The sequence below is a fragment of the Brachymonas moutaii (nom. illeg.) genome, from assembly GCF_049977365.1.
In the GTDB taxonomy this organism is placed as follows: domain Bacteria; phylum Pseudomonadota; class Gammaproteobacteria; order Burkholderiales; family Burkholderiaceae_C; genus Brachymonas.
On the sequence record NZ_JBNGEN010000002.1, the window covers coordinates 115344 to 172294 of the forward strand.

51 protein-coding genes and 6 tRNA genes (2 of these 57 cut by a window edge) are annotated in these 56951 nt (G+C 61.9%); 27 read left to right on the top strand and 30 right to left on the bottom strand.

Annotated elements, in window-relative coordinates; translation table 11 throughout:
• Positions 1–882: the 5' portion of an FAD-dependent monooxygenase gene (locus ACP2WS_RS04205; RefSeq protein ID WP_426459655.1), read on the bottom strand. Its footprint begins 366 nt before the window's first position; 882 of the gene's 1248 nt are visible here — the first part of the coding sequence; the start codon lies at positions 880–882; its stop codon lies off the left edge, out of view.
• A 155-nt stretch (positions 883–1037) separates the two neighbouring features.
• On the opposite strand from ACP2WS_RS04205, the gene trhP reads away from it, so the two are divergent.
• Positions 1038–2438, top strand: a complete 1401-nt coding sequence (trhP, locus tag ACP2WS_RS04210; protein WP_426459656.1) for a prephenate-dependent tRNA uridine(34) hydroxylase TrhP — start codon at positions 1038–1040, stop codon at positions 2436–2438.
• A gap of 174 nt (positions 2439–2612) precedes the next feature.
• Here the strand turns inward: trhP and acnB are convergent, their stop codons facing one another.
• The 4 genes from acnB to ACP2WS_RS04230 all read right to left on the bottom strand — a co-directional run bounded on the left by acnB (position 2613) and on the right by ACP2WS_RS04230 (position 8232).
• A complete protein-coding gene (gene acnB, locus ACP2WS_RS04215; RefSeq protein ID WP_426459657.1) occupies positions 2613–5216 on the bottom strand; it encodes a bifunctional aconitate hydratase 2/2-methylisocitrate dehydratase in 2604 nt (867 codons plus the stop codon).
• A gap of 103 nt (positions 5217–5319) precedes the next feature.
• Positions 5320–5922 carry a hypothetical protein gene (locus ACP2WS_RS04220; RefSeq protein ID WP_426459658.1) on the bottom strand — a complete coding sequence of 201 codons (603 nt, stop codon included), beginning with the start codon at positions 5920–5922 and terminating at the stop codon, positions 5320–5322.
• Positions 5923–5976: 54 nt separating this feature from the next.
• Positions 5977–6999, bottom strand: a complete 1023-nt coding sequence (locus tag ACP2WS_RS04225; RefSeq protein ID WP_426459659.1) for an HpcH/HpaI aldolase/citrate lyase family protein — start codon at positions 6997–6999, stop codon at positions 5977–5979.
• A 246-nt stretch (positions 7000–7245) separates the two neighbouring features.
• Positions 7246–8232: a malate dehydrogenase gene (locus ACP2WS_RS04230; protein WP_374493155.1), complete on the bottom strand. Its 987-nt coding sequence runs from the start codon at positions 8230–8232 to the stop codon at positions 7246–7248.
• Positions 8233–8555: 323 nt separating this feature from the next.
• On the opposite strand from ACP2WS_RS04230, the gene ACP2WS_RS04235 reads away from it, so the two are divergent.
• From ACP2WS_RS04235 to ACP2WS_RS04295, 13 genes are all read left to right on the top strand, one after another.
• The gene (locus ACP2WS_RS04235) at positions 8556–9350 is read left to right on the top strand and encodes a GntR family transcriptional regulator (protein ID WP_374493158.1); all 795 of its coding nucleotides are present in this window, start codon (positions 8556–8558) and stop codon (positions 9348–9350) included.
• A 207-nt stretch (positions 9351–9557) separates the two neighbouring features.
• Positions 9558–9998, top strand: coding sequence for a succinate dehydrogenase, cytochrome b556 subunit (gene sdhC / locus ACP2WS_RS04240; RefSeq protein ID WP_374493161.1), 441 nt, complete (start codon positions 9558–9560; stop codon positions 9996–9998).
• Positions 9999–10020: 22 nt separating this feature from the next.
• Positions 10021–10386, top strand: a complete 366-nt coding sequence (gene sdhD / locus ACP2WS_RS04245) for a succinate dehydrogenase, hydrophobic membrane anchor protein (RefSeq protein ID WP_374493163.1) — start codon at positions 10021–10023, stop codon at positions 10384–10386.
• A 3-nt stretch (positions 10387–10389) separates the two neighbouring features.
• Complete coding sequence (gene sdhA, locus ACP2WS_RS04250) at positions 10390–12195, top strand: succinate dehydrogenase flavoprotein subunit (RefSeq protein ID WP_426459661.1); 1806 nt, start codon at positions 10390–10392, stop codon at positions 12193–12195.
• A gap of 49 nt (positions 12196–12244) precedes the next feature.
• Positions 12245–12946, top strand: coding sequence for a succinate dehydrogenase iron-sulfur subunit (locus ACP2WS_RS04255; protein ID WP_374493167.1), 702 nt, complete (start codon positions 12245–12247; stop codon positions 12944–12946).
• A 24-nt stretch (positions 12947–12970) separates the two neighbouring features.
• Positions 12971–13261, top strand: a complete 291-nt coding sequence (locus ACP2WS_RS04260) for an FAD assembly factor SdhE (protein WP_374493168.1) — start codon at positions 12971–12973, stop codon at positions 13259–13261.
• Positions 13262–13325: 64 nt separating this feature from the next.
• Complete coding sequence (locus tag ACP2WS_RS04265; RefSeq protein WP_374493170.1) at positions 13326–14636, top strand: citrate synthase; 1311 nt, start codon at positions 13326–13328, stop codon at positions 14634–14636.
• A 269-nt stretch (positions 14637–14905) separates the two neighbouring features.
• The gene (locus ACP2WS_RS04270) at positions 14906–15835 is read left to right on the top strand and encodes a LysR family transcriptional regulator (RefSeq protein WP_426459663.1); all 930 of its coding nucleotides are present in this window, start codon (positions 14906–14908) and stop codon (positions 15833–15835) included.
• Between the two features lie 54 nt (positions 15836–15889).
• Entirely contained in the window at positions 15890–17341 is a 1452-nt protein-coding gene (gene leuC, locus ACP2WS_RS04275; protein WP_374493175.1) for a 3-isopropylmalate dehydratase large subunit, read from the top strand.
• 58 nt (positions 17342–17399) lie between these two features.
• Entirely contained in the window at positions 17400–17528 is a 129-nt protein-coding gene (locus ACP2WS_RS04280; RefSeq protein WP_374493176.1) for an entericidin A/B family lipoprotein, read from the top strand.
• A gap of 62 nt (positions 17529–17590) precedes the next feature.
• Positions 17591–18241 (top strand): 3-isopropylmalate dehydratase small subunit, encoded by a 651-nt coding sequence (gene leuD / locus ACP2WS_RS04285; RefSeq protein ID WP_374493178.1) that lies wholly within the window; start codon positions 17591–17593, stop codon positions 18239–18241.
• Positions 18242–18331: 90 nt separating this feature from the next.
• Positions 18332–19399: a 3-isopropylmalate dehydrogenase gene (gene leuB, locus ACP2WS_RS04290; protein WP_426459664.1), complete on the top strand. Its 1068-nt coding sequence runs from the start codon at positions 18332–18334 to the stop codon at positions 19397–19399.
• 930 nt (positions 19400–20329) lie between these two features.
• Entirely contained in the window at positions 20330–21475 is a 1146-nt protein-coding gene (locus ACP2WS_RS04295) for a plasmid recombination protein (protein ID WP_426459665.1), read from the top strand.
• Between the two features lie 708 nt (positions 21476–22183).
• Here the strand turns inward: ACP2WS_RS04295 and ACP2WS_RS04300 are convergent.
• The 13 genes from ACP2WS_RS04300 to folC all read right to left on the bottom strand — a co-directional run bounded on the left by ACP2WS_RS04300 (position 22184) and on the right by folC (position 33004).
• On the bottom strand, positions 22184–23071 hold the full coding sequence (locus tag ACP2WS_RS04300; protein WP_426459666.1) for a homing endonuclease associated repeat-containing protein: 888 nt from the start codon (positions 23069–23071) through the stop codon (positions 22184–22186).
• Entirely contained in the window at positions 23068–24714 is a 1647-nt protein-coding gene (locus ACP2WS_RS04305; protein ID WP_426459667.1) for a tyrosine-type recombinase/integrase, read from the bottom strand. Before ACP2WS_RS04305 ends, ACP2WS_RS04300 begins: the two co-directional genes overlap by 4 nt.
• A 96-nt stretch (positions 24715–24810) precedes the next feature.
• A tRNA-Asp gene (locus tag ACP2WS_RS04310) sits at positions 24811–24887 on the bottom strand.
• A gap of 58 nt (positions 24888–24945) precedes the next feature.
• A tRNA-Glu gene (locus tag ACP2WS_RS04315) sits at positions 24946–25021 on the bottom strand.
• A gap of 71 nt (positions 25022–25092) precedes the next feature.
• A tRNA-Asp gene (locus tag ACP2WS_RS04320) sits at positions 25093–25169 on the bottom strand.
• Positions 25170–25227: 58 nt separating this feature from the next.
• Positions 25228–25303: transfer RNA gene (locus tag ACP2WS_RS04325), tRNA-Glu, on the bottom strand.
• A 12-nt stretch (positions 25304–25315) separates the two neighbouring features.
• Positions 25316–25391 (bottom strand) — tRNA-Ala (locus tag ACP2WS_RS04330).
• A gap of 82 nt (positions 25392–25473) precedes the next feature.
• Positions 25474–26874, bottom strand: a complete 1401-nt coding sequence (gltX, locus tag ACP2WS_RS04335) for a glutamate--tRNA ligase (RefSeq protein WP_426459668.1) — start codon at positions 26872–26874, stop codon at positions 25474–25476.
• Between the two features lie 15 nt (positions 26875–26889).
• Positions 26890–28167, bottom strand: a complete 1278-nt coding sequence (locus ACP2WS_RS04340; RefSeq protein WP_426459670.1) for an O-succinylhomoserine sulfhydrylase — start codon at positions 28165–28167, stop codon at positions 26890–26892.
• Positions 28168–28183: 16 nt separating this feature from the next.
• Positions 28184–29692, bottom strand: coding sequence for an amidophosphoribosyltransferase (gene purF / locus ACP2WS_RS04345; protein ID WP_426459672.1), 1509 nt, complete (start codon positions 29690–29692; stop codon positions 28184–28186).
• Between the two features lie 184 nt (positions 29693–29876).
• Positions 29877–30446, bottom strand: a complete 570-nt coding sequence (locus ACP2WS_RS04350; RefSeq protein WP_426459673.1) for a CvpA family protein — start codon at positions 30444–30446, stop codon at positions 29877–29879.
• 93 nt (positions 30447–30539) lie between these two features.
• Positions 30540–31568, bottom strand: coding sequence for an SPOR domain-containing protein (locus ACP2WS_RS04355; protein WP_426459675.1), 1029 nt, complete (start codon positions 31566–31568; stop codon positions 30540–30542).
• Positions 31569–31663: 95 nt separating this feature from the next.
• Positions 31664–33004 carry a bifunctional tetrahydrofolate synthase/dihydrofolate synthase gene (gene folC / locus ACP2WS_RS04360; RefSeq protein WP_426459676.1) on the bottom strand — a complete coding sequence of 447 codons (1341 nt, stop codon included), beginning with the start codon at positions 33002–33004 and terminating at the stop codon, positions 31664–31666.
• 116 nt (positions 33005–33120) lie between these two features.
• Here folC and ACP2WS_RS04365 point away from each other — a divergent pair, with 116 nt between their 5' ends.
• The 5 genes from ACP2WS_RS04365 to ACP2WS_RS04385 all read left to right on the top strand — a co-directional run bounded on the left by ACP2WS_RS04365 (position 33121) and on the right by ACP2WS_RS04385 (position 38025).
• Positions 33121–33504 (top strand): ArsC family reductase, encoded by a 384-nt coding sequence (locus ACP2WS_RS04365; protein ID WP_426459677.1) that lies wholly within the window; start codon positions 33121–33123, stop codon positions 33502–33504.
• A 99-nt stretch (positions 33505–33603) separates the two neighbouring features.
• On the top strand, positions 33604–35058 hold the full coding sequence (gene cls, locus ACP2WS_RS04370; RefSeq protein ID WP_426459679.1) for a cardiolipin synthase: 1455 nt from the start codon (positions 33604–33606) through the stop codon (positions 35056–35058).
• Between the two features lie 133 nt (positions 35059–35191).
• The gene (gene ppnP, locus ACP2WS_RS04375; protein ID WP_374492344.1) at positions 35192–35503 is read left to right on the top strand and encodes a pyrimidine/purine nucleoside phosphorylase; all 312 of its coding nucleotides are present in this window, start codon (positions 35192–35194) and stop codon (positions 35501–35503) included.
• 56 nt (positions 35504–35559) lie between these two features.
• Complete coding sequence (gene argG, locus ACP2WS_RS04380; RefSeq protein ID WP_426459680.1) at positions 35560–36909, top strand: argininosuccinate synthase; 1350 nt, start codon at positions 35560–35562, stop codon at positions 36907–36909.
• A gap of 264 nt (positions 36910–37173) precedes the next feature.
• A complete protein-coding gene (locus ACP2WS_RS04385; RefSeq protein WP_426459681.1) occupies positions 37174–38025 on the top strand; it encodes a DegV family protein in 852 nt (283 codons plus the stop codon).
• Between the two features lie 49 nt (positions 38026–38074).
• Here ACP2WS_RS04385 and murB read toward each other — a convergent pair whose 3' ends face one another.
• Positions 38075–39139 (bottom strand): UDP-N-acetylmuramate dehydrogenase, encoded by a 1065-nt coding sequence (murB, locus tag ACP2WS_RS04390; protein WP_426459682.1) that lies wholly within the window; start codon positions 39137–39139, stop codon positions 38075–38077.
• A 162-nt stretch (positions 39140–39301) separates the two neighbouring features.
• On the opposite strand from murB, the gene ACP2WS_RS04395 reads away from it, so the two are divergent.
• Positions 39302–39787, top strand: a complete 486-nt coding sequence (locus ACP2WS_RS04395; RefSeq protein WP_374492351.1) for a YajQ family cyclic di-GMP-binding protein — start codon at positions 39302–39304, stop codon at positions 39785–39787.
• A gap of 50 nt (positions 39788–39837) precedes the next feature.
• Positions 39838–40512 (top strand): retropepsin-like aspartic protease family protein, encoded by a 675-nt coding sequence (locus tag ACP2WS_RS04400; RefSeq protein WP_426459683.1) that lies wholly within the window; start codon positions 39838–39840, stop codon positions 40510–40512.
• 37 nt (positions 40513–40549) lie between these two features.
• Here the strand turns inward: ACP2WS_RS04400 and plsY are convergent, their stop codons facing one another.
• Entirely contained in the window at positions 40550–41185 is a 636-nt protein-coding gene (gene plsY, locus ACP2WS_RS04405; RefSeq protein WP_374492354.1) for a glycerol-3-phosphate 1-O-acyltransferase PlsY, read from the bottom strand.
• Between the two features lie 62 nt (positions 41186–41247).
• Complete coding sequence (locus tag ACP2WS_RS04410) at positions 41248–41739, bottom strand: aminoacyl-tRNA deacylase (protein ID WP_426459684.1); 492 nt, start codon at positions 41737–41739, stop codon at positions 41248–41250.
• Positions 41740–41949: 210 nt separating this feature from the next.
• On the opposite strand from ACP2WS_RS04410, the gene ACP2WS_RS04415 reads away from it, so the two are divergent.
• The 3 genes from ACP2WS_RS04415 to sbcB all read left to right on the top strand — a co-directional run bounded on the left by ACP2WS_RS04415 (position 41950) and on the right by sbcB (position 45288).
• Positions 41950–42627, top strand: coding sequence for a YiaD family glycine zipper/OmpA-like lipoprotein (locus ACP2WS_RS04415; protein WP_374492358.1), 678 nt, complete (start codon positions 41950–41952; stop codon positions 42625–42627).
• A gap of 188 nt (positions 42628–42815) precedes the next feature.
• Positions 42816–43763, top strand: coding sequence for an alpha/beta fold hydrolase (locus ACP2WS_RS04420; RefSeq protein WP_426459685.1), 948 nt, complete (start codon positions 42816–42818; stop codon positions 43761–43763).
• A 79-nt stretch (positions 43764–43842) separates the two neighbouring features.
• Positions 43843–45288 (top strand): exodeoxyribonuclease I, encoded by a 1446-nt coding sequence (sbcB, locus tag ACP2WS_RS04425; protein ID WP_426459687.1) that lies wholly within the window; start codon positions 43843–43845, stop codon positions 45286–45288.
• A 51-nt stretch (positions 45289–45339) separates the two neighbouring features.
• Here sbcB and atpC read toward each other — a convergent pair whose 3' ends face one another.
• The 9 genes from atpC to cysS form a co-directional block, all read right to left on the bottom strand.
• Positions 45340–45873 carry an ATP synthase F1 subunit epsilon gene (gene atpC, locus ACP2WS_RS04430; RefSeq protein WP_426459688.1) on the bottom strand — a complete coding sequence of 178 codons (534 nt, stop codon included), beginning with the start codon at positions 45871–45873 and terminating at the stop codon, positions 45340–45342.
• 10 nt (positions 45874–45883) lie between these two features.
• Positions 45884–46792, bottom strand: a complete 909-nt coding sequence (gene atpG, locus ACP2WS_RS04435) for an ATP synthase F1 subunit gamma (protein ID WP_374492364.1) — start codon at positions 46790–46792, stop codon at positions 45884–45886.
• Positions 46793–47053: 261 nt separating this feature from the next.
• Complete coding sequence (bktB, locus tag ACP2WS_RS04440; protein ID WP_374492366.1) at positions 47054–48238, bottom strand: beta-ketothiolase BktB; 1185 nt, start codon at positions 48236–48238, stop codon at positions 47054–47056.
• A gap of 242 nt (positions 48239–48480) precedes the next feature.
• Positions 48481–48573: transfer RNA gene (locus ACP2WS_RS04445), tRNA-Ser, on the bottom strand.
• Between the two features lie 35 nt (positions 48574–48608).
• Positions 48609–49880 (bottom strand): aspartate kinase, encoded by a 1272-nt coding sequence (locus tag ACP2WS_RS04450; protein ID WP_374492368.1) that lies wholly within the window; start codon positions 49878–49880, stop codon positions 48609–48611.
• A gap of 198 nt (positions 49881–50078) precedes the next feature.
• The gene (gene tilS / locus ACP2WS_RS04455) at positions 50079–51137 is read right to left on the bottom strand and encodes a tRNA lysidine(34) synthetase TilS (RefSeq protein WP_426459689.1); all 1059 of its coding nucleotides are present in this window, start codon (positions 51135–51137) and stop codon (positions 50079–50081) included.
• A gap of 114 nt (positions 51138–51251) precedes the next feature.
• Positions 51252–52223: an acetyl-CoA carboxylase carboxyltransferase subunit alpha gene (locus tag ACP2WS_RS04460; RefSeq protein WP_426459690.1), complete on the bottom strand. Its 972-nt coding sequence runs from the start codon at positions 52221–52223 to the stop codon at positions 51252–51254.
• A gap of 210 nt (positions 52224–52433) precedes the next feature.
• Entirely contained in the window at positions 52434–53240 is an 807-nt protein-coding gene (locus tag ACP2WS_RS04465; RefSeq protein ID WP_374492374.1) for a DNA-3-methyladenine glycosylase family protein, read from the bottom strand.
• Positions 53237–54616 (bottom strand): cysteine--tRNA ligase, encoded by a 1380-nt coding sequence (cysS, locus tag ACP2WS_RS04470; RefSeq protein ID WP_374492375.1) that lies wholly within the window; start codon positions 54614–54616, stop codon positions 53237–53239. Before cysS ends, ACP2WS_RS04465 begins: the two co-directional genes overlap by 4 nt.
• 334 nt (positions 54617–54950) lie before the next feature.
• On the opposite strand from cysS, the gene ACP2WS_RS04475 reads away from it, so the two are divergent.
• The 3 genes from ACP2WS_RS04475 to ACP2WS_RS04485 form a co-directional block, all read left to right on the top strand.
• The gene (locus tag ACP2WS_RS04475; RefSeq protein WP_426459691.1) at positions 54951–55508 is read left to right on the top strand and encodes a tetratricopeptide repeat protein; all 558 of its coding nucleotides are present in this window, start codon (positions 54951–54953) and stop codon (positions 55506–55508) included.
• Positions 55509–55727: 219 nt separating this feature from the next.
• A complete protein-coding gene (locus ACP2WS_RS04480) occupies positions 55728–56450 on the top strand; it encodes a peptidylprolyl isomerase (RefSeq protein ID WP_426459692.1) in 723 nt (240 codons plus the stop codon).
• A 142-nt stretch (positions 56451–56592) separates the two neighbouring features.
• Positions 56593–56951, top strand: partial view of a peptidylprolyl isomerase gene (locus ACP2WS_RS04485; RefSeq protein WP_374492380.1) — the 5' portion only. Its footprint extends 145 nt past the window's final position; only the first 359 of its 504 coding nucleotides appear in the window; the start codon lies at positions 56593–56595; its stop codon lies beyond the right edge, outside the window.

Consider the following 56951-nt stretch of genomic DNA (forward strand, 5'->3'; position numbering starts at 1 on the left):
CCTGTCACACAGCGGCCACAGCCGCCACTGGGCAATGGCCTCCGCCAGCGCCTGCACCTCCCTGCCGTATGCAGAGAGAACCCTGCGCAGATGCCCCGCATTGGCAGCATGGTCCCAGTTCTGCAGATCTTCGGGACGGGGGCCTTCCACCAGCGCCACCACATTCAGATGTGAACCGCCCCGCACCGGATACTGCACCATGTGCATGCCGGCACCGAGCCACACAGTCACCATCTGACTGCGCAGGGCCTCGGGGAGATCCGCCTGGGCCACCAGGGCCCGATAGGCCAGAATGCCGGAAAACCGCGGCGCAGCCTCTCCCGGCAGCAATTCCCCTCGGACCGTGCTCCACAGCCCATCCGCCCCGAGCAATGCCTCGGTCCTCACGTCGATCGACTCGGACTGCAATGCACCAACCCCCTCGTCCGACGCGCCCACGTTCCGGATCGACAGGGCGAGCCCTCCTTCAGGCGCCGCAGTCCACGCCGTCACCCGATGGTGCAGCCGGGTCTGTACACCCATGGATTGGCTTTCGCGCAGCAGCAGGGCATGCATGTCAGCCCGATGGATCGTGGCGTAGGGGGCTCCGTAGCGCTGCACGCATTCACGGCCCAGCCTGAGCTGGCCAAGGCGTACTCCGGAAACCGCATCGCGCACCACGAGCGCATCGGGGAACGACGCACAGGCCCGCAACTCCTCCTCCAGATTCCAGTCGCGCAGGATCCGGGTCACATTGGGCCCCAGCTGGATGCCTGCTCCCACTTCCGCCCAGGCAGAAGCCTGTTCGACCACTTGTGCCTGCACCCCTTCCCTTGCCAGCGCGACAGCCGCTGCCAGCCCCCCTATGCCACCACCGGCAATCGTCCATGCATGTTGATTCATGGATGCATTGTCGACGAACTTGCCCGCCCATCCCCACGGTGTGCTTGATGCGGCGCAAATCCCTTGCGGTGCAGCTCCCTGCAGCCTGCCGACATGACGCCCCGCGCCAAACGCGCGACAATTCCGGGTTTCCATTTCCGAGCCCGGTCCTCTCCATGCATGCCCCCCTGAAAGCCCCCGAACTCCTGCTCCCCGCCGGCAGCCTCGACAAGATGCGCGCAGCATACGACTACGGTGCGGATGCCATCTATGCCGGACAGCCCCGCTACAGCCTGCGTGCCCGCAACAACGAATTCCGGCTCGAACAGCTCCAGCAGGGCATCGCCGAGGCCCATGCGCGCGGCAAGAAATTCTTCGTCACCAGCAATCTGCTCCCACACAACGACAAGGTACGGACCTATCTGCGCGACATCGAACCCGTGATCGCCATGCAGCCCGATGCCCTCATCATGGCCGACCCCGGTCTCATCATGATGGTGCGCGAAAAGTGGCCCGACATGCCCATCCACCTCTCTGTACAGGCCAACACGGTCAACTATGCAGCCGTGCGCTTCTGGCAGCGCGTGGGGGTGAGCCGCATCATCCTCTCGCGCGAACTCAGTCTCGACGAAATCGAACGCATCCGTCAGGAATGCCCCGACATGGAGCTGGAGGTGTTCGTGCATGGAGCCCTGTGCATCGCCTACAGCGGCCGCTGCCTGCTGTCCGGATACTTCAACCGGCGCGACCCCAACCAGGGCACCTGCACCAATGCCTGCCGCTGGAACTACACCACCCACGATGCCGACGTCGATCCCAACACCGGAGATGCCCTCGGCACCCCCATGGAAGCCGATTTCGATGTCGAAGCCGAACGCCAGCAGGCCGAACAGACCTTTGCCGCCACGGGCCATGATGCAGCCGCGACCGGCGATGGCCACCGCCATCCCCTGGCCGATCGTGTCTATCTGATCGAGGAAGTAGGACGCCCCGGCGCCCTCATGCCGATCATGGAGGATGACCACGGAACCTACATCATGAACAGCAAGGATCTCCGTGCCATCGAATACGTGGAGCGACTCACGCGCATCGGCGTGGATTCGCTCAAGATCGAGGGCCGCACCAAGTCCCTCTACTATGTGAGCCGCACGGCCCAGATCTACCGCCGCGCCATCGACGACGCCATGGCAGGCCGTCCGTTCAACCCCACCCTCATCACCGAGCTCGAAGGTCTCTCCAACCGCGGATACACCGCCGGCTTTCTCGAACGCCGACCGGCCCAGGACTACCAGAACTACGAAACCGGCAGCTCCCAGACCCAGCGCAGCCAGTTCGTCGGTCAGGCCAGTACCAGCGACACCCAGGACGACTGGGTGCTCGTCGAGGTCAAGAACCGGTTCTCGGTCGGTGACCGGCTCGAAATCATCCATCCTTCCGGCAACCGCTCCATCACTCTCGAAGCCATGCGCTCGGCAGAAGGCCAGCCCCTGCACACCGCCAACGGCAGCCCCCTGCAGGTCTGGCTGCCTCTGGGACAGGCCTTCCGTGGTGCCCTGATTGCCCGGCTGGTGAGCTGACGCCCCTCACTGCATGCCGGCGCATGCCTCGGTCCATGGCGGACGCGAGGCGGAGCACCATGAAAAAACCCACGGACTGCCGTCATGGCGACGGCAGTCCGTGGGTGCTATGCCTTCCGTGTGACACTCCGCAGGCCGCCGAAGCGACATGCAGAATCCCCGGTCAGCAGCGGATCAGACGTTGACCTTGTCTGCCTGCTCGTTGAACTCCTCCATTTCGTTGAAGTTCATGTAGCGGTAGATGCGGCCGGCGTCCTTGTTGATGACACCGATGTCGGCCAGATACTCTTCCTTCGTCGGAATGCGGCCCAGCTTGGAGCAGACTGCAGCCAGCTCTGCGCTGCCCAGATAGACGTTGGTGTTCTTGCCCAGACGGTTCGGGAAATTGCGGGTGCTGGTCGACATCACGGTTGCACCCTCGCGCACCTGTGCCTGGTTGCCCATGCACAGCGAGCAGCCGGGGATCTCGGTACGTGCACCGGCCATGCCGAAGGTGGCATACACGCCTTCCTCGGTGAGCTGCTGCTGGTCCATCTTGGTCGGCGGAGCCACCCACAGCTTGACCGGAATGTCGCGCTTGCCTTCGAGCAGCTTGGCAGCCGCACGGAAGTGCCCGATGTTGGTCATGCACGAACCGATGAAGGCCTCGTCGATCTTGGCACCTGCCACGTCGGACAGCGTCTTGGCATCGTCCGGATCGTTCGGGCAGCACACGATGGGCTCCTTGATCTCGTCGAGGTCGATCTCGATCACGGCGGCGTACTGCGCATCGGCATCGGCCTTGAGCAGCTTGGGCTCCTTGAGCCACTCTTCCATCTTGCGGATGCGGCGTGCCAGAGTGCGGGCATCCTGGTAGCCGTTGGCGATCATGGTCTTGAGCAGCACGATGTTGCTCTTGAGGTATTCCACGACCGGAGCTTCGTTGAGCGCCACGGTGCAGCCGGCAGCGGAACGCTCGGCCGAAGCATCGGCCAGCTCGAAAGCCTGTTCGATCTTCAGATCCGGCAGCCCTTCGATTTCGAGGATGCGACCCGAGAAGATGTTCTTCTTGCCCTTCTTCTCCACCGTCAGCAGACCCTGCTTGATGGCATACAGGGGAATGGCATGCACGAGGTCACGCAGCGTCACGCCCGGTTGCATGGTGCCCTTGAAGCGCACAAGCACCGATTCCGGCATGTCCAGAGGCATCACGCCCGTTGCTGCCGCAAAGGCCACCAGACCAGAACCTGCAGGGAAGCTGATGCCGATCGGGAAACGCGTATGGCTGTCGCCACCGGTACCCACCGTATCCGGCAGCAGCATGCGGTTGAGCCAGGAGTGGATGATGCCGTCGCCCGGACGGAGCGCCACCCCTCCACGGGTGCTGATGAAGTCGGGCAGCTCATGGTGCATCTTCACGTCCACGGGCTTCGGATAGGCAGCCGTGTGGCAGAACGACTGCATGACCAGATCGGCGGAGAAGCCGAGGCAGGCGAGATCCTTGAGCTCGTCACGCGTCATCGGGCCCGTGGTGTCCTGGGAACCGACGGACGTCATCTTGGGTTCGCAGTAGGTACCGGGCAGCACGCCCTTGCCCTCGGGCAGACCGCAGGCACGGCCCACGATCTTCTGGGCCAGGCTGTAGCCCTTGCCGGGATCGGCAGGGTTCTGCGGCAGGCGGAACAGGGTGGAGGGCGGCAGACCCAGGGCTTCGCGTGCCTTGGTCGTCAGGCCTCGGCCGATGATCAGGGGAATGCGGCCCCCTGCGCGCACCTCGTCGAGCAGCACATCGCTCTTGAGCGTGCTCTCGGCAATCTGCTGGCCATTCTTGAAGGCCGTGACCTTGCCGGAGGCATGGTCAATCTTGAGCTCGACCTCGTCGCCCATGTTCATCTGGGCCACGTCGATTTCCAGCGGCAGCGCACCGGCATCTTCCATGGTGTTGTAGAAGATCGGAGCAATCTTGCTGCCCAGACACACGCCTCCGAAGCGCTTGTTCGGCACGAAGGGAATGTCTTCGCCGGTCCACCACAGCACGCTGTTGGTAGCCGACTTGCGGCTCGAACCGGTTCCGACCACGTCGCCCACATAGGCCACCAGATTGCCCTTGTCCTTGAGGTCGTTGATGAACTTCACCGGGCCGCGCTTGCCGTCTTCCTCGGGCTTGAAGGGCGCATCGGGGCGGGTATTCTTGAGCATCGCCAGCGCATGCAGCGGAATGTCGGGACGGCTCCAGGCATCGGGTGCAGGCGACAGGTCATCGGTATTGGTTTCACCGGGGACCTTGAACACAGTGATCTTGATGCTGGCAGGCACATCCGGACGGCTGGTGAACCACTCGCCGTCGGCCCAGCTCTGCAGCACGGCCTTGGCATTGGCATTGCCTGCATCGGCCTTTTCCTTGACGTCATGGAACTGGTCGAACATGAGCAGCGTGTGCTTGAGGCCCTCGGCCGCCACGCTTCCGACTTCCGCGTCATCGAGCAGCTCGATGAGTGCGCTGATGTTGTACCCCCCCAGCATGGTGCCCAGCAGCTCGGTGGCCTTCTTGCGGTCGATCAGCGGGCTCTTTTCCTTGCCGAGTGCCACGGCTGCCAGGTAGGATGCCTTGACCTTGGCCGCATCATCCACGCCTGCAGGGACGCGGTGCGTGATCAGGTCCAGCAGCTCCTGCTCTTCTCCTGCGGGAGGATTCTTGAGCAGCTCGATGAGCTCCTCGGTTTGCTTGGCAGACAGCGGCAGCGGCGGGATACCGAGCGCGGCACGCTCGGCCACATGGTCACGGTAGGCTTTCAGCATGGGGGTTCTCCTGGTTTCTTCGGGGGTAAGGGGGCATCACACCCGACGGTTCACGCGAACCGCCGGGCCTTGATGAGGGGGAATGACATCCTTGCGGACGATTTCATTGCAGCAGATTGACCGGATGCGCCTTCAGTTCCTGGTCTCTCTGCACCTGCTGAGGGTTCTGGCATTGATCGGCCACACGTTCACCACGCTTCTGATCCATCAGCATGGACTTGTTGCCGAGCTGCATCCAGGTTGCACCTGCAGCCTTGTCCTCCAGCCGGACCACGCCGGTACTGGTCGGAACCTGCTGCATGGAATAACGGCGACCATTGCTTGCATGCACGTCATACATCAGCGGATTCTGGGCATCCTGGGTCACCGTGACCCGCGTGCCCAGCTCGCATTGCATGGTGCCTGTATACACAGCCAGGGCAGGCGCCGGGAAGGGCAACCCGGCAGGACGCACTGGTGCAACCGGGGCGCTGGCGCCGGTGAGCGGATTGACCTTGAGCGCCTTCTTGAGCTTGACGAACCGCTTCACGGGCTTCTTGGAGCTCTTTGTGCTCTTTGATGCCGACTTGCCGGAGGCCTTCTGGGCCCCTGTCACCTTGTGTGCCGCCTTGGCCTTGCCGTGGGAGGTCGATTCGACCTTTTCGGCTGCGAACACGCCACTGCTGGCCAGTGCCAGCACGGTCAGCATGGAAATCAGTTTTTTCATGAATGGTCTTTCAGATGAATGAGTCCAGGAACCGCAAATTATCGGACGATTCCCTCAAGCAAAATATCCACGCACATCTTGTGGCAATAATTTTCCAGTGGCATGCGCACGTTCCAGCACCTGCCAGTAATACCGATAACTGGCCCGGTCGTGCAATGTGCCCTTATGACTGATGGGTGCCCAATCGGCCTGTGCCGCCGCGAGTATGATTTCGGATGCCATTTCCATTTCGGCATCGGTCGGTGCAAAGGCAGCCAATATGGGCCGAATCTGCCCCGGATGAATACTCCACATGCGGGTATATCCGAATTGGCGGGCTGCCATTTGAGCCGCACGCGAAATGGCCGCTGCATCCCGAAACTCGGTCACCACGCAATGAGAAGGGGTTTTTCCATGGGCATGGCAGGCCGTGGCGATCTGCAGCTTGGCCTGCACCACGAGCGGATGGCTGAATTGTCCCTCCACCCCCATGGCCTCTCCGGGAATGGCGCCCCCATGGGCCGACACGAAATCCATCAACCCGAAACTGATCGACTGCACGCGCGGATGGGCTGCAATGGCAAAGGCATGGTGCACAGCCAGCGGTGACTCAAGCAGCACATGCAGCGGCAGCGACACCCCACCTGCTGCATCGACCTGCTTCACGGCCCGTTCGACATCCTGTACAGACTCCACCTTGGGAATCATCACATGGCACCAGCGCTCCGGAAGAGCGCCCACCAGCACAGACACGTCCTCGGCAAATGCGGGGTGGTCAACCGGATGCACCCGCACCGCAACCCGTGCATCCGGAGCGGCAGCGCGGGCAATCTCCACCACCATGGCCGCATGTTCGGATTCATGACCAACCGGCGCCCCATCCTCGCAGTCCAGCGTGACATCGAAGACACAGGTGCCATGTTCCTGCATGAGCTCCTGCTGCAGCTGCAGGCTCTTGCGCATCCGATCCTCTACCCCGCAGTAGTGGTCACATACGGGGAGCATGCCTGCAGCACCCTGGGCACCAAGCAGAACGTCGCGGGGATGGATGGAAGGAGAGGAAGACATCGCGGCGAAGGGAAAGAGAGAGACCGTCATGCCAGTGCACCAGCCGTGCATGCACCTCCAGGAGGCAGAGCCACACGATCACGAATCGGCTGCACAACTACGACATGAACTCATGGATTCCATCCAAACACACCTGCATGCAAAATGAAGGCATGCGACATGCGCTTGGATGGAATGCCCTGATGCGCCGTCCTCCAACGGACAGCGCCAGGGCGTTCCCCAGCCATCTGCGCACCCTGCCCTGCAAAAGTCAGGGGCAGAGCGCGACATCGGCCATTACAGGAGGTGCTTGACGCCGTCCTGCTCGCCCTGCAGCTCGGCCAGGGTCTTGTTGATGCGTTCCTGGCTGAATGCGTCGATCGGCAGCCCTTCGATGACCTTGTATTCGCCGTTTTCACAGGTCACGGGGAAACCGAACACCACGCCTTCGGGAATGCCGTACCAGCCCTGGGACGGAATGCCCATGGTCACCCACTTGCCATTGGTGCCCAGTGCCCAGTCGTGCATGTGGTCGATGGCGGCATTGGCAGCAGAAGCAGCGGAGCTCAGGCCACGTGCTTCGATGATCGCAGCGCCACGCTTGCCCACGGTCGGCAGGAACACGTCGCGGTTCCAGACGTCGTCGTTGATCAGGTCCTTGACGGACTCGCCACCGATGGTGGCAAAGCGGTAGTCGGCATACATGGTCGGGGAGTGGTTGCCCCACACGGCCAGCTTCTCGATCGCGGCAACGGGCTTGCCGGTCTTCTCGGCGATCTGGCTCGCAGCGCGGTTGTGATCCAGACGCAGCATGGCGGTGAAGTTCTTGGCCGGCAGGCTGGGTGCGCTCTTCATGGCGATGTATGCGTTGGTGTTGGCCGGATTGCCCACCACCAGAACCTTGACGTTGCGGTCAGCCACAGCATCCAGAGCCTTGCCCTGGGCCGTGAAGATCTGTGCGTTGGCAGCCAGCAGGTCTGCACGTTCCATGCCGGGGCCACGGGGACGAGCACCCACCAGCAGCGCATACTGCACGCCCTTGAAGGCTTCCATCGGGTCGGAATAGGCTTCCATGCCGGCCAGCAGGGGGAACGCGCAATCCTGCAGTTCCATCATCACGCCCTTGAGGGCGCTCTGTGCCTTTTCGTTCGGGATCTCAAGCAGCTGGAGGATGACCGGCTGATCCTTGCCCAGCATCTCGCCGGAAGCAATGCGGAACAACAGGGCGTAGCCAATCTGACCAGCGGCGCCGGTAACGGCCACGCGAACGGGGGTTTTGCTCATGAAGAGTCTCCAGTCTTGATAGAGGGAACACAAAGAAACATACATGCAGCCGTCTGTACCGCAGACACCCAGACAACCACAGGGAACGGACTCGCGCACCCGCGTGCCAGAGGCACCTTGGAGCCGGGCAGCGGCGAAGTGTGCATAGTGTAACGCTGATTTTCTTGCACGGACAATTTGTCTTATATCTTATATAAGATATGATTTGTGTGTTGCACGCCTGCGCCGAGCCGGAAAGAAATGCCCCGTCACCGCTTTCCCCCTCACCTTCCGACCGGATGGCACTCCCTCCCGGTCTCTCTTGTCTGCGTTCTTCCCTGGCCATGTCCTCATCCGATCTCGACACAGAAAGCTCCGGCTCCGACATCCAGTCGGCGAGCGCCTCCTCCCCCGCGCCCGCATTCAGCCCGCTCTACCAGCAGATCAAGCAGGCCATGCTCCACAGTCTGCAGATCGGCGAATGGAAGCCACAGGAAGCCATTCCCAGCGAAGTGGAGCTGGCCAAGCGCTACAGCGTGAGCCAGGGCACCGTGCGCAAGGCCATCGACGAGCTCGCCTCCGAAAACCTCGTGGTGCGCCGTCAGGGCAAGGGCACCTTCGTGGCCAGCCACAACGAGCGCCATGTGGAATACCGCTTCCTGCGCCTGCATCCCGACGAGGGCACCGTAGCCAGCGAAGGGCGCACCCAGCGCACCATCCTGGAATGCCGCCGTGTACGCGCCACTGCAGACATCGCTCGACAGCTTCAGCTCCAGAGCGGGGAATCCGTCATGCAGATCCGCCGCCTGCTCTCTCTTGGCGGCACGCCCTCGATCCTGGAGGACATCTGGCTGCCTGCCTCCCTGTTCAAGGGACTGACGAGCGACATGCTGACCCACCACCAGGGGCCCACCTACGCCCTGTTCGAGGACCAGTTCGGTGTGCGCATGATCCGCGCCGACGAACAGCTCAAGGCCGTCCTTCCCGACACCCGGCAGGCGGAACTGCTGCAGGTTCCGTCTTCCACCCCCCTTCTGCAGGTGATGCGCGTGAGCCTCACCTACAACGACCAGCCCGTAGAGGTGCGCCGAGCGCTCTACCGAACCGATACCCACCATTACAAGAATACCCTGAGCTGAAACCCCATTTCACGCACCGAAAGCATGCAAACCCAGCGAAGAAGCCGAGATCATCCGATCCCATTTCTGGGGTTTGAGAGTTTGCAAGCCCCAAGTCATCTTCATCAGTCTAAAATGCGCAGTTGTTCTTGTTACGTTCCTTGCGGAGCGTCACAAACACTCCCAAGCTTCGAATGGATTTGTTGACTCACAGATAAGGCCCTTTCCATGTCATCTACCCCTCCCTCCTCTTCCACCAAGCGGCCTGAATTCCGCAATATCGGTATTGCGGATATTCGCACCTATCGCATGCCCCTGGCGGCCATCGTGTCCATCCTGCACCGTGTCAGCGGTGCACTGATGTTCCTGCTGCTGCCTTTCGTGATGTGGCTGTTCGACAAATCCGTCACATCCCAGGTGTCGTTCGAGAAATTCACCGCCCTCTTCAACGGAACCCTGGGCATGCCGGGCTGGTTCTACAAGCTCGTCTGCCTGGCACTGATCTGGGCTTTCCTGCACCACATGTTCACCGGCATCCGCTTCCTCATCATGGATGCCTCCCATGAATTCGTCAGCAAGCAGTTCGGCCGCAGCTCCGCCCAGGCTGTGCTGGTTGCCAGCCTGCTGCTCACCGTGGCCCTCGGCGCCAAGCTGTTCGGCCTGTATTGATCTTCAAGCAAAGGAAACCCCCATGTCTGTCACCTACGGTTCCCGTCGCATCACCACTGGCGCCCACTACGGCGTCCGTGACTGGCTCGTCCAGCGCGTCACCGCCGCCATCATCGTGCTGTTCACGCTGGCGCTCATTCTCTCGGTCCTGCTGACGTCCGGTCCCCTGAACTACGATTCCTGGGCCGGCATCTTCGCACCCCAGTGGATGAAGTTCCTGACCTTCGTCACCGTCCTCGCGCTGTCCTGGCATGCCTGGGTCGGTGTGCGCGACATCTGGATGGATTACGTCAAGCCGGCCGGCCTGCGCCTGGCCCTGCATGTGTTCACCATTGCCTGGCTCGCTGGCTGCGCCGGCTGGGCGATTCAAGTTCTGTGGAGAGTGTAAAAAATGGCCCTGAATCCTCAATCCCTGCCCCGCCGCAAGTTTGACGTTGTCATCGTCGGTGCCGGTGGCTCCGGCATGCGTGCCTCGCTGCAACTGTCTCGCGCCGGCCTGAACGTGGCCGTTCTCTCCAAGGTCTTTCCTACCCGCTCCCATACCGTGGCCGCACAGGGTGGCGTCTCTGCCTCTCTCGGCAACATGAGCGAAGACAGCTGGGAATGGCACTTCTACGACACCATCAAGGGCTCTGACTGGCTCGGCGACCAGGACGCCATCGAGTTCATGTGCCGCGAAGCTCCCAAGGTCGTGTACGAACTCGAGCACTTCGGCATGCCGTTCGACCGCAACCCCGATGGCACCATCTATCAGCGCCCGTTCGGTGGCCACACGGCCAACCACGGTGAGAAGCCGGTGCAGCGCGCCTGCGCCGCAGCCGACCGCACGGGCCATGCCATGCTGCACACTCTCTACCAGCAGAACGTGCATGCCCACACCAACTTCTTCGTCGAATGGATGGCGCTCGACATCGTGCGCGATGCTGACGGCGATGTGCTGGGCGTGACCGCGCTGGAAATGGAAACCGGCGACATCTACATGCTCGAAGCCAAGACCACCCTGCTCGCCACTGGCGGTGCAGGCCGCATCTTTGCTGCTTCGACCAATGCCTACATCAACACCGGTGACGGTCTGGGCATGGCTGCCCGTGCCGGCATTCCGCTGCAGGACATGGAGTTCTGGCAGTTCCACCCCACGGGCGTGGCTGGAGCCGGCGTGCTGCTGACCGAAGGCTGCCGTGGCGAAGGCGCCATTCTGCTCAACAGCGAAGGCGAGCGCTTCATGGAACGCTACGCTCCTACCCTGAAGGATCTGGCACCGCGCGACTTCGTGTCCCGCTCGATGGACCAGGAAATCAAGGAAGGTCGCGGCTGCGGTCCCAACAAGGACTACATCCTGATGAAGCTCGACCACCTCGGTGCCGAAACCATCCACAAGCGTCTGCCCTCGGTGTACGAAATCGGCATCAACTTCGCCAACGTCGACATCACCAAGGAACCGATCCCCGTCGTGCCGACCATCCACTACCAGATGGGCGGCATTCCGACCAACCTCAACGGGCAGGTCGTCGAGCATGTGAACGGCGCCAACCGCGTGGTCAACGGACTCTATGCCGTGGGCGAATGTGCCTGCGTGAGCGTGCACGGCGCCAACCGCCTGGGCACCAACTCGCTGCTCGACCTGCTGGTCTTCGGCCGTGCCGCCGGCAACCACATCGTGGCCAACGTGCAACCCGGAGCCGAGCACAAGCCGCTGCCGGCAGATGCCACCGACTTCACCCGCGCACGTCTTGCCAAGCTTGAACAGTCCACCAGCGGCGAATACGCCCAGGACGTTGCCAACGACATCCGCAGCAGCATGCAGAAGCATGCCGGTGTGTTCCGCACCCAGGCACTGATGGACGAAGGCGTGCAGCAGATCGCAGCCATCCGCGAGCGCGTGGACCACATCCACCTGCAGGACAAGTCCAAGGTCTTCAACACGGCCCTGGTCGAATCGCTCGAGGTAGCCAACCTGATCGAAGTGGCTCAGGCCACCATCGTGTCCGCAGCCGCTCGCCACGAATGCCGTGGTGCCCACACGGTCTACGACTACGAGCACCCCGCTGACGATCCCAATGCACCGCTCGGCCGCGACGACAAGAACTGGCTCAAGCACACGCTGTGGGACAGCAAGACCAACTCCCTCTCCTACAAGCCCGTGAACCTGAAACCCCTGACGGTTGACACGGTGCCGCCGAAGGTGCGTACCTTCTGAGCAAGCCACGCACGCGCCACCAAGCAATCGAACACGGAGTTTTTCGACCATGAAACGTACCTTCCAAATCTACCGCTACGACCCCGACAAGGACGCCAAGCCTTACATGCAGACCATCGAGATCGAACTCGACGGCCACGAACGCATGCTGCTCGACGCCCTCATCAAGCTCAAGGCCAAGGATCCCACGCTGGCCTTCCGTCGCTCCTGCCGCGAAGGGGTGTGTGGCTCGGACGCCATGAACATCAACGGCAAGAACGGGCTGTCCTGCCTGACCAACATGCGCACGCTCAAGGACCCCATCGTCCTGAAGCCGCTGCCCGGCCTGCCGGTCATCCGCGATCTGATCGTGGACATGACCATGTTCTTCAAGCAGTACGACTCGATCAAGCCGTACCTGATCAACCACACGCCGGCTCCCGAAAAGGAACGTCTGCAGTCGCCCGAGGAACGCGAAGAACTCAACGGCCTCTACGAGTGCATTCTGTGCGCCAGCTGCTCCACGAGCTGCCCGAGCTTCTGGTGGAACCCCGACAAGTTCGTGGGTCCTGCCGGTCTCCTGCAAGCCTACCGGTTCATCGCCGACAGCCGTGACCAGGCCACCAGCGAACGTCTGGACAATCTGGACGATCCCTATCGCCTGTTCCGCTGCCACACCATCATGAACTGCGTGGACGTGTGCCCGAAGGGACTCAACCCCACGCGGGCCATTGGCAAGATCAAGGAACTGATGGCGCGCCGCTCCATCTGAGTCTCCTTTTTGTCCGGGATATCCATGACCGCAGATTACGACGACGATCGCCTCACCCCCGAGGAATACAGCAAGCTGCAATGGCGCTGCCGGCGCGGCCTGCTCGAAAACGACCTTTTCATCGGCCACTACCTTGAGCGGTATGGCCCGCAGATGACGGTCAGGGAAGCGAAAGCGATGTATGCACTAATGGATCTCTCGGACAACGACCTGCTCGATCTGATGCTGCGCCGCAAGGAGCCCGCAGCACCTCTCGATACGCCGGACGTCATCGCCTTGCTGGAACGCATGCGCAAGCCTCGCCCGTCGCAATAGCATCCCTTCCCCCAGGCGGTTCGCCCCGCCCATCAGCATCCATAACAGACACAGGAGTTCTCCCATGAAACTGGCTGACAACAAAGCGACTCTCTCCTTCAGCAACGGCAAGCCCAGCGTGGACCTGCCGATCTACTCGGGCAACATCGGCCCCGACGTGATCGACATCCGCAAGCTCTATGCACAGACCGGCATGTTCACCTACGATCCCGGCTTCCTGTCCACTGCGTCGTGTCAGTCCGGCATCACCTACATCGATGGTGACAAGGGAGAACTTCTGTATCGTGGCTACCCCATCGAACAGCTGGCTGAAAAGTGCGATTACCTCGACACCTGCTATCTGCTGCTCAAGGGCGAGCTGCCGACGGCCGCACAGCGCGAGGAATTCCACAAGGTCGTGCTGACCCACACCATGGTCAACGAGCAGATGCAGTTCTTCATGCGTGGCTTCCGCCGCGATGCACACCCGATGGCCGTGCTGACTGGACTTGTCGGCGCCATGTCTGCCTTCTATGGCGAGAACATCGACATCCACAATGCCGAGCACCGCGACATCGCTGCGATCCAGCTCATCGCCAAGCTCCCGACCCTCGTCGCCATGGCCTACAAGTATGGCAAGGGCGAGCCCTACATGTATCCTCAGAACCATCTGAGCTATGCAGGCAACTTCATGCACATGATGTTCGGCACTCCCTGCGAGGAATACAAGGTCAACCCCGTCATCGAACGCGCCCTGGACCGCATCTTCATCCTGCACGCCGACCACGAGCAGAATGCCTCCACCTCCACCGTGCGTCTGTGCGGATCTTCCGGCACGAACCCATTCGCAGCCATTGCAGCAGGCGTGGCCTGTCTGTGGGGTCCTGCCCACGGCGGTGCCAACGAAGCCTGCCTGAACATGCTCATGGACATCCAGAAGATGGGTGGCGTGGCCAAGGTCGGCGAATTCATGGAACAGGTCAAGGACAAGAACTCCGGCGTCCGCCTGATGGGCTTCGGTCACCGCGTCTACAAGAACTATGACCCCCGCGCCAAGCTCATGCAGGAAACCTGCAACGAAGTCCTGGCCGAACTCGGCCTCGAAAAGGATCCGCTGTTCGCACTGGCCAAGGAACTGGAAAAAATTGCGCTCGAAGACGACTACTTCGTCCAGCGCAAGCTGTACCCGAACGTGGACTTCTACTCCGGCATCGTTCAGCGCGCCATCGGCATCCCGGTCAAGCTCTTCACCGGCATCTTCGCACTGGCCCGCACCGTGGGCTGGATTGCACAGCTCAACGAGATGATCGCCGACCCCGAGTACAAGATCGGTCGTCCCCGTCAGCTCTACACCGGCTCTGTCCGCCGCGACGTGCCTGCCAACTTCAAGGGCTGATTCCTCCCTTGTGGAGCCCCTGCCCTCACATGGCAGGGGCGGCTCTCGCCTTTGCACAACCCATTCGGTTCTCAGCAACCGGATGGGTTTTTTGCTGCCTGGAGCAGATCGGCTCTTCACAGCCCTTGTTTTCCAGCCCTGAGTCCCCTGGGAATTCGCAGATGGGCAGATCATCCATCTCAAAAGACGATGGCACAGCGCGTCTTTTACATGGAAAATAGCATCATCCATCGTTATTCAAGATGGATTAGCTGATTTTCCGATTGCCCATGTTCTACGACCGTGCCCTCTCCCGTCGACTGGACCTGACCTCGCTCCAGCTCTTCGTCGCTGTCTGCGAGCTGGGCAGCATTGGTCGCGCGGCCGAGCGGGAATTCATCGCCGCATCTGCCATCAGCAAGCGTCTGAGCGATCTGGAAGCGGCCTTCGGCACCCCTCTGCTGGAACGCCATGCCCGTGGCGTCACACTGACCCCTGCTGGCGAGAGTCTGCTGCACCATGCCCGCACAGTCATCTTCCATCTGGAGAAGATGCAGGCCGAGCTCGGCGAATACGCCGAAGGGGTGCGAGGCCATGTCCGCATGCACGCCAGCATCTCGGCCATCGTACAGTTCCTGCCTGAGGATCTGGGGCGTTTCATCCGCGCACACGAACACATCAAGATCGATCTGGAGGAACACCTGAGCCACGAGGTGGCCCAGGCCGTTCTGGAAGGCACGGCCGATCTCGGCATCGGAAACATGGTGCAGGACATGGCCGGACTCCAGCGCCGCTTCTACCGTGCAGACCGACTTGTGGTTGTCGCTCCTGCGAATCATCCCCTGGCAGCGCATGGATCCGTGGATTTTTCCGAAACGCTCGCCTACGATCATGTCGGCCTGCATGTGAACAGCTCGATCAACCAGGCCATGCGCGATGCAGCACTGATTGCCGGGCGCGCCGTGCGGCTGCGCATCCGGGTCACCGGGCTCGATGCCATGTGCCGCATGATTGCCAACGGGCTGGGCGTGGGAGTGATGCCTGCGCGAGCGTTTCACCTGATCCATGGAACGGGTGACCTCGTGGGCATTGCCCTGACCGATGCCTGGGCTGAACGCACCCTGGAGCTGGTGGCCCGGGATTTCGCCACCCTGCCGCAGCCCGCCCGTCTGCTCGTGGAGCATCTGACCGCTTCCGCCGAGTCGCCTCCGGCAAGCTGACGCCCTCTTTCCCTTTCTCGTTTCTTTTCCATCCTCCCTTCCTACAGGATCACCATGGCACAGACACTCTATGACAAACTCTGGGACGAACATGTCGTCCGCACTGAAGAAGACGGCACAGCCCTGCTCTACATCGATCGCCACCTGGTGCACGAAGTCACCAGCCCGCAGGCTTTCGAAGGCCTGCGTCAGGCTGGTCGCAAGCTCTGGCGCATCAGCTCGGTGGTGGCCACGGCCGATCACAACACTCCCACCACGGGTTGGGAGCGTGGATATGACGGTATCGTGGATCCCACCAGCAAAGAGCAGATCTCCACACTTGACAGCAACATTGCCGCCTTCGGTGCGGCAGCCTATTTCCCCTTCCTCAGCCACCGCCAGGGTATCGTGCATGTGATGGGCCCCGAGAACGGCGCGACGCTGCCGGGCATGACCGTGGTCTGCGGAGACAGTCATACCAGCACCCATGGGGCCTTCGGCGCTCTGGCGCATGGCATCGGCACCAGTGAAGTCGAACATGTGATGGCCACGCAGACCCTTATCGCCAAAAAGGCCAGGAACATGCTGGTGCGGGTTGAAGGCACTCTGGCTCCCGGCGTGACCGCCAAGGACGTGGTGCTGGCCATCATCGGGCGCATCGGCACGGCGGGCGGCACTGGCTACACCATCGAATTTGCCGGCAGCGCCATCCGCGGACTGAGCATGGAAGGCCGCATGACGCTGTGCAACATGGCCATCGAGGCCGGTGCACGCGCGGGTCTGGTGGCCGTGGACGACAAGACGATCGAATATGTCAAGGGGCGCCCCTTTGCCCCCGGCACGGATGCCACCACGGGACAGTTCACCGGCGGCCCCGAATGGGAGCAGGCCGTGGCCTACTGGCGCACGCTGCATACGGATGAAGGGGCCCATTTCGACAGCGTGATCGATCTGCGCGCCGAAGCCATCGAACCCGAGGTGACCTGGGGCACCAGCCCCGAGATGGTGGTGGGGGTCACGGCCACCGTGCCCGACCCCGAATCCGAAAAGGATCCCAGCCGGCGTGCAGCCATGGAGCGCGCGCTGACCTACATGGCGCTCGAACCGGGCAAGCCCATCACCGACATCCATGTGGACAAGGTGTTCATCGGCAGCTGCACCAACAGCCGCATCGAGGACATGCGTGCTGCCGCAGCCATCGTGCGCAAGCTCGGCCGCAAGGTGGCTCCCAACGTGCGACAGGCCCTGGTGGTGCCGGGTTCCGGTCTCGTCAAGGAACAGGCCGAGCGAGAAGGACTCGACAAGATCTTCACCGCAGCAGGCTTCGAATGGCGCCAGCCAGGATGCAGCATGTGTCTGGCCATGAATGCCGACCGGCTCGAACCTGGCGAACGCTGCGCTTCGACCAGCAACCGCAACTTCGAGGGACGCCAGGGCAATGGCGGCCGCACCCACCTCGTCAGTCCAGCCATGGCTGCAGCTGCAGCCGTATTCGGACACTTCGTGGATGTCCGGACCCTTGCCTGATCTCCTCCATCAGACCCCGTTCCTCCTCCTCTCGCTTTTTGTGCACAAGGACTGCATCATGAAACGACTCATCTCCTCCCTGTTCGTCATGGCCTCCCTGATCGCCGTCACCGGCTGCAACACCGTGCAGGGCATCGGCAAGGATGTCCGTGCCACTGGCAGTGCCATCCAGCGCGCCGCCGAGTGATCCCTTTTCGGCTGCGTTGTCCTTTCCAGAGCAAGCGCAGCCTCACACCTGTCTGACACACCATGCAAAAATTCACCCTGCACAAGGGCCTCGTGGCTCCTCTTGATCGGGAAAACGTCGACACCGACGCCATCATTCCCAAGCAATTCCTCAAGTCCATTCGCCGGACGGGTTTTGGCCCGAACCTATTCGACGAATGGCGCTACCTTGACAGGGGCGAACCCGGCAAGCCGGAATCCGAACGTCGCCCCAATCCCGACTTTGTCCTGAACCAGCCGCGCTACCAGGGAGCTTCGATTCTGCTCACGCGCAAGAACTTTGGATGCGGATCGAGCCGCGAGCATGCCCCCTGGGCACTGGAGCAATATGGATTCCGTGCCATCCTGGCGCCCAGCTACGCCGACATCTTCTTCAACAACTGCTTCAAGAACGGCCTGCTGCCCATCGTGCTGCCGGAATCCACCATCTCCCGCCTGTTCGATGACGTGCAGGCCTTCCCTGGCTATGCGCTCACCATCGACCTCGAACGACAGGTTGTCATCCTGCCGCAGGGCGAGGAAATCCCCTTCGAAGTGCAACCCTTCCGCAAGTACTGCCTGCTCAACGGCCTCGACGATATCGGACTGACCCTGCGCCATGTCGACGAGATCAAGGCTTTCGAGGCACGGCGCCTGGCCACCAAGCCCTGGCTGGCCCACACCATGCCGCACTGACGCACGCGCGCCCGTGCTGTTTTCAGGGTGCCGGCTGCCCTGCGCTGCCGGCCCCTTTCCTCTTTCCATTTCTCACACCCATTCGATCCCATGAAAATTGCAGTTCTTTCCGGAGATGGCATCGGCCACGAAATCATTGCCGAAGCCGTCAAGGTACTCAAGGCCCTCGACCTTCCTCTCGACATGGAATACGCCGATGTCGGCGGCACGGCCTATGTCAACCATGGACACCCGCTGCCCGAGCACACCCTGAACCTCGCCAAATCCGCCGATGCCGTGCTCTTTGGCGCCGTCGGCGACTGGAAGTTCGACAAACTCGAACGGCATCTGCGTCCTGAACAGGCCATCCTGGGGCTGCGCAAGGCCCTGGGCCTGTACGCCAACCTGCGTCCGGCCATCTGCTACAAGGAACTGGTCAACGCCTCCAGCCTCAAGCCCGAGCTCGTGGCTGGACTCGACATCCTGCTCGTGCGCGAACTGACCGGCGACATCTACTTCGGACAGCCCCGTGGCCGTCGTGTCGCCACCGACGGGCTGTTCCCTGGAACGGAAGAAGCCTTCGACACCATGCGCTACAGCCGCCCTGAAATCGAACGCATCGCACATACGGCCTTCCAGGCCGCACAGAAACGCAGCAAGCGCCTCACCAGCGTGGACAAGAACAACGTGCTCGAAACATCCCAGCTCTGGAAGGACATCCTGGTCGAAGTGAGTGCCCAGTATCCCGACGTGACGCTCGACCACATGCTCGTGGACAACGCCGCCATGCAGCTGGTCAAGGCCCCCAAGAAATTCGACGTGATTGTCACCGGCAACATGTTCGGCGACATCCTGAGTGACGAAGCCGCCATGCTGACGGGCTCCATCGGCATGCTGCCCAGTGCCAGCCTCAATGAAAAGAACCAGGGGCTGTACGAGCCCAGCCACGGCAGCGCACCGGACATCGCAGGCCAGGGCATCGCCAACCCGCTGGCGACCATCCTCTCGGCGGCCATGATGCTGCGCTTCTCTCTGGGTCAGCCTGAAGCCGCCGACCGCATCGAACGCGCCGTGGGCAAGGTGCTGGAACAGGGCCTGCGCACGGCCGACATCTGGAGCGAAGGCACCACCAAGGTCAATACCAGCCAGATGGGTGATGCCGTGGTGGCAGCGCTGTAATCGCCCCCGCATCTGTACCTTCTGCAAGGAAAGGCGCTCCCCGATGGAGCGCCTTTTTCACATCAGCAACCCAGGCAGATGCTGCGCACAAGAAAAAACCCCGCAGGAGAAACCTGCAGGGTTTGAAATCAATCTGCCATTCAATGAATGGCTGTGTTGCGCTTGGGATACTTGAATTCATCTGGTCTTTTGCAACCGGATCATCCTGAGACTCTGCGGGCACAAGGATCGAACGCCCCTGCAGATCATCCATCCACCAGCGCCTCACCTCTCATGCCGCCAGCGACGGATATCTTCCCGGATTCATGCAATCATCTGGGAAGTCACAGCCATCAATTTGCTGCCACCCAAAACAAAAAAGACTTCAAGTCCTTGAACTTAAAGTCTTTTAAAAGATGGCGGAGTGGACGGGACACTCCCGGACTCCATCAAAACCTGTTGATTTTCCTAAGAAAATTCTTTGGCGACGTTACAAGTGTCCCGAAAAAAAACGGTACCCCTTGTTGTGACACTTGTCATTGTAGCCGGATCGTCGGTGCTTGCGTACTGCTTTCCCCGCCTTCTTGATCGCCTTGGCTGTCGCCGGTCCCCGGACCTCACGACTTGAGAAACGGGCGAGCCGTTCAGCCTCACGGCAATCAATCGCAAGGGAGAAAAATTGGCCTGCTTTGTTTGTGGGACTGGCACAGTCACATAAACAAAGTAGGTGCTCCCGGAAGGGAAATATCGCAGACGGATCACGTAGTGAAGTCAAAGCCGCTTCGTCGGCTTCCGGGTTACAGGCCCCAGCCAGGACTTCCGGTAGGACCGGCGCTTATGAAATGAAACAACGTGAAATGTAATAAGCATAGTCGGTCACTATGAGAGGGAGGAATATTGACTCTGCAATAAAAAACGCTAGGATAAATATATAACAACAAGAAGAAAATAATGTCCTATCAGTTTATGCATTTCGATTCATATGCCCGAGAGGGATCAAAGCAAAGCAAAACAGTCACCAAGAAAAACGGCGACAAAATAACCACCACAAAACAGGTAAAAAGCATTCGCCAAATTCTGGAAGAGCAGGCCAGAATCGAGGCGGCTTGCCCACATATTGATCAACCTCGTCGCCCTGGATTGCTTTATGGTGTTCCACCTATGGAGGTTCTCCCAATGGTGGAAGAGTGGGCAGAAAATTCAAAAGATGCCCAAGGTAGAAGATTAAGAAAAGACGGTCTGTGTGCTCTGGTTGGGGTGGCTTCTCTTCCTCGTGAAATGGAAGACGATTTCCCACAGTTTGCAGAGGACACTCTCGCTTGGCTAAAAGAAAAATATGGAGATCGCCTTAAATCAGTCGTCGTTCACGATGATGAAGCCCACCCGCATTTGCATTTTACGGTCGTCCCTCGCATTGGTGAACGATTTGACGATATTCACGACGGCTACAAGGCAAGCAAGCAGGCAAAACAAGAAGACAAGAAGAAAGGAGAGCAAAATCTTGCCTATATTGAGGCAATGAGAGCCGTGCAGGACGATTTTAGTAACAGAGTTGCCATGTCCCACGGCTTGACCCGAATTGGTCCGGGTCGTCGCCGTTTAACTCGTGCCCAGTGGAAGGCAGAAAAGGCACAGGCTCGCTTTTTTGCCAATGCCAAGGCTGTCGCCAAGGTCGCCAGCAAACAGGGCTATAAAGACGGCATTCATAAAGCAGAGGAAAAAGCCAAAACAATCATTCAGGAAGCCCAGGAACAAGCCAAGGGGCTTGGTTCCAAGATTGGGGGCTGGCTTGCTGGTTTGGCTGGTGCTTGGCACAAACCAACAGCCGAAGCATTGGCAGAGCTAGAAAAGGCGAAGAAGGAATCAGACAAGGAAAAAAAGAAGGCTGAAACCTATGCCCAAAAAGCCAAGGAATGGGCTGATCAGCGAGTGGCTACCGTGGGCAACCAAATCACCGCACAAAAAGAAAAAACCAAGGAATTGGAAAGGGACTTGGAAAAGGAACAGGAAAAATCCAAGGGATTGGGTGAGACTGTTGCTTGGTATGAGAAAAAATTCGGCATGGCTCCCAGTAATTTCAACAAAATAAAAAAATAGGGAATTTTTCGCCGTTTCCTTTTTTGTTTTATTTCATAAAACCTCTACGAGATTCTTCTTTGCTTGGGTACTATTTATCCATTTGTGCCTTGTGTACTCTTTATTTTTGTTGTACAAAGACTTTGCCTTCACCGTGCTATCACACGGTTCCGGCAAAGTCTTACCCTTCCCGAATTATTAAAATAATTCTGGGTTGGACTTTACCGGGTAATTAACCGTGTGATAGCTACCACATAGCACCGGATGGAAAATAAGTAACCATTTCCATTTAGCAAGTTCGTTCCGTTACTGGAACAGTTGGAGGGTCTTGCCTTGTCTTCCCTGTGGCTATCCAACTTTACCATTCTAGCCTACTTGTTAATTTGACTACCTGCCACTCAATGCCTTTTCCAGTTGCTAGACTGCTATTAAATCAACCTAGTTATTTTTACCTGTGCCTGTTTTGCGACCATTTGCCTGACAATTTCCGAACCGAGAGAATTAACCGACGCATAAAAAATTGCCTTACCACACAGCAAGACAATCTAATTTAATTCGGTGTATTGACAATTTTCAAAAATCAAATATGATTTATTTTGTGTTTGGTGGTTTACTTGTATTTGAAATTTTTAGATTGTCAATAGGTAAGCCGGTTAAAACGGGTGGTGCCGATTTAACGAGAGAACTAAAAAAGCCAGTCATCGACTGGCTTTCTCTTTTGTTTTTAACCTATTCAGTCATAGGTAAGTCGCTTTTCCCTAAATTGCAGTGGGAGCAAAGTGTTTGTAAGTTCTCCAAAACAGTTTCTCCACCTTTGCACCAAGGTACAACGTGATCAACATGCAGGATAGTGGTTGGATCAGTTGCCGGCGACCTACCGCAAGCCACGCACTTGAAATTGTTTTTCCTATAGACTAAAAAAACAAGCCTCCAAGACGGGTTTCTTGATGTCTTCCTTCTCTTTTCTTCCGGTTCATTGAATATTTCACTTTCTGCCGGAGTTCCAACAGCTATTCTAGTCAGAAATGGTTCCTCGTCTTGATTTGCTATCTCAACAAACCTTTCTAATGCTGATCTCCAAGAACCAAATCTCCTGCGGTAAGTATCGGAAGAATATTTTGACAATGGGGGGTTAAGATCACTTTTCTTTGGTTGCCGCCCAAGTTTTTCCCAAATGACTGCTATGTTATTTAGCAAATCATCTTCGTTTACTTTCTTGTGATACAGAGGGGAAGTATTTAAACCGGCTTTAATGAGGGCCTTTTCCCAATCTCCAAATCGTTTTGCGATATTTGCACTAGAAAACCGCCCATGCAATTGATATTCGGATCTAGACAGGCTTTCTTGTGCGACAATCTCCGAAACTCTTTTTATGTCGGCGATTATTTCTTCGGCTGGGATATTATTTCTCTTTCCTACCGTCAGCCCTGATCTCTCTAATGCAAAATTCCACGCTCCAAACCTGTTTTGAATAGTGGCGGGGCTAAATCGCCCATTTTTTTGGTAGTCTTCTTTTGTTATTGTCGCCTTCCCAAGAGCACGAGCGACCGACACAAGGTCATCAAGCAAAGTTTGGTCTTCGCAGTTTCTATTGTCCGGTTGTAGTTCAAATTTCATTGGTTTGGCTTCAACTTGGCTTTCGCCAATTTATGAGCCTCTTGCCTTGCTTTCTTGGCGCATAGAATTGACAACATTTCGCTGAATTGTCCTTGGCTGTATTTCATTGCCTTGAAGTCAAGCACCGGATAGTCCAACTTGCTGGCGACATTATCCTGCAAATATTGCAGATTGTGGGGATTGGAGTATGCCGTTGAATTGATCGTATCGTGCTCGTGTCCAACAAACTGGCACCGGCTTTCCTCTGGTACTCCGTTTTGTTTCAATCGGTCATTGGAGGTCGACCGGAAAGAGTGGAAAACCTTCTGCTTGTCCTGAATGCCAATCTTGTCCAGATACTTCCCCCATCGCTCGCTCGGTGTTGCTCCATAGGAGCCAAAGGTGTCCGGGGTAAGGTAGGGAAAAAGTTTCTTCCCGTGTGCCTTGGTGTCGTTTACATAGTCCAAGAAGCCACATTCAAGGAGGGTCGGGTGGATTGGGATCAGGCGAGTAGCCGCCAAAGTCTTGAGGGACTTATCTCCCTCGCTGTTGATTGAAATCGCCCAAATGCTGTCATGCTCTTGAATGTCGGCAATGTCCAGTTGCGCCAGTTCCGAAATTCGCCCACCTGTGAAAAGTCCCAACATAGGGAGCCAAAAATCGGCAGGTCGTTCAGCTTGGCTCAAAAGTTGGGGCTGAAAAATCAACTTGAGTTCGTCGTCCGTGAACGGCTTGTACCCTTTGGTGACTGCCGCCTTTTTGGCATCAGCTTTTGAAAAAATTTTGTGCCCACGGCTTGGCAATTCCTGCCCATCAGGAAGCACCCCAATGGTTTTGGCGAGTTCAAAAAGCCCATTGAGTGCAGGCAGGTATTTTCGGGAGATGGTTCGCTCTCCTATGCCGTTGCTCAGGAGGTCGTCAATGAAGTCGGCGACATCAGTGCGGGTAATGCTGTGGACAGGAATGTGCTTTTTCTTCTTGCGTGTTTCCAGCCACTCCACGAACTTCCGGTGATAGTTGCCGTACTCGTACAGGGCTTTGGGTGACAGCTTGTTCTTTTTGCGGGTGGCAAACCTCGGCACCATTTCCTGAATGGTGGCTCCCCCTTCTTCCTTCTGGCTTGCTGGTGGTGCTGGCTGTGGCTCTGGTGTTACCCGTTGGGGATTGGGGCCAGCAATCAGTTTTGCCAGTGCTTCCGGGGACAGGTTGAGAGTCTGGAGAATGTGAACGGCTCGGCTGGCATCGTCGTCGCTGTTGATGTTCCGAAGAACGAAGCCCCCCGGCATTTCAATGTCCAGCTTGCGGGTGTCAGGCTCGGTAGGTGGGGTGAACAGGTTGTTCACTTCCGACAGGGGAAGCCCGGCAAGTTCAGCCAGTTGCTCACGGTCTACACGGTGCAACAGGTTCAGCAGGAAGTCACCATCAGGGGCGTGTCCTGCAATGCTCTCTGCCGTGTTGAGGTAGTCCGTTGCCATTGTCCTTTGTTGCTCCTGGTTGCGAACCGCCATTATCCCAGATAGGCACAGGGCTTTGAAGCGGGCTTCCTGTGGGTTCTTGGTTCGCAAGGAGATCCGCTTCTCCTTGGTAGTGGCACCCAGCCGGAAGGTTAGACGGAAGTAAAAAACACCGTGGCGAGACTTGGCGAGGTGTGAAGGTAGCTTCAAGGCTGGTGATCCCCAAAAAATGGGACACCGTCTTGGGACACCTGTAGCGAGACACAAAAGAAAAAACCCGTTGAAAATCAACGGGTTTTTAAATATTGGCGGAGTGGACGGGACTCGAACCCGCGACCCCCGGCGTGACAGGCCGGTATTCTAACCAACTGAACTACCACTCCTGGTAGCATGCGGGGCTTGCGCCCTGCTGCCTATGCCGACCACGAATGGAAGGCAGTTTGGCGACCCTACGGGGATTCGAACCCCGGTACTCACCGTGAAAGGGTGATGTCCTAGGCCTCTAGACGATAGGGTCAAAGCCTGTGGCATCGCCATGTGCGACACCGAATAAAAAGCCTTGCGTGGTGCGCAAGGCTTTGTACATGTTGGCGGAGTGGACGGGACTCGAACCCGCGACCCCCGGCGTGACAGGCCGGTATTCTAACCAACTGAACTACCACTCCTGGTAGCATGCGGGGCTTGCGCCCTGCTGCCGATGCCGACCACGAATGGAAGGCAGTTTGGCGACCCTACGGGGATTCGAACCCCGGTACTCACCGTGAAAGGGTGATGTCCTAGGCCTCTAGACGATAGGGTCAAACCTAGAATTTGGTGGAGGTAAGCGGGATCGAACCGCTGACCTCTTGCATGCCATGCAAGCGCTCTCCCAGCTGAGCTATACCCCCAAATTGTCTTCACCTGGCTTTCTGCTTTTGACTTTCGTCATTTGCTTCGTGCCCTGCGAAGACTTGAATTATAGGGAGGTTTTCAGCGTTTTTGCAATTGCTCCAAAATTTTTTCGCGATGTTGCAGAGACAGCACTGCATCCAGCGATGGCGTGTGGGGAGTCCCCATCACCAGGATCCGCACCGGCATGGCAAGCTGGGGCATTTTGAGGCTCTGTGCCTTGAGCACCTGCTTGATGGCAGCAGAGATCGATTCGCGGGTCCACTCGCAGGCGGCCAGGGCATCGTGCAGGGCTGCGAGCGCGGGCTGGATGGCTGGAGTGAGGTACTGCGCCACATCCTCGGGCTGGGGAGCTGCCGGCTGGTGATAGCGGGCGATCCAGTCGGCCAGGATCACCAGGGTGTCGCAGCGGTCCTTGAAGAGGCCACACATGGCGGGCAGACGCCCATCGTCGAGGTCGGCTTCCACGATGCCGCGTGCCAGGAGAAAGGGACGCACGAGCCGTGCAAGGTCCTCGTCGGAGGTGGCCTTGAGGTGCTGCGCATTGACCCAGCGCAGCTTGGCTTCGTCGAACTGCGCAGCGCTGCGACCGAGGTGGTCGAGGTCGAACCATTCGAGGAACTGTTCGCGGCTGAAGATTTCGTCGTCCCCATGGCTCCAGCCCAGGCGGGCCAGGTAGTTGATCATGGCATCGGGCAGATAGCCTTCGTCACGGTACTGTGTGACGGCCTTGGCGCCGTGGCGCTTGCTCATCTTCTCGCCCTGCTCGTTGAGCACGGTGGGAAGGTGGGCATACACCGGGGGTTCCTTGCCGAGGGCTCGGAAGATGTTGATCTGGCGCGGGGTGTTGTTGACATGGTCATCGCCACGGATGACGTGGGTGATGTGCATGTCCATGTCGTCGACCACCACGCAGAAGTTGTAGGTGGGGGTGCCATCGGGACGTGCGATGACGAGGTCGTCGAGCTCTTCGTTGTGGATTTCCACATGGCCCTTGACCTTGTCGTCCCACGACACGGTGCCGGTGAGCGGATTGCGGAAGCGGAGCACGGGCTGAACGCCCTCTGGAACGGGAGGCAGGACCTTGCCGGGTTCAGGGCGCCAGGTGCCGTCGTAGCGCGGCTTTTGCTTGGCTGCCATCTGGCGCTCGCGCAGGGCATCGAGCTCTTCCATGCGCATGTAGCAGGGATAGACGTAGCCGGCTTCCTGCAGCTGTGCCAGGACTTCCTTGTAGCGGTCCAGACGCTGGGTCTGGTAGAAGGGACCTTCGTCCGGCGTGAGGCCCAGCCACTGCATGCTTTCGAGAATGACGTCGACGGAAGCCTGGGTGGACCGTTCCAGATCGGTGTCCTCGATGCGCAGGACAAAGTCGCCATGCTGGGAACGTGCAAAGGCCCAGGGATAGAGGGCGGAACGGATGTTGCCCAGATGGATGAAGCCGGTGGGCGAGGGAGCGAAACGGGTACGTACTCTTTGGTTCATGGGAAGTCCAGAAATTCAGGCCAGTGCCAGTGTGGAGAGGCCCCGGGCAAGGTCGGCCTTGAGGTCGTCGACATGTTCGAGCCCCACCGCCACGCGGATGAGTCCCTGCACGACGCCGGCAGACTGGCGCTGCTCTTCGGTCAGCCGGCCGTGCGAGGTGCTGGCCGGATGGGTGATGGTGGTCTTGGTATCGCCCAGATTGGCGGTGATGCTGCACAGCTGGGTCTGGTCGATGACATGAAAGGCGTTGCGTCGCCCTTCTTCGGGGGAAGACGACTTGACGGTGAAGGACAGCACGCTGCCGCCGAGGCCGTTCTGCTGCTGCATGGCGAGCGCATGTTGCGCGTGGGACGGCAGACCAGGATAGAAGACATGCTCGACCTGCGGCTGCTGTTCGAGCCAGCGTGCCAGCTCCAGGGCACTGGCGCATTCGGCGCGCACGCGCAGCGAAAGGGTTTCCAGCCCCTTGAGGACGACCCAGGCATTGAACGGGGACAGCACCATGCCGGCCGAACGGATGAGCGGCGCGAAATGGGTATCGATGAGCGCATGGCTGGCACACAGGGCGCCTGCCATGACCCGCCCCTGTCCGTCGAGCGACTTGGTGCCGGAATGCACCACCACGTCGGCACCCAGGGAGAGCGGCTGCTGCAGCACAGGAGTTGCAAAGCAGTTGTCCACGGCCAGCAGCGCACCTGCCGCGTGGGCCACATCGGCAAGGGCACGGATGTCGCACAGATCGGTGAGCGGATTGGTGGGAGTTTCGGCAAACAGCAACCGGGTGTGGGGGCGCACGGCAGCACGCCATGCCTCCACGTCGGTCTGGGGAACGAAGGTGGTTTCCACCCCGAAGCGTCCCATTTCGGCACCCATGAGCTTGATGGTGGAACCGAACATGGACTGGGAACAGATGACATGGTCACCGGCCTTGAGCAGGCCAAGGGCGAGCAGCAGCACGGCGGCCATGCCGCTCGACGTGGCAATGGCTGCCTCGGCCCCTTCAAGCGCGGCGAGGCGCTGCTCGAAGCTGGTCACGGTCGGATTGCCGGTCCGGGTATAGGTGTAGCCATCGCCCGGATGGGCGAAGTTGTGCGCCGCCGTTTCGGCATCGGGCTGCACGAAGCTGCTGGTGAGGTAGAGCGCCTCGCTGTGTTCGCCGTACTGGCTGCGCGGGACGGCCTGCCGTACCGCCAGGGTCTCGGTGTGCCAGCCGTGTGGGTTGGAGGGGGAAGTGGGTTCGTCCGAAAGGGCGTGGATGTCGGACGCGTCGGCTGCGCTTGTGGAGGAAGTCATGATCGGATCGAAGGTATCACACCTGTGCCTCGGCATTCGGGAGGGCGAGGCGGGAGGTGTTTTCGCTGTCCTCGGACGATTTGGGACGCTCGTCCTGCATGCGGGTGATGTCGGTGTCGCTGATGTCGCCCGTGACATACACGCCGTCGAAGCAGGAAGCATCCATGTTGCGGATGGCCGGGTTCAGGTCGTGAATGGCAGTCTTGAGCGCGCCCAGGTCCTGATAGATCAGGGCATCGCAGCCGATGATTTCGCGCACTTCCTCGACCGTGCGGTTGTAGGCGACCAGCTCCTGCTGGGTAGGCATGTCGATGCCGTACACATTGGGGTAGCGCACCGGCGGCGCAGCACTGGCCAGGTAGACCTTGCGGGCGCCTGCATCGCGGGCCATCTGGACGATTTCACGCGACGTGGTGCCACGCACGATGGAGTCGTCCACGAGCAGCACGTTGCGGTCCTTGAACTCGCTGCCGACGACGTTGAGCTTCTGGCGCACGGACTTCTTGCGCACGGACTGCCCGGGCATGATGAAGGTGCGGCCGACATAGCGGTTCTTGACGAAGCCCTCGCGGTAGGGAATGCCGAGCACGTGCGCAAGCTGCATGGCGCTGGGACGGCTGGATTCGGGAATGGGAATGACGGCATCGATCTCGGAAGGAGGCACCATGGAGATGACCCGCTTGGCCAGGGCCTCGCCCATCTTGAGACGTGCGCGGTAGACAGACACGCCATCGAGCTCGGAATCGGGCCGTGCCAGGTAGACGAACTCGAACAGACAGGGATTGAGCACGGCATGCTCGGCACACTGCTGCATCTCGATGTCGCCCTGGAGATTGATGATGGCGGCCTCGCCCGGCTCGACATAGCGGTAAAAGGGCACGCCCAGACCCTCAAGGGCCACCGACTCGCTGGCAGCCATGGCCGTGCCGTCGGAGGACTTGCCCAGGCACAGCGGGCGGATGCCATAGGGGTCGCGGAAGGCGACAAGACCGAAGCCGGCGATCATGGCGATCACGGCGTAGGAGCCCTTGAGGCGACGATGCACGGCACGGATGGCCTGGAAGACGATGGCGTTGGTGAGCGGGCGGCTGCCGCTGGCCATCTGGATCTCGTGCGCGAACACGTTGAGCAGCACCTCGGAATCGCTCTCGGTGTTGGTATGGCGGTGATCGAGCGTGAAGAGCTCGGTGCGCAGCGCATGGGCATTGGTGAGGTTGCCGTTGTGGGCCATCACGATGCCGAAGGGGGCATTGACGTAGAAGGGCTGCGCCTCTTCCTCGCTGAAGGCGTTGCCGGCCGTGGGATAACGAACCTGGCCCAGTCCACAGTTCCCCGGCAGGGCCCGCATGTTGCGCGTGCGAAACACGTCACGCACCATGCCCTTGGCCTTGTACATGAAGAACTTGCGATCCATCTGGGTCGCAATGCCGGCGGCATCCTGCCCCCGGTGCTGCAGGAGCAGCAGCGCGTCATAAATCAACTGGTTTACCGCCGACGGGTGCACCATGCCCACGATTCCGCACATATCACATTTCCTTCACAACCGGATCGGTCGCTGGTTGATGATGTGGAATACCCGTGCGCCGCACCATGCGCCGAACGGATGTCCCGGAGCTTCACGCGTCGTGCGCGCTGGCCGGATACCCTTCCACATCAGATCGAAAAAATCATGTCTTCCTTGTTGTCCCGCCGCAGGCCATGCCACTCCGTCAGGCACCCCGCTCGTAGGGCCGTGGCCGACTGCCGCCCACTGCCGGTGGCACCCATCCCTCGAAGGACACGGGCAGCCAGGGTGCCACCTGATGGAGGGAACCGGTGAGCCACACAGAGGCCAGGGACCGCTGCCACCACATGCTGGTATGGAGGGGAGTGAGCAGCACCGCAATTGTCACGATCCACAACAGGACCACTCCACGGATCAGCCCAAAGCCCCCACCCAGGACCTTGTCAATTGCGCCCATTCCCACGCTTTTCAACAGAGACCCCAGGAAGCTCGACAAGAAGGCCATGCCGAGCATGACGATCATGAACACAAGCGCAAAGGCGAGCAGCCAGCCGGCTTCCGGGCTCCAGTGGCTGAGCCAGACTTCGGGAAGCCACATGCGCACCATTTCGGCGCTCCAGTTCGCGGCCAGAAAGGCCAGCACCCATCCCGCCAGGGACATGACTTCGTGCACCAGTCCACGCCACAAACCGAGCATGGCGGAGCATACGACCACCACCAGGCAGATGGCATCCCATGTGCCCAGATGTTGCCAGAATGCGTATGCGCCAGACATAGAGGAAAGAACCTGAGAGCGAAGGAAACGAGGAACGGAAGGGAAAAGACAGCCAGGAAATGCCGAGCCACACGGGGGCGCGGGGCCAGACGCTCAGTAGCTGTACATGGATACCGGCAGCCCCAGGGCGCGAACCTTGGCAGCCACATGCTCCATCTGCTGCCGCGAGCCGAAGGGGCCCATGCGCACGCGGGTCACATCCTTGCCATTGACCTTGACGACCTGGGTGTAGTTGGACAGACCGGCGGCACTGAGCCGGTTGCGCACGCTGGCGATGCGGCCGGGCTCGACATAGGCGCCTACCTGGACCACGAATCGGCCTTTCTCTGGAAACTTGCTGTAGGCGGCCTTCTCGGATGCATGGGCCTGGGCGGCCTCGGATGCGGCCCTGGCCTTCTGGGCCTGGAGCTGCTGCTGGCGGGTCCTGCGCTCGGCATCGGCACGGGCCTTGGCTGCCTTGGCGGCTTTTTCCTGCTTCTGGCGTTCCAGCAGCTGGCGGTGCTGCTGGGCCTGTTCACGTGCCTGCCGTTCGAGCCGCGCCTTGCGCTCCGCATCGGCCTGAAGTCTGGAGGCAGTGACTTCGTCATCGGCTCGGACCACGGGAGCCTGCGCCTGCCGGGTGGGCGGCGCATGAAGCCCTGCTGCAGGCAGGGCAGCCAGGCCATGATGCGGGGCTGCCGCATGCGGAGCTCTGGAGGCTGCGGCCACGGGCGGGAGGGCTGCAGCCGAAGCGGCGGGTTCGGACGCGGCATCGGGTTCGGAGGCAGCCGACGCTGCCGAAGCGGCAGGACTTGCCTCTACCACCTGCTCGTTGGCGGCGAGACTGCGGCTCGTCTCGACCATGCCACTGGCGGCGGGTACGGGCGCTGCCGGGGTGTCCGTCTTGCCACCGAGCGAAATGGGAATGCCGGGACTGACGGTGCGTGGGGAAGAGTCGAGCACGAGCGGCAGCACGATGACGGCAGCAACCACCAGAATGGCAGAACCGATCAGGCGATGGCGTGCCCGGCGACGCAGGTCATCCGCAGACTGCACGGGCACTTCCACCCGGGAGGCCTCTTCCGCCTTGCCGGAAGAGGCGGATTCGGATGCCGCAGAAGATCGGTTCTTGAAAAAAGCCATGCGTCTCACAGATGCTACGGGCCGATATCTTCCTGATCTGGACGGCTCCCCTGTGCATGTGCAGGAGGCCGATCAGGCCAGAAGGATGGTCACGCTCAGGCCCCTGCGGGGCTGGAGAGATGCGGTGCATTGAGCCTCGGAAGCGGCTCCTGGAGCACTTCGCCCACGGTGACGAACGACCCGAAAACCACGATTCTATCAGTCTCCCCTGCTGCCGCAAGCGCTGCATGGAGGGCCTCCCGGGCACCGGTAAACATGTGTGCCTCGGCGGGCAGGACACGCGATTCGCTCCCCTGCTTCTGCTCCGTCTCCCACATGTCCATGAGGGCCTGTGCAGTGGCCGCGCGGGGGGTGGGAAGGTCGGTGAAATACCACTTGTCCACGATCGGATACATGCGGTGGAGGATGTTCTCCACATCCTTGTCAGCCATGGCGCCGAACACGGCGTGGGTGACGGGCGCATAGGGCATGGTGTCGAGGTTGGCCACCAGGGCCGCCACGGCATGGGGGTTGTGGGCCACGTCGAGAATGAGGGTCGGCTGACCGGGAATCATCTGGAAGCGCCCCGGCAGCTCCACGAATGCAAGACCCAGGCGGATGGCCTGGGCGGTCACGGGCAGACGATCGCGCAGCGCCGTGAGTGCAGCCAGCACTCCGGCGGCATTCACCAGCTGATTGGCTCCCCGCAGGGCCGGATAGGCCAGACCGCTGTAGCGGCGCCCACGCCCGGCCCAGTTCCACTGCTGCTTGTCGCCTGCGGTGTTGAAGTCTCGCCCGACCAGCCACAGATCGGCCCCGATTTCCTGCGCGTGTGCGATGACCGATGCAGGAGGCACGGGATCGCTGACGATGGCGGGACGTCCGGGGCGCATGATGCCGGCCTTTTCGAACCCGATGGCTTCGCGGGTGGGGCCCAGGAATTCGACATGGTCGATGTCGATGCTGGTGAGCACGGCGCAATCCGTGTCGATGAGGTTGACGGCATCGAGCCGCCCGCCCAGCCCGACTTCCAGCACCACGGCATCCAGATGGGCCGACGCCAGGGCATCCAGGATGGCCAGCGTGGTGAATTCGAAATACGTGAGCGTGATGTCGCCCCGCGCTTCCTCCACTGCGGCGAAGTGCCGGCACAGGACGGCTTCATCGATGTCCTGGTTGTCGATGCGGCAGCGCTCGGTGAACTGCACGAGGTGCGGGGAGGTGAAGAGCCCGGTGTGGTACCCGGACTGCCGCAGGATGCATTCGAGCATGGCGCAGGTGGAACCCTTGCCGTTGGTGCCCGCCACAGTAAACACCGGGCAGTCAAAGCGCACGCCGGCACCGCCGTGCATGCGGGCCGCCACGGCCCGAAGGCGGTCGAGGCCCATGTCGATGGTCTTGGGATGGAGTTTTTCGCAATGGTCCAGCCACTGCGCGAGGGTGGAATAGGTCTGCATGGCGCGCTATTGTCCCAGACTTGGCCCACGGCGGGCGACAGAGGAGTCCGACACCCTCTGCCCTGCATGCCTGGGGACATGTCACGATGCACGTGAGGCACGGATAATGAAGGCCTATGAATCCCGATCAGCCTCCCATCACCCTGTATGGCATTGCGAACTGCGACACGGTACGCAAGGCGCGTGCGTGGCTCTCGCAGCGAAATGTGCCCTGCCTCTTCCATGATCTCCGAAAGCAGGGCGTCTCCTTGGATACCCTGCTCCACTGGTGTGCGGCGCTGGGCTGGGAAGCCCTGCTCAACCGCCGCGGAACCACCTGGCGCGCCCTGGAGGCCAGCGAACGCGACACCGTGCACGATGCTGCATCGGCTGCCGCCCTGATGCTTCGCCACCCGACCCTCATCAAGCGCCCCGTGGTGGACTGGCAGGGCACGCTCACGGTGGGGTTCACCCCCGAGCTGTTCCAGGGCGCCCATGCATCCCTTCGGGATCGGGCCTGACATGCTCTCCGGCCTGCCGCATCGGATACCGGAGAAGGACAGGGCCTGGCCTGCGGCTTGCGCGATGTCTCCCTCCTCCCCTGTGAAGGAGGCCAGGACATGCGCGAATTTCTGAGCACCCTGCTGGCCCTGCACTGGCACAGCCTGCTGGGGTGGGTGTGGCTGGCCACGGGCATCTATCTGGCCGGACGCATTGTCTGGCAGCGGCGCTCTCCGGCGGCCACGCTGGCCTGGATCATGGCGCTGTGCCTGATTCCCCCGGTGGGACTCGTGCTCTACCACTTCGTCGGTCCCCAGCGGGTCAAGCGCCAGAAGCTGCGCCGCATGAAGAGCCAGGCCCTGCTGGCAGCCAGCAACGACCTGGAAGCGCTGTACGCGCGCGACGCCAGCCCCCCTGCCTGGGCCATGCAGCACAGTGCCCTGATCGAGCACTGCTGCGGCATTCCGCTGTCGAGCTGCGAGCGTGTCGATCTGCTGGACGGGGGCGCGGCCACGCTCGACGCCATCGTGGAGGCGGTGTCCCGGTCCGAAAGCCACATCCACCTGGAGTACTACATCTTCGAGCCCGATCATGCGGGACTGAAGCTGGCCTCGGCGCTGTGCCACAAAGCCCGGCAGGGAGTGAACGTGCGGCTGCTGGTCGATGGCGTCGGCTCAGCCAATCTGCTGCTGCGCCAGGGCCTGGCCCTGCGGCGCATGCTGGCCGATGCCGGAGTCGAGTTCGGGGTATTCCACCCGACTCGCCTCTATGGCCTGCTGCCTCTGGTCAATCTGCGCACCCACCGCAAGCTCGTGATCTGTGATGGGCGCGTCGGCTTCACCGGCGGCATCAATGTCACGGACGAAGAGGACGACCGCCTCTTTCCCAATTCGGCCTACCGGGATACCCATGTGCGGCTGGAAGGTGCCGCCGTGCGCTGGCTGCAGTACACGTTCCTGCAGGACTGGATCTATGCCACCGGCCGGCATGAATTCGCGCCCCACATCGTGCCCCTGCACGCCCCGGGGCCCCACGCCGTGCATGTGGCAACCTCAGGGCCGGACAGCGAGGGCCAGGCCATTCACCACAGCATGGTGCATGCCATCAGCATCGCGCAGCACCGCATCCTGCTGACCACCCCCTACTTTGTGCCGACCGAACCGGCCTGGTTCGCGCTCATCAACGCTGCCCGGCGGGGGGTCGAGGTCCGCATCATGGTGCCGCGCCACAGCGACTCGCACCTCGTCACTGCGGCCGCCCGCTCGTACTACCCTTCGCTGCTGGAGGCAGGCGTGCACATCTTCGAATACCAGGGCCGGATGCTGCACGCCAAGACGCTCGTGGTGGATCGGGGGTATGCCATGGTCGGATCGGCCAATTTCGACAATCGCAGCCTGCTGCTGAACTTCGAGATCGCCCTGGCGCTCTACAGCGAATCGCTCAACGGGCAGCTGGCCCGGATGTTCACACGCGATCTGGCACGCTGCCGCCCGATCAGCGGCGAGGAAGCTGCCGAGCCCTGGTTCCGACAGCTTCCCGTGGCCGTGGCCCGCCTGCTCTCGCCGCTGCTGTGACACGGCGCGTGCGGTGCGATACGGGCTGCAAGCTCGTAGAATCGAATGTTCAAGGGCGCGCGGCCCGGCCGTGCGTGTATTGCCTCTCCGTCCTGCCGCCTCTCGGGCGGCATGTCTTCTTTTTTACTGTCTCATGAGCCCCATCGCCAACGTCACCCTCCAACCGCAGGCCAATGTGTATTTCGACGGCAAGTGCATTTCCCACAGCTTCACGCTGCCCGACGGCTCCCAGCAGAGCGCAGGCGTGATCCTGCCCGCCTCGCTGACCTTCAACACCGGCGCCTCCGAAGTCATGGAATGCGTGGCAGGCTCCTGCGAATACCGCCTGGCAGGCACCGACGAGTGGAAGACGAGCCGCGCCGGTGAATCGTTCAGCATTCCGGCCCACAGCAGCTTCGACATCCGGGTCACCGAGCCCTACCACTACGTCTGCCGCTACGCCTGATCGAAGCGCGTCCGGCATCCTGCCTCGGCCCCTTTCCTCTCCAGACGAATCACGCCATGTCCAACACCATCCTGCAATCCATTCCCGCCGGCCAGAAGGTCGGCATCGCCTTCTCGGGCGGCCTCGACACCTCTGCCGCCCTGCTGTGGATGCGCCAGAAGGGCGCCATCCCCTACGCCTACACCGCCAACCTCGGACAGCCCGACGAATCCGACTATGACGCCATCCCGCGCAAGGCCGAGCAATACGGCGCCGAGCAGGCCCGCCTGATCGACTGCCGCGCCCAGCTCGCCCACGAGGGCATTGCAGCCATCCAGTGCGGCGCCTTCCACATCAGCTCCGGTGGCATCCACTACTTCAACACCACCCCGCTTGGCCGGGCCGTGACCGGCACCATGCTGGTGGCGGCCATGAAGGAAGACAACGTCAACATCTGGGGAGATGGCTCCACCTTCAAGGGCAACGACATCGAGCGCTTCTACCGCTATGGCCTGCTCACCAACCCGCAGCTCAAGATCTACAAGCCTTGGCTCGACCAGCAGTTCATCGACGAGCTCGGCGGCCGCAAGGAAATGAGCGAGTTCCTGATCCAGAACGGCTTCGACTACAAGATGAGCACCGAGAAGGCCTACAGCACCGACAGCAACATGCTCGGTGCCACCCACGAGGCCAAGGATCTGGAACACCTCGACAGTGGCATCCGCATCGTCAACCCCATCATGGGCGTGGCCTTCTGGAAGCCCGAGGTCGAAGTCCGCCCCGAGGAAGTGCGCGTGCGCTTCGAGGAAGGGGTGCCCGTGGCACTCAACGGCCGCGAATTCTCCGACCTCGTCGAACTGTTCCTCGAAGCCAACCGCATCGGCGGTCGCCATGGACTGGGCATGAGCGACCAGATCGAGAACCGCATCATCGAAGCCAAGAGCCGCGGCATCTACGAAGCTCCCGGCATGGCCCTGCTCTGGACGGCCTACGAACGCCTGGTCACCGGCATCCACAACGAGGACACCATCGAACAGTACCGCATCAACGGCCTGCGCCTTGGCCGCCTGCTCTACCAGGGCCGCTGGTTCGATCCCCAGGCCCTGATGCTGCGCGAAACCGCCCAGCGCTGGGTGGCCCGCGCCATCACCGGAGAAGTCACGCTGGAACTGCGCCGTGGCAACGACTACTCCCTCCTCAATACCGAGAGCCCCAACCTGACCTATGCGCCCGAGCGCCTGAGCATGGAAAAGGTGGAAAACGCGCCGTTCAGCCCTGCCGACCGCATCGGCCAGCTCACGATGCGCAACCTCGACATCGTGGACACGCGCGGCAAGATCGGCGTGTACGCCAAGGCCGGCCTGCTGCAGCTTGGAGAAGGCGCCGCCATGCTCAAGCTCGAAGCCGACAAGAAGCACGACGCCTGAGCATCCGGCACGCTGGGTGCGCCCTGAGGCGCACCCTCTCCCGGTGCCGACAGCCCCCTGCCAAGCCGCCCATACCCTGGGCGGTTTTTTTTACGTTACGCGCCCGGAAGCATTGACTGCAGGGGAATACCCCTACCTTTTGTCCTCAAATCAACGAACGGTCGTTTCTTTTTGTATGATGCCGCGCTCGACCCGCCGGGCAGCATGGTGCATGCCCCGGCGAAGGATTCATGCCCACGCAGCCTCCAGCGAAGGAACAGCCCCATGCCCTTACGAGCGATCGTCGCCACATCGACCGGCGGTCTGGACGAACTCCAGATCCCGCACCGCATCCGCATCCTGCGTCTGCAGCTCCGCATTCAGGGCCGCCGGCTGCTCGACGGGCTGGAAGTCAAGGGCAGCGCCTTTCACGACTGGATGCTGCGCACCCCGGGCCAGGTGGCCGAAACCGCTCCTCCCAGTCAGATCGAGATCGCCAACTTCTTCCGCGACCTCATCCGCGAAGGCTACGAGGAAGTGCTGGTGCTCACCCTTTCCTCGCGCCTGAGCAGAACCTACGAACAGCTCGACCTGCTGCGCAACGCCTATGCCCACAAGCTGAAGATTCACCTCTTCGACACCGGCATGGCCGCCCACGCCGAAGCGCTCATGGCTCTCGAGGCCGACCGCCTGCTCGAACAGGGTGCCTCCATGGCAGACATCGTGGTCCACCTCACCGACCTGCGCGCCCGCACCATGACCTTCCTGACCGTGGGCAAGCTCGACTATCTGATGCGCACGGGTCGCGTCTCTGCCGCATCGGGCATGCTGGCCAATTTCATGCGCATCCGGCCGGTGCTGCACATCACCGAAGGCGAAATCCGCCCCTACGCCAAAATCCGCACCACCGACCGGGCGCTCGAAGGCATGCTCGACGGCGTGCACGAGTTTGCCCAGGGCAAGCCAGTGGACATCCATGTCATGCAGGGCGGTGTGGAAAGCACCAACGCAAGCCTGGGGCGCCTGCTGCTCGACCGGCACCAGATGTTCGGCCACCCCACGTATGCCGTCACCCCCGTGATCGCTGCGCACACGGGCCCCGATTGCGCAGGCGTGGTCGTGGTGCGTCGGGCCTGAAGACCAAAGGCAGCATCGCTTTCGGCCACGGAGCCCCGCCCCGCCCGGGTCAGACCACCACCGGTTCCGTTTCGAGCCGGATGCCGAAGCGCTCGTACACGCTGGTCTGGATGGCTCGTGCCAGAGTCATCACCTCGCCACCCGTGACGCGTTGTCCGGTTTCGCCCATGCGGTTGACCAGCACCAGCGCCTGCCGTGGGTACACCCCGGCATTGCCCATGCTCTTGCCACGCCAGCCGCAGGCGTCGATGAGCCAGCCGGCAGCCAGCTTCACGGTGCCATCGGGCATGGGATAGTGCACGATATTGGGTTCGCGGGCGATGATGTCGCGGCACAGCTCGGTGGACACCACCGGATTCTTGAAGAAGCTGCCTGCGTTGCCGGTCACGGCCGGATCTGGCAGCTTGGCCCGGCGGATGGCCACGACCATGTCGAACACCTGGCGCGCCGTGGGCTGCGTCACGCCGAGTTCCTCCATCTTGCGCTGGATGTCGAGGTAGCCCAGCTCCGGCTTCCATTGCTTGGGCAGTGCAAACCGCACCTGCGTGATGACGGCCTTGCCGGCAAGCCCATGGTCGCCCCTGCGGGCTGGTGCATGCTTGAACACCGAATCCCGATAGCCAAAGCCGCACTGTGCAGCATCGAGCGTAAAGGTGCGCCCAGTCTCGATGTCAACGGCGTCGAGAGCATGGAAGCGATCCTGCAGCTCGATGCCGTAGGCTCCGATGTTCTGTACGGGCGAAGATCCCACCACCCCGGGAATCAAGGCCAGATTCTCCAGTCCGGGATAGCCCTGATCCAGCGTCCACGCGACGAAGTCATGCCAGTTCTCGCCCGCCCCGGCCTGCACGATCCAGTGCCGATCGGTTTCCTCCACCAGGCTGCGTCCGGGAATTTCGAGCTTGAGCACCAGAGGGCGCACATCGCCGGTAAAGATGGTGTTGCTGCCGCCGCCCAGGGCCAGCCACCCCTGCTGCAGCAGCTCGGCGCTTTCATGCAGGGACTGCAGCTGGGCTGCACTGTGCACACGCAGCAGCTGCTGGGCGCGTGCGGCAATGCCAAAGGTGTTGCAGGAGTCGAGGGGGGCGTTTTCTTCGATGCGCAGGATAGTCATGGGGGATAATTGTCGCATCAAGGGGCCGTGGAATCGTTCCACGCGCCTCTTTCCACCCACTCTCCGGGGAAGCCCCTGCATTGCAGTCCATGTGCTGCCGCAGCCTCTGCACAGGCCGATGCACGGGCTGTTTCCTCCCCCTTCAGCAAGGAATACTCTGCCATGCCTTCTTTCGATACCGTCTGTGAAGCCAATCTCGTCGAGGTCCGCAACGCCGTGGAAAACAGCGCCAAGGAAATCGGCACCCGCTTCGACTTCAAGGGCACCAGTGCCGCCATCGAGATCAAGGAACAGGACATCACCCTCTACGGCGATGCCGACTTCCAGCTCCAGCAGGTGCTCGACATCCTGCGCAGCAAGCTCACCAAGCGGCAGGTGGATGTGCGCTTTCTCGACATCGGCGATGTGCAGAAGGTCGGCGGCGACAAGGTCAAGCAGGTGGTCAAGGTGCGCAACGGCATCGAATCCGACCTGGCCAAGAAGATCCAGCGCCTCATCAAGGACAGCAAGATGAAGCTCCAGGCCTCCATTCAGGGCGATACCGTGCGCGTCAGTGGCGCCAAGCGCGATGACCTGCAGGCTGCCATGGCTCTGATCCGCAAGGACATCAGCGACATGCCCCTGAGCTTCGACAATTTCCGCGACTGATTCCTCGCTCCCGCTCCACCGCTGCCTTTCTCCGTCTTTTTCTCTTGCCCATGCGCCCTTCCTTCCTGTCATTGCCTGGCCTGTGCTCGGCTCTCATGCTCTGTGTCTCGGGCATGGCCCATGCCGAATCCGTGGCTCTCGTGGGCATGATGGGGCAGCGTCCGCTGCTGGTGGTCAACGGTTCTTCGCCGCGCGCCATGTCCGTGGGCGAAACCTTCCAGGGCGTGCGGGTGGTGTCGGTCTCCGGCTCCGGGGCCACGCTGGCCAGTGCGGGCAAGCGCTACACGCTTCACGTCGGGGACGCGCCGGTCAACGTCGGACAGGTGGCCTCTGCAGGGGGGGCATCCGGCCCGGATGGGGGGCGCATCGTGCTGCCACGGGGATCGGGCGGGCATTTCTATGCCAGTGGCACCGTCAACGGCAAGTCTGCCCGGTTCGTGGTGGACACCGGGGCCACGCTCGTGGCCATGGGCGTGCCGGATGCCGAGCGCATGGGCATCGCCTACCGCAATGGACGCCCCAGCCGCAGCCTGACCGCCAATGGCGTGGTGGAAAGCTGGCGGGTGCAGCTCAATTCGGTGCGCATCAACAGCGTCGAGGTCTACAACGTGGATGCCGTGGTGCTCAAGACCTCCATGCCGGCCATGCTGCTCGGCAACAGCTTCCTGTCGCGCTTCCGCATTCTGCAAAACGGCGACCAGATGGTGCTCGAACGGCGCTATTGAGAGCCGAGCAGCATGGGGCGGCGCAAGCCCCCTGCTCTCACCGGGGGCTGCTGCCCTTGCTGCCGATGCGCGACTCCTGCCCGTCAAGCAGCCGGCGAATGTTGGCCCGGTGACGCCAGATGAGCAACCCGCTTACGCCCACGATCGCAAACAGCACGGGGCCCTGCACCGGCCACCAGCCATTGATGCCCAGCATGTACCACATGGGAGCCGACAGGGCTGCCACCAGCGCCGCGAACGAGGAGTAGCGCGACACGAACGCCACCAGGAGCCAGGTCAGCAGCACCAGCGTCCCCGCCAGGGGAGCCCAGGCAAGCACCACCCCGGCAGCGGTCGCCACCCCCTTGCCACCCTGAAAGCGGAAGAACACCGGATACAGATGCCCCAGAAAGGCCGCCAGCCCCACACAGGCCAGCGCACCCGCACCCAGCCCCCAGCCCGCCCCCCACTGCGACACCACGAACACCGGCAACCAGCCCTTGAGCGCATCGAACACCAGCGTCAGCAAGGCGGCCTTCTTGTTGCCGCTGCGCAGCACATTGGTCGCCCCCGGATTGCCGCTGCCGTAGCTGCGTGGATCGTTCAGCCCCATGAAACGGCTGACGATGACGGCAAAGCTCAGCGAGCCCAGCAGATAGGCCAGCACCACGGCCAGAAGAAAGGAAATGTGCATGCTTGTGTCGCAATGAAAAGGAAGGGGAGGGAGAAAACTGTCGGATGTGGCCGGCTCAGGCCTCATTCTGCCAGCGCACAGTCCACTGGCTGTGCCTGCAGCAGAGTCAGGCAGACCCGGGGATCGATGCCCACCAGATACCCGCGCCGCCCCCCGTTGATCAGAATGCGGGGCAGCTCCAGAATGGAGCGCTCGATATACACCGGCATGGAGCGCCGGGTGCCAAAGGGAGAGGTACCTCCCACTAGATATCCGCTGTGCCGCTGGGCAACCTCCACCTCGCATGGCTCGATGTGCTTCATGCCCAGCTGCCGCGCCAGTGCCTTGGTCGACACACTGCGGTTGCCATGCATGAGCACCACGAGCGGCTCCCGGTCCTGGTTCTGCATGATGAGCGTCTTGACCACTGCAAACGGGTCTGCTCCCAGCACCTCCGCACTGTGGCGTGCCCCGCCATGAGGAACCCAGTCGTAGGTGTATGCATCGAAGGCAACGCCCGCCGCACGCAGCACGTGGGTCGCAGGCGTCTCGCTGATGTGGTGCTTCTTGGCCATGCCGCATTATCCCCTGACGCACTGGTGCAGACGGGTCCCGCTCCTTTTCACGGCCCTGCCTCCCCGGCCGGAAAAAGGCGATCGACAAGATACAAAGAATTACCGAGAGGGCAGAAAACTCCGGATGCCTGCATCTCGGTTGCTTCCTAAAATGTAACCAATGCAGGCCGATACGCGCTGCAGCCATCCATTCACCAAGGAGATGCCTTCATGAACAAAACGCTTGCAACCCTCACCGCTGGTGCCCTCGCCACTTCCCTTCTGGCTGGCTGTGCCGCCGACGGCAACGGTGGATACACCATGACCGAGTCCGGCCGCGCCACCTCCATCGGCGCGGGTCTGGGTGCCCTGGCAGGCGCCGTGGTCGGCAACGCCCATTCGGGCAGCGACACGCTGCGCGGCGCAGCCATCGGTGCAGCCCTGGGTGCCGCTGGCGGGTATCTGTGGTCCAACCACATGCAACAGCAAAAGGCTGCCATGGAACAGGCCACTGCCGGCACGCCCGTGCAAGTCAGCCAGACCGCCGACAACCGTCTGAAAATCAACGTGCCGGCCGATGCAGGCTTCGCCACCAACTCGGCCGTGCTCAACAGCAACATGCGCCCCATCCTGGATCGTCTGGCCCAGACTCTGAACCAGAACCCGGTCACCTATGTGTCCGTCATCGGCCACACCGACAACACCGGCACCGACGCCATCAACAATCCGCTGTCGCTCAACCGTGCCAATGCCGCACGCGACTACCTCGTGGCCCATGGCGTCGCACCGAGCCGCATCACCACCACAGGCATGGGGTCGGCACAGCCTGTGGCCAGCAACGCCACCGCGGCAGGCCGCGCGGAAAACCGCCGTGTGGAAATCTATGTGGGCGAACCGGCCAAGCGCTAAGCCTGGACCCCGGTTCCCTTCTGCCCCATCCGGCAGCCCCTGCGGGCGTGCTGCCGGAATCAGCCACTCCGATGCGAGTGGCTTTTTGCTGTCTTTTTCCCGGAGAATGGCCCCATCGGGAGGCTGTGTCCGTGCGTATGCAAGGTACGCAGGCACCCCATGCCCCTCGCTCCCCGCCCTGACAAGCCATGCCCGATTCGCATCCCACACCCACTCCCACCTCCTACACCCCCCGCCGGCCTGCCCGCATCGAGCACGTGTCCATCCGGGACATGGATTACGCCTGTCGCGTCTGGGGCACTCCTGCAGCGGACATTCCCGTACTGGTGCTCTGCCACGGCTGGATGGACGTCGGTGCCTCCTTTCAGTTTCTGGTCGACGCGCTGCCCGATGGGGCCGGCCTCATCGTAGCCCCGGACTGGCGGGGCTTTGGAGCCAGCCAGCCCGCGCAGGCAGACCACTTCGTCCACGCCGACTACCTGCTCGACCTCGACTATCTGCTCGACCACTACAGCCCGGATCGTCCCGTGCATCTGCTGGGGCACAGCATGGGCGGCAACGTGGCACTGCTGTACGCGGCCGTGCGTCCGGCACGCATCCGGCGGCTTGTGACAGTGGAAAGCTTCGGCCTGCCCGACGCCCCGCCCGCAGAGGCCCCGCAGCGTCTGGTCGATTGGATGAATCAGGTGCGCGCGCTGCGGGAAGGCACCTCCCTGCTGCGCAGCTATGCCACGCTGGAGGCAGTGGCCGCGCGTCTGCAGCGCACCAATCCGCGCCTCGACGCGCCCCGTGCCCACTGGCTGGCCGGGCAGTGGGCTGCGCCATCGGGCGATGGCAGCTGGCGCCTGCGCGCGCACCAGGCGCATCTCATCCCCAATCCCCAGCTCTACCGCGCCGAGGAAGCCCAGGCCTGTCTCTCCCGCATCACGGCCCCCACCCTGTGCGTAGACGCCGAGGAGGACACCATGGCCCACTTCTGGGGCGACCGCTATCGCCGCACGGACTATCTGGCCCGCATGCGTCACATTTCCGATGTGGTGCACATCCAGGTACCGAACGCAGGCCACATGCTGCACCACGACCAGCCTGCCCGGCTGGCACAGCTGGTGCAGCAGTTCCTGCATGCCGCCGCATGACCCTGCCTGCGCACTTCCTTTTTCCCCTGGCCGTGGGCACCTGCCGTCCAGTGCCCTGCTTTTGGCAATAATGCTTGCCATGACGCATACCTTTCTCTGGCTGGACTACGAAACCTTCGGCACCCATCCGCGCACCGACCGGCCGGCGCAGTTCGCTGCCATCCGTACCGATGCCGACCTCCGCGAAATCGGAGAACCCATCAACATCCTGTGCCAGCCAGCCCCCGACTATCTCCCCGACCCGGGATCCTGTCTCATCACGGGCATCACCCCGCAGCAGTGCCTGACCCAGGGAGTGCCAGAGTGGGAGTTTGCTCAGCGCATTCATGACGCCCTGGCCGAACCGGGCACCATCGGCGTCGGCTACAACACCATCCGGTTCGACGATGAATTCACGCGCTTTCTCTTCTGGCGCAACCTGATCGACCCCTATGCACGCGAATGGCAGAACGGCTGTGGCCGCTGGGATCTGCTCGACGTGGTGCGCATGACCTACGCCCTGCGCCCCCAGGGCATCGAATGGCCCGTCAACGACCAGGGCACCACGAGCTTCCGGCTCGAACACCTCACCCGCGCCAACGGCCTGAGCCATGAAGCCGCGCACGATGCCCTCAGCGACGTGCGCGCCACCATCGCCCTGGCCCGGCTGCTGCGCGAGCATCAGCCGAGACTGTTCGACTTCGCGCTCGAACTGCGCCAGAAACAGCGCGTCGCCGCCGAGCTGGGCCTGCCCACCCGCCCCGATCAGGCGCGCCCCTTCCTGCATGTATCGGGCATGTTCCCTGCCAGCCAGGGCTGCCTGGCCATCATGTGGCCCCTGGCCAGCCATCCCACCAACAAGAACGAAATCCTCGCCTGGGACCTGCGGCATGACCCCGAAATCCTGACCCGTCTGTCCCCTTCCGACATCCGGGAACGCATGTTCACGCCGACCCAGGACCTCCCTGCCGGCATCGCGCGCCTGCCCATCAAGGGCATTCACCTCAACAAGTCTCCCATGGTCGTGCGCAACCTGCGCACCCTGAGCCCCGAGCAGGCTGCCCGCTGGCAGATCGACCTCGACGCCCACCTGCGCCACGCCGAGGCCGCCCGCAGCCTGCCGGACATGAGCAGCATCTGGGCCCGCGTTTACGAGCGCCCTGCCTCGTCGGGTCCCGTGGATGTCGATGCGGATCTCTATGGCGGCTTCATCGGTGCGGACGACCGGCGGCGCCTCGACCACCTGCGCACCCTGCGCCCCGAAGCACTCGCATCGGCCCGCACCGGGTTCGACGACGAGCGTCTCGACGAGCTGGTATGGCGCTACCGTGCCCGCAACTTCCCTCAGACACTCGACGAAGCCGATCAGGAACGCTGGCAGCAGCACTGCGCCGCCCGCCTGCTCGACGGAGAAGGCGAAGCACGCACCCTCGACATGCTCCTCTCCGAGCTCGACACCCTGCAGGAACACCACACCGATGCACGCAGCGCCTCCATCCTGGCCGCCGTGCACGACTATGCCGAGCACATTGTGCCCATGGAATGAGACCGCCGCCCCCTGCTCTCCGGACGGGGCAAAGGGACGGACTGTCTCCGGTCAGCGCGACGAGCGACGCTCGTTGAGGGCCAGCTCAAAGAACCGCAGCAGCTCGGCATCGAGCGCGTCCTTGATGCCCACGTAATCCGAAGGCCGCACCACCGGCGGCAGAGGCTGCCTGGCACGCGCACGCGCTGCCTCGCGGCGCCTGGCATCGGCCTCCTCGCTGTGCACGGCATAGTCGGCCAGCACGCGCACATGGCCGCTGCCGACCTCGGCCAGTCCGCCGGCAATGACAAGCTCCTGCAGGGACTCCCCCGGGGCACTGGCAAGGTATACCACTCCGGGCCTGAGCTGCAGCATGATCGGATCATGCCCGGGCAGTACGCCCAGACTGCCCGCCAGCCCGGGGAGCCGCACATAGTGCACGTCCCCCTCGTACAGCACTTCGTTGACCGTCGCCACCTGCAGATGCAGCTGATGCGGGAGCCGTGCACTGCCCCCTGGGACGAACCCGATTCGGTTCGTCGCAGTGACTGACGATGCGTCGTCCTGCGCGGCCGATCCGGCCACAGCTTGCGCAGGTTCGGACATGGAATGGGTTTCAGCGTTCATCGACGGCGGCCGCTCCTGCCACGATCTCGATCAGTTCGCGCGTGATGGCTTCCTGACGGGTCTTGTTGTAGTGCACCGTGAGTTCTGCCACGGTTCGATCGCAATTCTCGGTAGCGGCCTTCATGGCCGTCATGCGGGCCGACTGTTCGCAGGCCGCATTCTCGGCCACTGCCTGATAGATCATGACTTCCAGATAGCGCATCAGCAGCGCATCGACCACCGCCGCAGCATCCGGCTCGTAGCGATAGTCCACCGTGGCTGCATCGGGGTCTGGAATGACCCCGCAGTGCAGCTCCGGCGGCATGCCCCCCATCTCGCCATCGAACGGAAGAAAGCGGGCAATCACCGGCGCATAGCGCAGCGTGTTGACGAAGCGGTTGTTGGCCACATACAGCTCATCGAGCTGTCCCTCCACATACTGCATGATGGGAACCGACATGGTCCCCAGCAGGGACTCGGGATCGCCCAGATCCTTGCCCGTGGGCACATGGGCCACCACGTTCACGCCGGCCCGCCGCAGCGCAGCAAACCCCTGCGTTCCGATGACCGTGACCGATACCTCGCACCCTGCCTGCGTCCAGGCATCGATCCGGTGCATGCACTGCAGCAGCAGCCGGCTGTTGAGCGCACCGCACAGCCCCTTGTCCGTAGTCACCACGATCATGCCCACCCGCCGGACCGGCAGCCGCCGGATCATGAGTGGCGACGACAGCCTGGGACTGACCGCCAGCATGCGGGCCATCATCGTGCGAATGCCCCGCGCATAGGGCCGAATGCGCTCGGCCTGCTTCTTGCTCCGCGCCAGCTTGGCAAACGCGATCTGCTGCATCGCATTCGTGATCTTGCGCGTCTTGCCGACATTGGCGATCTTGGTACGGATATCTCGGATATTGCCCATGAGCCCCTTCGTTGTGCAGCGCGTGGGCACAGAAAAACTGCCCTTGCGGCAGATCCTGTCGATCCACCCTTCGGCCCTGTGCCGCCTGCGTGCGATCCATTATAGGAAGGAGCCTCCTGCGCCGTGCAGACGCACTGCAGACGCCCCTGGCTTCCACCTCCCCGTCTCCGAAGACAAAAAAACCACGGCTGCAGTGCAAGCCGTGGTCCGAATCATGCCAGCCCCCGCCGAAACGGGGGGGCTGGCCGAGGAGGGCAAAGATCAGATGCGTTCAAAGATCGCAGCAATCCCTTGTCCGCCGCCGATGCACATCGTCACCAGGGCGTAGCGGCCACCGATGCGTTCGAGCTCATACAGGGCCTTCACGGTCAGGATCGCGCCAGTGGCACCGATGGGGTGGCCCAGGGAAATGCCGGAACCGTTGGGATTCACACGAGCCGGATCGGCCTTGAGTTCACGGGCCACGGCCACAGCCTGTGCGGCAAAGGCTTCGTTGGCCTCGATCACGTCCATGTCCTGAATGGTCAGGCCGGCCTTCTTGAGGGCCATGAGGGAGGACGGCACGGGGCCGATACCCATGTACTGGGGTTCGACGCCTGCATGGGCATAGGACACCAGACGACCCAGCGGCTTGGCACCACGCGCCTTGGCGGCACCGGCTTCCATCAGCACCACGGCAGCAGCGGCGTCATTGATGCCGGATGCGTTGCCGGCAGTCACCGTGCCGTTTTCCTTCAGGAACACCGGCTTGAGCTTGGTCAGATCGTGCATGGTGAGGCCCGGACGGAAATGCTCGTCCTTGTCGAACACCACGTCACCCTTGCGGCCCTTCATGACCACCGGCATGATCTGGTCCTTGAAGCGGCCTTCGGCCCAGGCGCGCTCGGCGCGCTGGTGGCTTTCGAGTGCCAGTGCGTCCTGATCCTCACGGGTCACGCCCCACTTGGCAGCCACATTCTCGGCCGTCACACCCATGTGGATGCCCTGGAAGGGATCCTGCAGCGCGCCGATCATCATGTCGACGAGCTTGCTGTCACCCATGCGGATCCCCCAGCGGCTGTTCAGGCTGTCGTAGGGAGCACGGCTCATGTTTTCGGCACCGCCGCCGATGGCGACATCGCAGTCACCCAGCAGGATGGACTGGCTGGCGGACACAATGGCCTGCAGACCGGAACCGCACAGGCGATTCACATTGAAAGCAGGCGTCTCGACGGGGCAGCCCCCGTTGACGGTGGCCACACGCGACAGATACATGTCCTTGGGTTCGGTGTTGACCACATGGCCGAACACGACATGGCCCACGTCCTTGCCTTCCAGACCCGCACGCTGGATGGATTCACGCACCACCTGTGCAGCCAGTTCGGTGGGGGGCACATCCTTCAGGCCCCCACCGTAGGTGGCGATGGCCGTGCGCACGGCGCTGACAACAACAACTTCACGAGACATTTTTTTCTCCAGATAAGAAGGAAGGAACGAGAGACGCCAGCCCGACTGCCACCCCTGAGGGCCGTCTGGACATGCAGACATTCCCGCTGCTGTGCCCCCATGGCTCCAAAAGCCGTGAGCTACAACATTTCATCATAATCGATAACCAGCCGGTACAGGTTATCTATGAGGATATGCCCGCTCCTGCGGGAAATGCACAAGAAAAAACCCCGATTGCCAATGTCAGGCAACGGGGTTTGTTCTGGCGGAGACGGAGGGATTCGAACCCTCGATGGGGCTCTACACCCCATACTCCCTTAGCAGGGGAGCACCTTCGGCCTCTCGGTCACGTCTCCAGAAGACTCGCATTATAGCGGGTTTTTGGCGTTTCTCAGACGCCTACCGGTTCATCGAGATGGAAGGCCTTGTGCAGGGCGCGCACGGCCAGCTCCATGTACTTCTCGTCGAGGACCACGGAGGTCTTGATCTCGGAGGTGGAGATCATCTGGATGTTGATGCCTTCATCGGCCAGGGCCTTGAACATCTTGCTGGCGATGCCCACGTGGCTGCGCATGCCGATGCCCACGATGCTGACCTTGCAGATCTTGGTGTTGCCGATGACATCGGCGGCACCGGTGGCCGGCAGGACCTTGTTCTTGAGCAGGTCCATCGCACGCTCGTAATCGTTGCGGTTGACGGTGAAGCTGAAGTCGGTCTTGCCGTCGCGGCTGATGTTCTGGATGATGACATCGACTTCGATGTTGGCGTCGCCAATGGCGCCCAGAATGCTGTAGGCCACGCCGGGACGGTCCGGTACGCCCAGAACGGAAATCTTGGCTTCGTCGCGGTTGAAGGCAATGCCGGAAACGACTGCTTTTTCCATTTTCTCGTCTTCCTCAAAAGTGATCAGAGTGCCCGATTTGGCTTCTTCGTGAATGTCGATGTCCCAGGGGGTGAAGCTGCTCAGCACCCGCATGGGCACCTTGTACTTGCCTGCGAATTCGACGGAGCGGATCTGCAGCACCTTGGAGCCCATGGAGGCCATTTCGAGCATTTCCTCGAAGCTCACGGTCTGGAGGCGACGGGCCTCGGGGACGATGCGCGGGTCGGTGGTGTAGACGCCGTCCACATCGGTGTAGATCAGGCACTCGTCGGCCTTGAGGGCTGCGGCCACGGCCACGGCCGAGGTGTCACTGCCGCCCCGTCCGAGGGTGGTGATGTTGCCGAGGGGGTCGATACCCTGGAAGCCGGTGATGATGACAACCTTGCCCTTGGCCAGTTCGCCACGTACGCGAACGTCGTCGATGGAGTCGATGCGGGCCTTGGTGTAGGCGCTGTCCGTCTTGACGGGCACCTGCCAGCCGGTGAAGCTGATGGCATCGACGCCTTCCGCCTGCAGGGCAATGGCCAGCAGCCCCACGGACACCTGTTCGCCGGTGGAGGCGATCATGTCGAGCTCGCGCCGATAGTTGGTCGTGTGCTTGGCAGGGGCCAGCTCCTTGGCCAGACCGAGGAGACGGTTGGTTTCGCCGCTCATCGCGGACGGGACCACCACCATCTGGTGGCCTGCGCGCGCCCACTTGGCCACACGCTTGGCGACGTTGCGGATGCGCTCGGTGGAGCCCATCGAAGTACCGCCGTATTTGTGAACAATCAATGCCATGAGTATGAATCCTGTCGGCCAAAAATCGCGTCCATTGCATCGCGGGAACACCTCGGAATCCTCCGCGAGAGGACGCAACCGGTTATTGTAGCAAGCCCCCTGATGCATCTCTGTGCACCGACGCTGTGCGGGACCGGCCGCGAGGCCCATTCGCCACAGCGTGCACAGGAGCCGCAACGGGGTGGCCCCCTGCCCTCTTCAGCCCCGCGGATCGGCGATCCAGACCAGATAGGGCCCGGCATCCTCCACATAGCCCTGTCCGACCCGGATATGGATATGATGCCCACGGGTGGCACGGGCCGCGATCACATCGAGCAGTGCCCGCAACTGGGCCTCGCTGCCGATGGCGCCGTGCTGCTGTTTGAGCCAGTGCCGCAGCGCATTGGCCTGTCGGGGGCGCGCCAGCTTCCGGAGTCGGTCGATCTGCGGCGGCAGGCCCATCTGCTGCAGGTCCTGGCCTGCCAGAACCTGCAGCAGCCCGTCCGCCTCGGCTGCCAGCCGCGCACTGCGGGCCAGACTGCTCCTGAGCGCGGGAAATGCCGCATGAAAGGCTGGCAGCACCTCATGGCGCAGGCGGTTGCGGGTGAACCGCAGATCGGTATTGGAGGGATCGTCGATCCAGGACACATCGTGCAGGCGGAGCCACGTCCTGAGCTCCTGCCCGGGAAGTTTCAGCAGCGGCCGCCCCCAGCGCAGGCCATGGCGCTCGAAGTGCGGAGCCATGGCAGCCAGCCCCGCCACCCCGGCTCCCCGGCTCAGGGCGAGCAGAACCGATTCGGCCTGGTCATCCGCATGGTGGCCCAGAAGAATGACGTCGGAACCCACCTGGTGGGCCATGTCGGCCAGAGCCTCGTAGCGCGCTTCTCTGGCACGTGCCTCAAGACTGCAGCCGGAGGGCACTTCCACCGCCACGCGACGGACCTGCAGGGAAAATGCGATCTGCGGATGAACTCCCTGCACAACTCTCTGCACCTCGGTCGCCAGTGCCTGCACATGCTGTACAAAGGCATCGGCAGCCGGCTGCAGACCATGGTGCACATGCAGGGCAACGATTTCGAAGGGCGATGGCGCCGAAAGAGCAGGCAGGGCCTTCTGCTCCCGGATCAGCCGGCAGGCTGCCAGCAGCAGGGCCACGGAGTCGGCTCCCCCGCTGCAGGCCACGGCCAGGCGGCGGGGTCGATCACAGGATGACCACCATGCCGCCATGGCCCGATCGACGGACGAGGCAGGCCATTCCAGACAATGGTTCAGCGGCATGGCCATTCCAGCGCGCCCATCAACTGCCTGGAGCGCACAGACAGCTCAGGCATGACGAAGCGGTGTTTTGCATCCACGTACAGAGCCGATGCGCTGCCCGACCGGGGCGGGAGTTCAGGCCGCCTGGGTATCCTGGAAGCGGCCATAGCTCTGCAGACGTGCATAGCGGCGATCGAGCAGGGCCTGCACATCGAGGTCGCTGACCTGGCGCAGGGCTTCGCCAAGGGCACGCTTGAGCAGCGTGGCCATCTGCTTGTGGTCGGTATGGGCACCGCCCACGGGTTCGCTCACGATCTTGTCGACCAGGCCGAGCGCCTTGAGCCGATGGGCCGTGATGCCCAGAGCCTCTGCGGCGTCCTGCGCCCTGTCTGCCGTCTTCCAGAGAATGGAGGCACAGCCTTCGGGGCTGATGACCGAGTACACCGAATGCTGCAGCATCAGGACTTCGTCGGCCACGGCGATGGCAAGCGCCCCCCCCGAACCGCCTTCGCCAATGATGGTGCTGATGATGGGCACTTCGAGCTGGGCCATTTCGAAGATGTTGCGCCCGATGGCCTCGCTCTGGCCGCGTTCCTCGGCGTCGATGCCGGGATAGGCGCCGGGGGTGTCAACGAAAGTGAAGACAGGAATACGGAATTTTTCGGCCAGCTTCATGAGTCGCAGGGCCTTGCGGTATCCCTCCGGCTTGCTCATGCCGAAGTTGCGCAGCCCCCGCTCCTTGGTGTCGCGTCCCTTCTGGTGTCCGAGCACCATGCACGAAGCGCCGTTGAAGCGGGCCAGCCCTCCGACGATCGACTGGTCATCGGCAAAATGCCGGTCGCCATGCAGTTCGACAAAGTCGGTGAAGATTTCACGGACATAGTCGAGCGTATAGGGACGCTCGGGATGGCGCGCGATCTTGGTGATCTGCCACGGGGTGAGATGGCTGTAGATGTCCTTGGTGAGCTGCAGGCTTTTCTTGCCCAGCTGCTCGATCTCGGCAGAAATGTCGACGGCCGATTCGTTTTGCACGTAGCGCAGTTCCTCGATCTTGTTCTCGAGCTCCGCGATGGGCTGCTCGAAATCCAGAAAAGTCCGTTTGACCAAGAGATACTCCTTTGTGTGTCGGGATGGCACCGAGGTGTGCGCGACACCTCCTGCGGGTCCGTGAGGCGTCCGCTGCGCGAACAGGCTCACCGGACAGCGCCCAGACTGCCGCCTGGGCGCTATTGTAGAGACTTGCATGTCGGCCCGGGCAGCGGGGAAACCGTGCCCAAAGCAGCCCGGTGGCGCCCCGCATCCTGGGCCACAGAAGACTCAGTAGGCCACGGGCAGGGGCGTCATGGAACGCCAGACATACCAGGTGGCCACGCTGCAGTAGGGAGCCCAGGCATCGGCCACTTCGCGCATCTCGTTGCGGGTGACGGGCTCGCCCGAAAAATAATTGTGGCTGATGCCCTTCACAAGACCCGCATCGTCGAGCGGAAGCACGTTGGGCCGCATCAGGTGGAACATGAGAAACATCTCTGCGGTCCAGCGACCGATGCCCCGGACGCTGGTGAGCTCGGCAATGATGGCCTCGTCGCCCATGTCCTGCCACGCCGCACGGTGCAGGCGCTCTTCCGAGAAGTGCTGTGCCAGGTCCAGCAAATAGTCTGCCTTGCGGGCACTGAGGCCGGCCTGCCGCAGCTGGTCCACGGACAGGCGCTGCACGGCGGTGGCGGACACCTCCTCGACCAGCCCCACGAAACGGTTCCACACCGACTGGGCGGCCTTGAGGGAAATCTGCTGCCCGACGATGCTGCGTGCGAGCGTCACAAAGGCATCGCCTCGCGATTCGAGACATACGCTTCCATGCTGCGGAATGAGCCGCCGCATGACGCGATCGTGCTGCATCAGATGGGCACAGGCCTCGCGCCAGTGGGATGGCGCATGGGCCGGAAATTCCGGTACACAGGAATCTTCGGCTGCAGGCTCCTCGGCCGCAAGCGCCCCTGGGGCATCCACGGTCTGCACGGGTCGAGGTGCCAGCGAGGCAGACATGGCAGCGGCCACCGCCACGCGGCGTCCCCGCCGCAGCATCGGCACCGGGGCCAGTTCGGGATCGGAACAGACCGCACTCATTGCGCCATCTCCCAGGTGGTACCGGTGGGCGAATCCTTCAGGACAATGCCCTGCTGCAGGAGTTGATCGCGGATGCGGTCGGCCTCGGCCCAGTTGCGGGAGGCCTTGGCCTGCGCCCGTGCAGCAATGTGCGCCTCGATGGCCGATGCATCGAGCTGCGCCCCGGTCTGCAGAAAATGCTGTGGCTCGTCCTGCAGCAGGCCGATGCATCCTCCAAGCGCCTTGAGCAGCCCGGCGCGTTCGGGCGCATGGGTGCGGTTGACCTCCGAGGCCAGATCGAAGAGCACGGCCACGGCTTCGGGAGTGCCGAAATCATCATCCATCGCCGCCCTGAAACGGGCCGCGTGGGCATCGTTCCAGTCGATGGAGGCTGGCACCTGGGCCTCCACCTGCGTCAGGGCCGTGTAGAGCCGCTTGAGCGAGGCACGCGCATCGTCAAGGTGGGCGTTGCTGTAGTTGAGCGGGCTGCGATAGTGGGCACGCAGAATGAAGAAGCGCACGGTCTCGGCGTCATAGTCCCGGAGCACATCGCGAATGGTGAAGAAGTTGCCCAGACTCTTGGACATCTTTTCGTTGTCCACGCGCACGAACCCGTTGTGCATCCAGACGTTGACGAAGGGCTGTCCAGTCGCCCCCTCGCTCTGCGCGATCTCGTTCTCGTGATGGGGAAACTGCAGGTCTGCCCCTCCGCCATGGATGTCGAAATGGGCTCCGAGCAGCTTGCAGCTCATGGCCGAGCATTCGATATGCCAGCCCGGACGCCCATCGCCGTAGGCACTCGGCCATTTGGCATCGTCAGGCTCGGTCGCCTTGGCGGATTTCCAGAGCACGAAGTCGAGCGGATCTTCCTTGCCATCGGCCACCGCCACGCGCTCTCCGGCGCGCAGTTCGTCCAGCGTCTTGCCCGAGAGCTTGCCGTACCCCGGAAACTTGCGCACCGCATAGTTCACATCGCCGTTGTCGCCCTGATAGGCCAGACCGCGGTGCTGGAGCGTGCCGATCATGGAGAGCATCTCGGACACATACTCGGTGGCACGGGGCTCGTGCGTAGGCCGCTCGATGCCCAGGGCATCCGCATCCTCGTGAAGGGCATCGATCATGCGATCGGTCAGGTGGCGGATGGTTTCGCCGTTTTCCACGGCACGCCGGATGATCTTGTCGTCGATGTCCGTGATGTTGCGCACATAGGTGACGCGATAGCCACTGACCTTGAGCCAGCGCTGCACCACATCGAACGCCACCATGGCCCGCGCATGCCCCAGATGGCAGAGATCGTAGACCGTCATGCCACACACATACATGCGGACATGTCCCGGCTCGATGGGGGTGAACGGTTGAACGCTGCGTGTCAGCGTGTTGTAGATTTGCAAAGACATTGTTTCTATCTGTTTCCAGCCTGTTACACATGACTCTGCATGTGATTGGAAGCTTCTTTCCCCGCAGGGAAGGCATCGCGCCGCCCCGAATGCCAGACATGGGGCCAGCGCGGCAAAACCCGAAATGGTACCCCAACTGGCCGAAATGCCCCACCCCCACCACACGCACTGTCCTGGCCTGCCCCCTGGTGCATGGGCCCGTCATCGAAATGACGGGACTCCCATGCATGGCCTCTGACGGCCTGCTCCTGGCTGCCTGCACGCATGGGGGCTGGGAGCTGCAATAATGGCCCGACTCCCTCCCGATTGCAATCTCTTACTTTCCGTGTCGCGCATGTCAGGCCTTCTGCATTTTTCCCGTTTCACCTCCCGCCTTCCCAGTGCCCTGATTGCAGGCGTGCTGTTCGGAACGAGCCTGATGTCCCTGCCGGCCCATGCCCAGACGCCCGCCCCGAAACTGGTGGGCGATGCCTACCGAAACGTCGAGCGACTCATGGCCACGCACGCCTACGCCCAGGCCCTGACAGCGGCCGACAGCTATCTGGCGCAGCATGCCACCGACCCGCAGATGCGCCTGCTCAAGAGCCGCATCCTCACCGTCACGGGCAAGACAGCCGAGGCCAAGGCCCTGCTTCAGGGGCTGGTGCAGGATTACCCGGAAATTCCGGAGCCCTACAACAACCTGGCCGCCCTGTATGCCGCCGAAGGCGATCTGGGCATGGCACGCGAAGCGCTGGAAACGGCCGTGCGCCTGCACCCCCGCTACGCCATCGCCCTGGAAAATCTCGGCGACCTGTATCGCCGCATGGCACTCGATGCCTACGAACGCGCCCGCGCAGCCGGCATCTCCGCCCCCACGCTGGCGGCCAAGATCCGCGCAGTCGCTCCCTGACTGGCACGTCCCCGAGTCCGGTTTTCCGGTTTCCATGCCAGCTCTTCTGCGGCATGGCCCGTGGTTTCAGTGGCTTTTTGACGGAGCGCCAATCCACCCTACCCACGGGGGCTTCAGGCCGTGCTCTGTCGCCGGGTGGCGTTACCGTTCCACACAGGCCGGCGTCCGGAGGCTCACATAATGAGGCAATTAACTGTCTTGAGCCAGAAAGGAGCCTGCATGCATTCCCGTCGCCAACTTCTTCGCCACGGGGTTCTCCCGGCCGTGAGTGCCCTGGCCGCTGCGTTCATGTTCGGTGGGTCGGCCGAGGCTGCAACGCGGAATGTACCCACCCGCAGCCATGCCCCCAACCCGGAAGTGCGCTTCGCAACCAGCATGGGGGACTTCGTGGTCGAGCTCTATCCTGACAAGGCTCCCCGCACGGTGGAAAATTTCCTGCGCTACGTGCACGAGAAGCACTACGACGGCACCGTGTTCCATCGCGTGATCGACAATTTCATGGTGCAGGGAGGTGGCTACGACACCCGCCTCAACGAAAAGCCCACCCATCCCCCCATTGCCCATGAAGGCCGACAGGCCTACACCGGAGGACTGCGCAACACCACCGGCACCCTGGCCATGGCACGCACCAGCGACCCCAATTCAGCAGCTGCACAATTCTTCATCAACGTGAAGGACAACGCCTTTCTGGATCCCGTGCTCATTCCCCCCGGTGATCCGGTGCCCCGCTTCGAATACCAGGGACGTGTCTACACCAACGTGCCGCGCGCCAGCCTGATGCATGCTCCGCAGCTCTATGGCTATACGGTGTTTGGCCGTGTGATCGGTGGCATGAACGTCATCAACCGCATCAAGGCCGTTCCCACCGGCGCGGCGGGGCCCTTCCGCAGCGATGTGCCGCTCAAGCCCGTCGTGATCCATTCCGCAGTCCAGATAAAATGACCGGCGGATTCATTCTCATCCGGGCCCTCCGGATGTCTGGGCCCGGAGGCTGCGGTACTCTCCGTACACAACCACCCCTGCAGAGACATGCATGTCTCTTGCCTCTGGCATCTCCCTCATTTCCCTTTGCGCTGAAAACTCCATGACCACCACCCAAGTCGAACTCCAAACCAATCTCGGTTCCATCACTCTGGAACTCGATGCCGACAAAGCCCCTCTTTCTGTCGCCAACTTCGTCGAGTACGTAAAGAAAGGCCAGTACGACGGCACCGTGTTCCACCGTGTCATCCCGGGCTTCATGATTCAGGGCGGCGGATTCGCTCCCGGCATGCAGCAAAAGCCCACGGGAGCCGAAATCCAGAACGAAGCCAACAACGGCCTGAAAAACGACAAGTACACCATTGCCATGGCCCGCACCTCGGCTCCGCACTCGGCCACGGCGCAGTTCTTCATCAACGTGGCCAAGAACGATTTCCTGAACCACACCTCTCCCACCGCACA

Excerpts from the sequence above, each read along its gene's own strand:
- trhP (WP_426459656.1), top strand. The coding sequence starts at position 1,038 with ATGCATGCCCCCCTGAAAGCCCCCGAACTCCTGCTCCCCGCCGGCAGC.
- acnB (WP_426459657.1), bottom strand. The coding sequence starts at position 5,216 with ATGCTGAAAGCCTACCGTGACCATGTGGCCGAGCGTGCCGCGCTCGGT.
- ACP2WS_RS04220 (WP_426459658.1), bottom strand. The coding sequence starts at position 5,922 with ATGAAAAAACTGATTTCCATGCTGACCGTGCTGGCACTGGCCAGCAGT.
- ACP2WS_RS04225 (WP_426459659.1), bottom strand. The coding sequence starts at position 6,999 with ATGACGGTCTCTCTCTTTCCCTTCGCCGCGATGTCTTCCTCTCCTTCC.
- ACP2WS_RS04230 (WP_374493155.1), bottom strand. The coding sequence starts at position 8,232 with ATGAGCAAAACCCCCGTTCGCGTGGCCGTTACCGGCGCCGCTGGTCAG.
- ACP2WS_RS04235 (WP_374493158.1), top strand. The coding sequence starts at position 8,556 with ATGTCCTCATCCGATCTCGACACAGAAAGCTCCGGCTCCGACATCCAG.
- sdhC (WP_374493161.1), top strand. The coding sequence starts at position 9,558 with ATGTCATCTACCCCTCCCTCCTCTTCCACCAAGCGGCCTGAATTCCGC.
- sdhD (WP_374493163.1), top strand. The coding sequence starts at position 10,021 with ATGTCTGTCACCTACGGTTCCCGTCGCATCACCACTGGCGCCCACTAC.
- sdhA (WP_426459661.1), top strand. The coding sequence starts at position 10,390 with ATGGCCCTGAATCCTCAATCCCTGCCCCGCCGCAAGTTTGACGTTGTC.
- ACP2WS_RS04255 (WP_374493167.1), top strand. The coding sequence starts at position 12,245 with ATGAAACGTACCTTCCAAATCTACCGCTACGACCCCGACAAGGACGCC.
- ACP2WS_RS04260 (WP_374493168.1), top strand. The coding sequence starts at position 12,971 with ATGACCGCAGATTACGACGACGATCGCCTCACCCCCGAGGAATACAGC.
- ACP2WS_RS04265 (WP_374493170.1), top strand. The coding sequence starts at position 13,326 with ATGAAACTGGCTGACAACAAAGCGACTCTCTCCTTCAGCAACGGCAAG.
- ACP2WS_RS04270 (WP_426459663.1), top strand. The coding sequence starts at position 14,906 with ATGTTCTACGACCGTGCCCTCTCCCGTCGACTGGACCTGACCTCGCTC.
- leuC (WP_374493175.1), top strand. The coding sequence starts at position 15,890 with ATGGCACAGACACTCTATGACAAACTCTGGGACGAACATGTCGTCCGC.
- ACP2WS_RS04280 (WP_374493176.1), top strand. The coding sequence starts at position 17,400 with ATGAAACGACTCATCTCCTCCCTGTTCGTCATGGCCTCCCTGATCGCC.
- leuD (WP_374493178.1), top strand. The coding sequence starts at position 17,591 with ATGCAAAAATTCACCCTGCACAAGGGCCTCGTGGCTCCTCTTGATCGG.
- leuB (WP_426459664.1), top strand. The coding sequence starts at position 18,332 with ATGAAAATTGCAGTTCTTTCCGGAGATGGCATCGGCCACGAAATCATT.
- ACP2WS_RS04295 (WP_426459665.1), top strand. The coding sequence starts at position 20,330 with ATGTCCTATCAGTTTATGCATTTCGATTCATATGCCCGAGAGGGATCA.
- ACP2WS_RS04300 (WP_426459666.1), bottom strand. The coding sequence starts at position 23,071 with ATGAAATTTGAACTACAACCGGACAATAGAAACTGCGAAGACCAAACT.
- gltX (WP_426459668.1), bottom strand. The coding sequence starts at position 26,874 with ATGAACCAAAGAGTACGTACCCGTTTCGCTCCCTCGCCCACCGGCTTC.
- ACP2WS_RS04340 (WP_426459670.1), bottom strand. The coding sequence starts at position 28,167 with ATGACTTCCTCCACAAGCGCAGCCGACGCGTCCGACATCCACGCCCTT.
- purF (WP_426459672.1), bottom strand. The coding sequence starts at position 29,692 with ATGTGCGGAATCGTGGGCATGGTGCACCCGTCGGCGGTAAACCAGTTG.
- ACP2WS_RS04350 (WP_426459673.1), bottom strand. The coding sequence starts at position 30,446 with ATGTCTGGCGCATACGCATTCTGGCAACATCTGGGCACATGGGATGCC.
- ACP2WS_RS04355 (WP_426459675.1), bottom strand. The coding sequence starts at position 31,568 with ATGGCTTTTTTCAAGAACCGATCTTCTGCGGCATCCGAATCCGCCTCT.
- folC (WP_426459676.1), bottom strand. The coding sequence starts at position 33,004 with ATGCAGACCTATTCCACCCTCGCGCAGTGGCTGGACCATTGCGAAAAA.
- ACP2WS_RS04365 (WP_426459677.1), top strand. The coding sequence starts at position 33,121 with ATGAATCCCGATCAGCCTCCCATCACCCTGTATGGCATTGCGAACTGC.
- cls (WP_426459679.1), top strand. The coding sequence starts at position 33,604 with ATGCGCGAATTTCTGAGCACCCTGCTGGCCCTGCACTGGCACAGCCTG.
- ppnP (WP_374492344.1), top strand. The coding sequence starts at position 35,192 with ATGAGCCCCATCGCCAACGTCACCCTCCAACCGCAGGCCAATGTGTAT.
- argG (WP_426459680.1), top strand. The coding sequence starts at position 35,560 with ATGTCCAACACCATCCTGCAATCCATTCCCGCCGGCCAGAAGGTCGGC.
- ACP2WS_RS04385 (WP_426459681.1), top strand. The coding sequence starts at position 37,174 with ATGCCCTTACGAGCGATCGTCGCCACATCGACCGGCGGTCTGGACGAA.
- murB (WP_426459682.1), bottom strand. The coding sequence starts at position 39,139 with ATGACTATCCTGCGCATCGAAGAAAACGCCCCCCTCGACTCCTGCAAC.
- ACP2WS_RS04395 (WP_374492351.1), top strand. The coding sequence starts at position 39,302 with ATGCCTTCTTTCGATACCGTCTGTGAAGCCAATCTCGTCGAGGTCCGC.
- ACP2WS_RS04400 (WP_426459683.1), top strand. The coding sequence starts at position 39,838 with ATGCGCCCTTCCTTCCTGTCATTGCCTGGCCTGTGCTCGGCTCTCATG.
- plsY (WP_374492354.1), bottom strand. The coding sequence starts at position 41,185 with ATGCACATTTCCTTTCTTCTGGCCGTGGTGCTGGCCTATCTGCTGGGC.
- ACP2WS_RS04410 (WP_426459684.1), bottom strand. The coding sequence starts at position 41,739 with ATGGCCAAGAAGCACCACATCAGCGAGACGCCTGCGACCCACGTGCTG.
- ACP2WS_RS04415 (WP_374492358.1), top strand. The coding sequence starts at position 41,950 with ATGAACAAAACGCTTGCAACCCTCACCGCTGGTGCCCTCGCCACTTCC.
- ACP2WS_RS04420 (WP_426459685.1), top strand. The coding sequence starts at position 42,816 with ATGCCCGATTCGCATCCCACACCCACTCCCACCTCCTACACCCCCCGC.
- sbcB (WP_426459687.1), top strand. The coding sequence starts at position 43,843 with ATGACGCATACCTTTCTCTGGCTGGACTACGAAACCTTCGGCACCCAT.
- atpC (WP_426459688.1), bottom strand. The coding sequence starts at position 45,873 with ATGTCCGAACCTGCGCAAGCTGTGGCCGGATCGGCCGCGCAGGACGAC.
- atpG (WP_374492364.1), bottom strand. The coding sequence starts at position 46,792 with ATGGGCAATATCCGAGATATCCGTACCAAGATCGCCAATGTCGGCAAG.
- bktB (WP_374492366.1), bottom strand. The coding sequence starts at position 48,238 with ATGTCTCGTGAAGTTGTTGTTGTCAGCGCCGTGCGCACGGCCATCGCC.
- ACP2WS_RS04450 (WP_374492368.1), bottom strand. The coding sequence starts at position 49,880 with ATGGCATTGATTGTTCACAAATACGGCGGTACTTCGATGGGCTCCACC.
- tilS (WP_426459689.1), bottom strand. The coding sequence starts at position 51,137 with ATGCCGCTGAACCATTGTCTGGAATGGCCTGCCTCGTCCGTCGATCGG.
- ACP2WS_RS04465 (WP_374492374.1), bottom strand. The coding sequence starts at position 53,240 with ATGAGTGCGGTCTGTTCCGATCCCGAACTGGCCCCGGTGCCGATGCTG.
- cysS (WP_374492375.1), bottom strand. The coding sequence starts at position 54,616 with ATGTCTTTGCAAATCTACAACACGCTGACACGCAGCGTTCAACCGTTC.
- ACP2WS_RS04475 (WP_426459691.1), top strand. The coding sequence starts at position 54,951 with ATGTCAGGCCTTCTGCATTTTTCCCGTTTCACCTCCCGCCTTCCCAGT.
- ACP2WS_RS04480 (WP_426459692.1), top strand. The coding sequence starts at position 55,728 with ATGCATTCCCGTCGCCAACTTCTTCGCCACGGGGTTCTCCCGGCCGTG.